At 72.5% G+C, this 57671-nt stretch carries 45 protein-coding genes and 1 riboswitch (2 of these 46 running past the window's edge); of the genes, 22 read left to right on the top strand and 23 right to left on the bottom strand.

Going from position 1 to position 57671, the window contains the following annotated elements:
• The 8 genes from WN71_RS24050 to WN71_RS24015 form a co-directional block, all read right to left on the bottom strand.
• A protein-coding gene (locus WN71_RS24050) for a cytochrome c oxidase assembly protein (protein WP_046588108.1) crosses the window boundary here: on the bottom strand, positions 1-17 show its beginning. Its footprint begins 1036 nt before the window's first position; 17 of the gene's 1053 nt are visible here — the first part of the coding sequence; it begins with the start codon at positions 15-17; its stop codon lies beyond the left edge, outside the window.
• A gap of 172 nt (positions 18-189) precedes the next feature.
• A complete protein-coding gene (locus WN71_RS24045) occupies positions 190-1590 on the bottom strand; it encodes an NtaA/DmoA family FMN-dependent monooxygenase (RefSeq protein ID WP_046588105.1) in 1401 nt (466 codons plus the stop codon).
• Positions 1587-2687: an LLM class flavin-dependent oxidoreductase gene (locus WN71_RS24040; RefSeq protein ID WP_046588103.1), complete on the bottom strand. Its 1101-nt coding sequence runs from the start codon at positions 2685-2687 to the stop codon at positions 1587-1589. The genes WN71_RS24045 and WN71_RS24040 overlap by 4 nt, the downstream gene beginning before the upstream one ends.
• Positions 2688-3097: 410 nt before the next feature.
• Positions 3098-4318, bottom strand: coding sequence for a dipeptidase (locus WN71_RS24035; RefSeq protein WP_046588101.1), 1221 nt, complete (start codon positions 4316-4318; stop codon positions 3098-3100).
• Positions 4315-6060 carry a dipeptide ABC transporter ATP-binding protein gene (locus tag WN71_RS24030; RefSeq protein WP_046588100.1) on the bottom strand — a complete coding sequence of 582 codons (1746 nt, stop codon included), beginning with the start codon at positions 6058-6060 and terminating at the stop codon, positions 4315-4317. The genes WN71_RS24035 and WN71_RS24030 overlap by 4 nt, the downstream gene beginning before the upstream one ends.
• On the bottom strand, positions 6053-7012 hold the full coding sequence (locus tag WN71_RS24025) for an ABC transporter permease (protein ID WP_046588098.1): 960 nt from the start codon (positions 7010-7012) through the stop codon (positions 6053-6055). The genes WN71_RS24030 and WN71_RS24025 overlap by 8 nt, the downstream gene beginning before the upstream one ends.
• Positions 7012-8094 (bottom strand): ABC transporter permease, encoded by a 1083-nt coding sequence (locus tag WN71_RS24020; protein WP_046588096.1) that lies wholly within the window; start codon positions 8092-8094, stop codon positions 7012-7014. Before WN71_RS24020 ends, WN71_RS24025 begins: the two co-directional genes overlap by 1 nt.
• On the bottom strand, positions 8091-9659 hold the full coding sequence (locus WN71_RS24015; RefSeq protein ID WP_240529737.1) for an ABC transporter substrate-binding protein: 1569 nt from the start codon (positions 9657-9659) through the stop codon (positions 8091-8093). The genes WN71_RS24020 and WN71_RS24015 overlap by 4 nt, the downstream gene beginning before the upstream one ends.
• Positions 9660-10155: 496 nt before the next feature.
• A riboswitch (SAM riboswitch) is annotated at positions 10156-10265 on the bottom strand.
• A 484-nt stretch (positions 10266-10749) separates the two neighbouring features.
• On the opposite strand from WN71_RS24015, the gene WN71_RS24010 reads away from it, so the two are divergent.
• The 8 genes from WN71_RS24010 to WN71_RS23975 all read left to right on the top strand — a co-directional run bounded on the left by WN71_RS24010 (position 10750) and on the right by WN71_RS23975 (position 19044).
• Entirely contained in the window at positions 10750-11505 is a 756-nt protein-coding gene (locus tag WN71_RS24010; RefSeq protein ID WP_046588092.1) for a GNAT family N-acetyltransferase, read from the top strand.
• Positions 11502-12635 carry an LLM class flavin-dependent oxidoreductase gene (locus WN71_RS24005; RefSeq protein WP_046588089.1) on the top strand — a complete coding sequence of 378 codons (1134 nt, stop codon included), beginning with the start codon at positions 11502-11504 and terminating at the stop codon, positions 12633-12635. Before WN71_RS24010 ends, WN71_RS24005 begins: the two co-directional genes overlap by 4 nt.
• A gap of 156 nt (positions 12636-12791) precedes the next feature.
• Positions 12792-13223 carry a BlaI/MecI/CopY family transcriptional regulator gene (locus WN71_RS24000; protein WP_046588087.1) on the top strand — a complete coding sequence of 144 codons (432 nt, stop codon included), beginning with the start codon at positions 12792-12794 and terminating at the stop codon, positions 13221-13223.
• A gap of 4 nt (positions 13224-13227) precedes the next feature.
• Positions 13228-14262: a M56 family metallopeptidase gene (locus WN71_RS23995; protein ID WP_079178057.1), complete on the top strand. Its 1035-nt coding sequence runs from the start codon at positions 13228-13230 to the stop codon at positions 14260-14262.
• Between the two features lie 515 nt (positions 14263-14777).
• Complete coding sequence (locus tag WN71_RS23990) at positions 14778-16115, top strand: glycosyltransferase (RefSeq protein WP_052743100.1); 1338 nt, start codon at positions 14778-14780, stop codon at positions 16113-16115.
• Positions 16112-16867, top strand: a complete 756-nt coding sequence (locus WN71_RS23985) for a polysaccharide deacetylase family protein (RefSeq protein WP_046588085.1) — start codon at positions 16112-16114, stop codon at positions 16865-16867. The genes WN71_RS23990 and WN71_RS23985 overlap by 4 nt, the downstream gene beginning before the upstream one ends.
• Before the next feature lie 293 nt (positions 16868-17160).
• A complete protein-coding gene (locus WN71_RS23980; RefSeq protein WP_046588082.1) occupies positions 17161-18429 on the top strand; it encodes an FAD-dependent oxidoreductase in 1269 nt (422 codons plus the stop codon).
• Positions 18430-18858: 429 nt separating this feature from the next.
• Positions 18859-19044 carry a hypothetical protein gene (locus WN71_RS23975; protein WP_046588079.1) on the top strand — a complete coding sequence of 62 codons (186 nt, stop codon included), beginning with the start codon at positions 18859-18861 and terminating at the stop codon, positions 19042-19044.
• Positions 19045-19155: 111 nt separating this feature from the next.
• Here the strand turns inward: WN71_RS23975 and WN71_RS23970 are convergent, their stop codons facing one another.
• Positions 19156-19800, bottom strand: coding sequence for a TetR/AcrR family transcriptional regulator (locus tag WN71_RS23970; RefSeq protein WP_046588076.1), 645 nt, complete (start codon positions 19798-19800; stop codon positions 19156-19158).
• 96 nt (positions 19801-19896) lie between these two features.
• Between WN71_RS23970 and WN71_RS23965 the strand changes: the two genes are divergently transcribed.
• Together WN71_RS23965 and WN71_RS23960 are read left to right on the top strand one after the other, a co-directional pair.
• On the top strand, positions 19897-21372 hold the full coding sequence (locus WN71_RS23965) for an MDR family MFS transporter (RefSeq protein WP_046588073.1): 1476 nt from the start codon (positions 19897-19899) through the stop codon (positions 21370-21372).
• A 267-nt stretch (positions 21373-21639) separates the two neighbouring features.
• Positions 21640-22284: a dihydrofolate reductase family protein gene (locus WN71_RS23960; RefSeq protein ID WP_046588071.1), complete on the top strand. Its 645-nt coding sequence runs from the start codon at positions 21640-21642 to the stop codon at positions 22282-22284.
• 22 nt (positions 22285-22306) lie between these two features.
• Here the strand turns inward: WN71_RS23960 and WN71_RS23955 are convergent, their stop codons facing one another.
• Positions 22307-22552 carry a hypothetical protein gene (locus WN71_RS23955; RefSeq protein WP_240529736.1) on the bottom strand — a complete coding sequence of 82 codons (246 nt, stop codon included), beginning with the start codon at positions 22550-22552 and terminating at the stop codon, positions 22307-22309.
• 319 nt (positions 22553-22871) lie between these two features.
• Here WN71_RS23955 and WN71_RS23950 point away from each other — a divergent pair, with 319 nt between their 5' ends.
• Both WN71_RS23950 and WN71_RS23945 read left to right on the top strand, forming a co-directional pair.
• Positions 22872-24152, top strand: coding sequence for a polysaccharide deacetylase family protein (locus tag WN71_RS23950; protein ID WP_046588069.1), 1281 nt, complete (start codon positions 22872-22874; stop codon positions 24150-24152).
• A gap of 215 nt (positions 24153-24367) precedes the next feature.
• On the top strand, positions 24368-25546 hold the full coding sequence (locus tag WN71_RS23945; RefSeq protein ID WP_052743099.1) for an ROK family protein: 1179 nt from the start codon (positions 24368-24370) through the stop codon (positions 25544-25546).
• A 31-nt stretch (positions 25547-25577) separates the two neighbouring features.
• Here the strand turns inward: WN71_RS23945 and WN71_RS23940 are convergent, their stop codons facing one another.
• Positions 25578-26735 carry an ROK family transcriptional regulator gene (locus WN71_RS23940; protein WP_046588063.1) on the bottom strand — a complete coding sequence of 386 codons (1158 nt, stop codon included), beginning with the start codon at positions 26733-26735 and terminating at the stop codon, positions 25578-25580.
• A gap of 183 nt (positions 26736-26918) precedes the next feature.
• Between WN71_RS23940 and WN71_RS23935 the strand changes: the two genes are divergently transcribed.
• Positions 26919-30089 (top strand): beta-glucosidase, encoded by a 3171-nt coding sequence (locus WN71_RS23935; protein ID WP_052743098.1) that lies wholly within the window; start codon positions 26919-26921, stop codon positions 30087-30089.
• A gap of 139 nt (positions 30090-30228) precedes the next feature.
• On the top strand, positions 30229-31413 hold the full coding sequence (locus tag WN71_RS23930; RefSeq protein WP_046588061.1) for a serine hydrolase domain-containing protein: 1185 nt from the start codon (positions 30229-30231) through the stop codon (positions 31411-31413).
• 111 nt (positions 31414-31524) lie between these two features.
• On the opposite strand, the gene WN71_RS23925 is transcribed toward WN71_RS23930, so the two are convergent.
• The 5 genes from WN71_RS23925 to adhE all read right to left on the bottom strand — a co-directional run bounded on the left by WN71_RS23925 (position 31525) and on the right by adhE (position 41168).
• Positions 31525-32751: a chitinase gene (locus tag WN71_RS23925; RefSeq protein WP_046588059.1), complete on the bottom strand. Its 1227-nt coding sequence runs from the start codon at positions 32749-32751 to the stop codon at positions 31525-31527.
• Positions 32752-32970: 219 nt separating this feature from the next.
• A complete protein-coding gene (locus tag WN71_RS23920) occupies positions 32971-34824 on the bottom strand; it encodes a type 1 periplasmic-binding domain-containing protein (protein WP_052743097.1) in 1854 nt (617 codons plus the stop codon).
• Between the two features lie 423 nt (positions 34825-35247).
• Positions 35248-36072, bottom strand: a complete 825-nt coding sequence (pflA, locus tag WN71_RS23915; RefSeq protein WP_420856522.1) for a pyruvate formate-lyase-activating protein — start codon at positions 36070-36072, stop codon at positions 35248-35250.
• A 76-nt stretch (positions 36073-36148) separates the two neighbouring features.
• A complete protein-coding gene (pflB, locus tag WN71_RS23910) occupies positions 36149-38413 on the bottom strand; it encodes a formate C-acetyltransferase (protein WP_046588053.1) in 2265 nt (754 codons plus the stop codon).
• Between the two features lie 52 nt (positions 38414-38465).
• A complete protein-coding gene (gene adhE / locus WN71_RS23905) occupies positions 38466-41168 on the bottom strand; it encodes a bifunctional acetaldehyde-CoA/alcohol dehydrogenase (RefSeq protein WP_046588052.1) in 2703 nt (900 codons plus the stop codon).
• Positions 41169-41616: 448 nt separating this feature from the next.
• On the opposite strand from adhE, the gene WN71_RS40075 reads away from it, so the two are divergent.
• Both WN71_RS40075 and WN71_RS23895 read left to right on the top strand, forming a co-directional pair.
• Complete coding sequence (locus tag WN71_RS40075; RefSeq protein WP_167382952.1) at positions 41617-42594, top strand: STAS domain-containing protein; 978 nt, start codon at positions 41617-41619, stop codon at positions 42592-42594.
• 167 nt (positions 42595-42761) lie between these two features.
• The gene (locus tag WN71_RS23895; protein ID WP_240529735.1) at positions 42762-43241 is read left to right on the top strand and encodes a DUF5994 family protein; all 480 of its coding nucleotides are present in this window, start codon (positions 42762-42764) and stop codon (positions 43239-43241) included.
• A gap of 133 nt (positions 43242-43374) precedes the next feature.
• Here WN71_RS23895 and WN71_RS23890 read toward each other — a convergent pair whose 3' ends face one another.
• The 7 genes from WN71_RS23890 to WN71_RS42845 form a co-directional block, all read right to left on the bottom strand.
• Positions 43375-43989 (bottom strand): TetR/AcrR family transcriptional regulator, encoded by a 615-nt coding sequence (locus WN71_RS23890; RefSeq protein ID WP_046588051.1) that lies wholly within the window; start codon positions 43987-43989, stop codon positions 43375-43377.
• A 151-nt stretch (positions 43990-44140) separates the two neighbouring features.
• Entirely contained in the window at positions 44141-45316 is a 1176-nt protein-coding gene (locus tag WN71_RS23885; protein ID WP_046588050.1) for an acyl-CoA dehydrogenase family protein, read from the bottom strand.
• Positions 45317-45448: 132 nt separating this feature from the next.
• Positions 45449-46621, bottom strand: coding sequence for an acyl-CoA dehydrogenase family protein (locus WN71_RS23880; protein ID WP_046588222.1), 1173 nt, complete (start codon positions 46619-46621; stop codon positions 45449-45451).
• Between the two features lie 76 nt (positions 46622-46697).
• Positions 46698-48752 carry an acetate--CoA ligase family protein gene (locus tag WN71_RS23875; protein WP_046588049.1) on the bottom strand — a complete coding sequence of 685 codons (2055 nt, stop codon included), beginning with the start codon at positions 48750-48752 and terminating at the stop codon, positions 46698-46700.
• Position 48753: 1 nt separating this feature from the next.
• On the bottom strand, positions 48754-48945 hold the full coding sequence (locus WN71_RS23870; RefSeq protein ID WP_046588048.1) for a ferredoxin: 192 nt from the start codon (positions 48943-48945) through the stop codon (positions 48754-48756).
• A 73-nt stretch (positions 48946-49018) separates the two neighbouring features.
• Entirely contained in the window at positions 49019-50416 is a 1398-nt protein-coding gene (locus tag WN71_RS42315; RefSeq protein WP_052743096.1) for an NADH-ubiquinone oxidoreductase-F iron-sulfur binding region domain-containing protein, read from the bottom strand.
• A complete protein-coding gene (locus tag WN71_RS42845; protein WP_143074867.1) occupies positions 50413-50856 on the bottom strand; it encodes a hypothetical protein in 444 nt (147 codons plus the stop codon). The genes WN71_RS42315 and WN71_RS42845 overlap by 4 nt, the downstream gene beginning before the upstream one ends.
• A 457-nt stretch (positions 50857-51313) precedes the next feature.
• Between WN71_RS42845 and WN71_RS23855 the strand changes: the two genes are divergently transcribed.
• The 6 genes from WN71_RS23855 to WN71_RS23830 all read left to right on the top strand — a co-directional run.
• A complete protein-coding gene (locus tag WN71_RS23855) occupies positions 51314-52489 on the top strand; it encodes an aromatic ring-hydroxylating oxygenase subunit alpha (protein ID WP_046588042.1) in 1176 nt (391 codons plus the stop codon).
• A 221-nt stretch (positions 52490-52710) separates the two neighbouring features.
• Positions 52711-53835, top strand: a complete 1125-nt coding sequence (locus tag WN71_RS23850; protein ID WP_046588041.1) for a polyamine ABC transporter substrate-binding protein — start codon at positions 52711-52713, stop codon at positions 53833-53835.
• Positions 53836-53838: 3 nt separating this feature from the next.
• Entirely contained in the window at positions 53839-54750 is a 912-nt protein-coding gene (locus WN71_RS23845) for an ABC transporter permease (RefSeq protein WP_046588039.1), read from the top strand.
• On the top strand, positions 54747-55637 hold the full coding sequence (locus WN71_RS23840; RefSeq protein WP_107469736.1) for an ABC transporter permease: 891 nt from the start codon (positions 54747-54749) through the stop codon (positions 55635-55637). The genes WN71_RS23845 and WN71_RS23840 overlap by 4 nt, the downstream gene beginning before the upstream one ends.
• Positions 55638-55639: 2 nt before the next feature.
• Positions 55640-56710 (top strand): ABC transporter ATP-binding protein, encoded by a 1071-nt coding sequence (locus tag WN71_RS23835; protein ID WP_046588038.1) that lies wholly within the window; start codon positions 55640-55642, stop codon positions 56708-56710.
• Positions 56711-56943: 233 nt separating this feature from the next.
• Positions 56944-57671, top strand: partial view of a flavin monoamine oxidase family protein gene (locus tag WN71_RS23830; RefSeq protein ID WP_046588035.1) — the 5' portion only. It continues 592 nt past the right edge of the window; only the first 728 of its 1320 coding nucleotides appear in the window; the start codon lies at positions 56944-56946; the stop codon falls past the right edge of the window.

The raw sequence follows: 57671 nt of genomic DNA, 5'->3' as shown, positions 1-57671 counted from the left end.
GTCGTACGACCGTACATACGGATCGCCCTCCTTCGGAACCGCGGGCGGCCGCGGTGCTCAGAGGGACGCTAGCGCCGGGGCGGGCGCGTTCGGGCGCCGGGGCGCGGCACGCCGGGGTGAAATCCCGGGACCGGTGTGCCGCGCCGCCGCGCGGGTCTCCCCGCGGGCCGAGCCGAGCGTCGGGGACGGTCAGCCGGCCTCCTGCCGCTCGGCCACCGGGCGATGCGCCGACGGGGCCCGCAGCCCCAGGTGCTCGCGCAGCGTGGTGCCGCTGTACTCGGTGCGGTAGACCCCGCGTTCCTGGAGTTCGGGGACGAGGAGGTCGACGATGTCGTCCAGGCCGTCGGGGATGAGATACGGCGTGACGTTGAAACCGTCGAGCGCGCCGTGCCGGACGAACCGGGCGAACTTGTCGGCCAGCCCGGAGGGGGTGCCGACGTGGCCGCGCTGCGGGCCGAGCGCGATGACGGTCTCGCGCAGCGACCAGCCCGCCGCCTCGGCCTTCGCCCGCCACTCGGCGACCACCGTGCGCGGGTCGGCGACCCGCCGTGCCCCGAAGGAGCCGTCGTTGTCGGCGACGACGGGGTCCTCCGCGGGCAGCGGGCCGTCGGCGTCGCGGTCCGACAGGTCGATGCCCCAGAGCAGTCCGGCGATCCCCAACGCCGTGGCGGGGGTGACCTGTTGCAGGCGGATCCAGCGCTTCTTCTCCTCGGCCTCCGCCTCGGTCGCGCCGATGATGATCTCCGTGCCGGGCAGGATCCGCAGGTCGTCCTCGGGCCGTCCGGCCGCCCGCAGCCGGCGCCGGATGTCCTCGGCGAAGGCGAGCGCGTCGTCGAAGTCGGTGCCGTGCGCGGAGAAGATGACGTCCGCGTGGGCGGCGGCGAAGTCACGGCCCTCGCCCGAGTCGCCGGCCTGGAAGATCACCGGGTGGCCCTGGGCGCTGCGCGGCAGGGTGGGGGCGAGGTCGACGTCGAACTGCCGTCCCCGGTGGCGTACTCGGCGTACGGCACCGGGTGCCGACCAGGCGGGCGCCGCCACCGAGTCGGCCGTCGCCTTGTCGTCCCAGCCGTCCCACAGGGCGCGGGCCACGGTGAGGAACTCCGCGGCGCGCCGGTAGCGGTCGGCGTGGTCGAGGTAGCCGCCGCGCCGGAAGTTGGCGCCCGTCCAGGCGTTGTCGGTGGTGACGACGTTCCAGCCGGCGCGCCCCTCGGAGAGCAGGTCGAGGCCGGAGAGGCGGCGGGCGAGATCGGCGGGCTCGTTGAAGGTGGAGTTGGAGGTGGAGACCAGGCCGATGCGGCGGGTGACCGCGGCCAGGGCGGCGAGTTGGGTGATCGCGTCCGGGCGTCCGGCCACGTCGAGGTCGTGGATCCGGCCGTCGACCTCGCGCAGCCGGAGCCCCTCGCCGAGGAAGAAGGCGTCGAACAGGCCCCGTTCGGCGGTCTGGGCGACCTTCCGGAAGGAGGCGGGGTCGATCTGCGAGCCGCTGTCGGGGGCGGACCAGACGGTCCAGTGGTTGACGCCCTGGAAGAACACGCCGAAGTGCAGCCGGGCGTCCGGCCGGGGAACGTCGTGGGGGTCGGTGCGGGTCATCGGGTCTCCTCCTGGACGGCCGCGGCCGCGAAACGGTTGGCGGGGCGGTCGAGGCCCAGGGTCGAACGCAGGGACCTACCCGGCAACGGACGTGCGGTCAGGCGCCGTTCGGAGAGAGCTGGCAGGACGAGCCGGGACAGGACCGGCAGATCCTCGTCCAGCACGAGCGGACGCAGCCGGACCCCGTCCACGTGGCGGCTCAACTCGGCCAGTACGGCGACGAGTCCGGCCGCGGAGCCGATGTGCCGCAGCCGTCCGCGGTCGACCCACGGCGCGGACCGCTCCAGGGCGGCGACGCGTTCGGCGGCGGTCGCCTCCGGCGTGTCGAGTGCCACCTCGACCTCGGCGAAGACCCGGGGCGTACCGGCTGTCGAGGCGGCCGCGGCGACCGACGCCGTGTCACGGCCCTCGACCAGGGCGATGTCGAGCTGTGCGGCGGGCACCTGGTCGGGCCGGCCGAGAACCACGAGCTGGCCCTGCGGCGGACGCGGCACGATCGCCGGGCCCTTGACGGCGTACGTCTCCCCGGTGAAGTCGATGTAGTGCAGCCGGTCGCGGTCGAGGTAGCGGCTGGTGGCGACCGACCGGACGACCGCGTCGTCCTCCCACGAGTCCCACAGGGCGCGCACCACCTCGACCCCGTCCCGGGACTCCCGGGCCCGCGCGGCCGGGTCCACGACCGGCGGCCGCCCCCACACGCGAGCCGCCTGCGGACGGTCCTCCTCCGTCACGACCCACCCGGCGCGGCCGGTGGAGATGTGGTCCAGGGACGCCAACTGGCTGGAGACATGGAAGGGTTCGGCATAGGTGAGCGGGACGACGGGCGCGATCCCGATCGTGCTCGTGGACGCCGCGACGAAGGCCGCCCGCTCCACGGCGCCGATCCGGCCGACGACATCCTGCGTGCCACCGGGCGGCAGCACCCCGTCGTCCAGGGTGATGAGGGTGAACCCGGCGTTCTCGGCCACGGCCGCGAGCCGGGCCACCCGGCGCGGGGTGAGCAACTGGTCGGGTGCGTGGGCGGCGCGGCGCCAGGCCGCGGGATGGGCGCCGTCGCCGTCGAGTTCGACGGCGAGGTGCAGGGCGGGGCCGGACAATGGAGGTTCCTTCCGGTTGCTTCCGGAGCACGGGAACGCGCGGCCCGGCACGGCGTCGGAAGCCGGGCGGGCACGGCGAGGCAGCGGGGGAGGGCGGAGACGACCGGGCACGGCGCGCGCAGGCGCATCGGTGCCGCGGTCCGACGGGCCGCACGGCGACCCGTGGGAACAGACCGTCGGTGGTCAGCCGGGCGTGGAAGGACACACCGCGGAGCAGGTGCGGCAGTAGTCGACATGCCGCCGGACGATCAGGCGCAGGCCGGAGCACACACCCTGCGGTGCCGTGCCGGATACCCGCATCGAGGGCCTCCACCCATGAGAAACCGATCGGTTCACCGTACGTCGCCCGCCCCCGCGGATGTCAAGGCCGCGCGAGTCGGCCCGCACCGGCGCGGGAGCGGAGCCGTTCGTCACCTCAGCGGCACCGTCGGCCACAGCGGTTCGGTGGCGCCTTCCTCCGCCGCGCGCAGCACGCGCAGCACGTTCCGGCCGGTCAGCGCCTCCAGTTCGGGCCGCGACCAGCCCCGGTCGGCGAGTTCGCGCAGCAGGACCGGATAGCCGGAGACGTCGGCGAGGCCGGTCGGCTGATGGTCGACGCCGTCGTAGTCGCCGCCGAGACCGACGTGGTGCACACCGGCCACCTCCCGCGCGTGCTCCACGTGGTCGGCGACCTGGGCGACCGTCACCTCGGGGCGCGGATGGGCGTCGAGCCAGGACGTCAACCGGTCGTCCGGAGCCGTGTCGAGGGCCTGCGCGTGCTCGTCGGCGACCTCGGCCGGGTCCTCGCCGGGCCGTGGCGCGCGCGGCCAGCTCCACGGCGTGGCGGGCAGCTCCAGACGCGCGCGTTCCTCCTGGAGCGCCAGGCCCCACTCGGCGACGTCGGCGGAGATGAAGTAGGGCACGAACGTCAGCTGGATGACGCCCCCGTTGCCCGGCAGCAGCGCCAGCACCTCGTCGCTCACGTTGCGCGGGTGGTCGTTGAGGGCCCGCGCCGAGGAGTGGCTGAACAGGACCGGGACGGTGGACACGGCGAGCGCCGCGCGCTGGGTGGACTCGGCGACATGGGAGAGGTCCACGAGGACGCCGGTCCGGTTCAGTTCCGCGACGATGGCGCGGCCGGTGTCGTTGAGGCCGCCGACCACCGGCTCGTCGGTGGCGGAGTCGGCCCACGAGGTGTTGTCGTTGTGCGTCAGGGTCACGTACCGCACACCCAGCCGGGCGAAGGAGCGCAGAACGCCGGGCGACTCGGCGAGGCTGTGCCCGCCCTCGATGCCGAGCAGGGAGGCGATGCGCCCGTCGTCGTACGCCCGCTCCACGTCGGCCGCCGTGTACGCGATTCGCAGCGCGTCCGGGTAGCGGGCGGCGAGCCGGTAGACGGCGTCGATCTGCTCCAGCGTGGCCACCACGGCCTCGGGCTCGCTCAGCGTGGAGGGGACGTAGACCGACCAGAACTGCGCGCCGACCCCGCCGGCCCGCAGCCGGGGCAGGTCGGTGTGCAGCTCCGGGCGGCCGGCGTCGAGGCCCTCGACGCTGTAGCCGGACCGCGCGCGCAGCGCCGCCGGGAGGTCGTTGTGCCCGTCGAAGACAGGGGTGCTGCGCAGTACTTCGTCGATCAGTGTGCCGTCGCTCATGCGCCGGGCACTCCTTCCTGTACGGGTCGCGGCCGGCGCCTGCCCTGCCGGACCGGGTCGGGCACGGGCAGTGCGGCCACGAGCCGGCGGGTGTAGTCGTCCTGCGGGCTGCCGAGGACCTGGCCGGTGGTGCCCTGCTCGGCGATCCTGCCACGGTGCAGCACCACCACGCGGTGGGCGACCTGCTCGACGACGGCCAGGTCATGGCTGATGAACAGGGCCGCGAAGCCCAGTTCCCGCTGGAGTCCGGCGAACAGGTCGAGTACCCGGGCCTGTACGGAGACGTCCAGCGCCGAGGTCGGTTCGTCCGCGATCAGCAGTCCCGGCCGCAGTGCGAGGGCGCGCGCGAGCCCGGCGCGCTGACGCTGGCCGCCGCTGAGTTCGTGCGGATAGCGGTCCGCGTAGGAGCGGGGAAGCTGCACCGACGCGAGCAGCGCCTCGACGCGGCGCCGGATCTCCTGCGCGCCCAGTTCCCGCCGGTGCACGACCAGGGGTTCGGCGATGCTCCCGGCGATCGTCAGCAGCGGGTCGAAGCTGGTGGCCGGGTCCTGGAAGACGTAGCCGATCCGCCCGGCCGGCCTGCGCCTTCTGTCGGTCGGCTGCCCGAAGACCTCCAGCCGGCCGCCGGTGACCGCGGTGAGGCCGGCGATGGCCCGTCCGATGGTGGTCTTGCCGCTGCCGCTCTCGCCGACCAGCCCGAGCACTTCACCCGGCCGGATCTCGAAGCCGACCCCGTCCACGGCTCGGAAGGACTTGCGGCCCAGCCGCCCCGGGTGGTCGACGACCAGCCCGTCGGCCCGCACGACCGGCCGCGCCTCGCCGTCGAGCGGCCGCGTCCCGCCGTCGACCGATTGCGTACCGCCGTCGCACGGCCGCGCGGTGCCGTCGCCCGGCCGTGTCCCGCCGTCGGCGGAGGGCGGCGTGGCGCGTGGGCCCGATCCGAAGTCCGGTACGGCGGCCAGGAGTTCGCGGGTGTACGGGTGGCCGGGCGCCGCGAACAGCTCGCGCACCGGCGCCTGTTCGACCACTTCGCCCGCGCGCATGACCGCCACCCGGTCGGCGAGGTCGGCGACGACGCCCATGTTGTGGGTGATGAGCAGGACGGCGGTGCCGAAATCGGTGCGGCAGCGATGGAGCAGTTCCAGGATCTCGGCCTGCACGGTGACGTCCAGGGCGGTGGTCGGTTCGTCGGCGACGAGCAGTCGGGTGCCCAGGGCGAGGGCCATGGCGATGACCGCGCGCTGCTTCTGGCCGCCGGAGAGCTGGTGCGGGTAGTGGTCGACCCGGGTGGCGGGGTCGGGGATGCCGACCTTGTCGAGCCATTCCACGGCGAGCGCGCGCCGTTCGGCCCTGCTGCCGCCGCGCCCGTGCGCGCGCAGCCCCTCGGTGAGCTGCCAGCCGATGGTGAAGACGGGGTTCAGCGCGGTGGAGGGCTCCTGGAAGACCATCGCGGCCCGCGTGCCGCGCAGGGCGCGCAGCCGGGCGGCGGGCGCGGCCAGGACGTCCTCCGCGGGCTCGGCGGTGCCGTCACCGAGCAGGACACGCCCGCGGACGCTCGCCGTGTCGGGCAGCAGGCCGAGCACCGACCGGGCGGTGACGGTCTTGCCGCTGCCGCTCTCGCCGACCAGGGCCAGCACCTCGCCGGGGGCGACACGGAGGCTGACTCCCCGCACGGCGGGCGCCGGACCGGCGTCGGTGGCGAAGCCGACATGCAGATCCTCGATGCGCAGCAGATCAGTCATCGTCCGTGCCGCCGTCCGGGTCGGGGGCGGACCCGCCGCTACGGCGTCGCAGGCGCGGGTCGGCCAGGTCGGTGAGGCTCTCGCCGAGCAGCGTCGTGCCGAGGACCGTGAGCACGATGCCCAGGCCGGGCGGGATCGCCGTCCACCAGATGCCCGAAGTGACGTCGGCGACGGCCCGGTTGAGGTCGTAGCCCCATTCGGCGGCGGAGTTGGGCTCGATGCCGAAGCCGAGGAAGCCGAGGCCGGCCAGGGTGAGGATGGCCTCCGACGCGTTGATCGTGAAGATCAACGGGAGCGTGCGCACCGAGTTGCGCAGCACGTGCCGGGTCATGATCCGCCATGGCCCGGTGCCGATCACCCGGGCCGCGTCGACGAACGGTTCGGCCTTCACCCGGATCACCTCGGCCCGTACGACCCGGAAGTACTGCGGTACGAAGGACACCGCGACCGAGCAGGCGGCCGCGCCGAGACCGCCGGCCAGGCCCGACCGGCCGCCGCTGATGACGATCGACATGACGATGGCGAGCAGCAGCGGCGGGAACGCGTACAGCGCGTCCGCCAGCCCCACCAGCAGCCGGTCCGGCCTGCCCCCGAGGTAACCGGAGACGAGTCCGAGCAGCGTGCCCGGGACCACCGACAGGATCAGCGCGGCCACGATGATCAGCAGCGCGGTCCGCGCGCCCCAGATCGTCCGGGACAGGACGTCGTAGCCCGCGATGGTGGTGCCCAGGGGATGGGCCCCGCTCGGATGCTGCTGCGAACCGAACAGGCCGCCGCCGTCGCTGAGTTGCGCGTAGCCGTGCGGGGCGAGCAAGGGGCCGAGGAGCGCGGCGAGGAGGAACAGCGCGGTCAGGACCAGCCCGGTGACCAGCATGGCCCGCTGCACTCCCGCGCCCGCCCGCAGCCGCAGCCGCAGCCGCGGCGGCAGGCGTCGTACGAGGACCAGCGCCATCAGTACCTCACTCGCGGGTCGATCAGCGCGGCGACGACGTCGACGAGGAAGTTCGTCACCGCCACGACGACGGCGAAGAGGGCCACGATGCCCTGCACCGCCGGGAAGTCACGGGCCGTCAGATAGTGGGCCAGCTCATAGCCGAGGCCCTTCCACTCGAAGGTGGTCTCGGTCAGCACGGCGCCGCCGAGGAGCCCCGCGACCTGGAGTCCGAGGACGGTGACGACGGGGATCAGGGCGGGCCGGGCGGCGTGGTGCGTGACCAGGCGCAGGGGGGCCACGCCCCGGGAGCGGGCGGCGTCCACGTAGTCGGTGGAGAGCGTGCCGATCAGGTTCGTGCGCACCAGTCGGAGCAGGACGCCGGCCACGAGCAGGCCCAGGGCGACGGCCGGCAGCACCGCGTGCCGGAGCACGTCCGTGACGGCCGTGGTGTCGCCGCTGCGCAGGGCGTCGATCAGATACACGCCGGTCGTGCTGGTCTGGTTCTGGAGGAAGAGCTGGACGTTCGTGCTCGCCCGGCCGGACGAGGGCAGCCAGCCGAGCCCGATGGCGAAGACCAGCTTCAGCAGCAGGCCCACGAAGAACACGGGGGTGGCGTAGGTCAGGATCGCGAACAGCCGTAGGACCGCGTCCGGCGCGCGGTCGCGGTGGGCGGCCGCCACCATGCCCAGCGGGACGCCGACGACCAGGGCCACCAGCAGGGCGTAGCAGGCGAGTTCGACGGTCGCGGCCCCGTAGGTGGCGAGCACATGGGTCACCGGCTGGTTGTCGGTGACCGTGCGCCCGAAGTCGCCGGTGGCCAGCGAGCGCAGGTAGTCCAGGTACTGGGTGAGCAACGGCCGGTCGTAGCCCGCCTGATGGAGCTTGGCGTGCAGCTGGTCGGGGGTGAGGCGGTCGCCGAAGGCCGTGCTGATCGGGTCTCCGGTGAGCCGCATCAGGAAGAAGACGAGGCTGACGAGGATCAGCACGGTGGGGATGATGAGGAGGAAGCGGACCACCAGGTAGCGGGCGAGGCCGTACCCGGCGGCGCCGTCGGCCGGAGCGGCGACGGCGCCGGGGGTCTCCTGCGTCGAGGTGCTCACTTCTTCGCGAGCCCCGCCCAGCGGAACTGGTACGTCGCGTCCAGCTCGTCCGGCACGCCGGTGATGTCGGTGCGGGTGACGATCGCGGTGGAGCCCTGGAGCAGCGGCAGCAGCGGCACCTGGGCGGCGGCCTTGTCCTGCGCCTGCTTCAGCAGCTCGGTCCGGGCCGCCGGGTCCGTCTCGGTCTCCTCCTTCTTGATCAGGGCGCGGACGGCGGGGTCGCTGTAGCCGTTGGCGACCCAGCTGTTGGCCGCGTAGAAGGGTGAGAGGTAGTTGTCGGCGTCCAGGTAGTCGGCGTACCAGCCGAGCTGGTAGGCCGGGTAGAGGTGCTTGACGCGGTCCTTGCCGTACTGGGTCCACTCCGTGGACTGGAGATTCACCTTGAACAGTCCGGTGGCCTCCAGCTGCGTCTTGACCAGTGCGTACTCGTCGGCGGACGACGAGCCGTAATGGTCGCTGTTGTACTGGAGGTTGAGGGTCACCGGGGTCTTCACCTTCGCCGCCTTCAGCCGGGCGGCCGCCGCGGCCTTGTCGGGGCCGCCCTGCTGGTCGCCGTAGAGCGACTTGAAGGAGGCGGTGGCGCCGGTCAGGCCGTCGGGGACGGAGCTGTAGAGCGGCTGGTAGGTGTTCTTGTAGACCTGCTGGGCGAGTTGGGAGCGGTCCACGGAGTCGGCGACGGCCTGGCGGACGGCGAGGGCCTTCTTGGCGTCGGCGTTCTTGGTCTTGGTGCCGTAGGGCTGCGTGGCGAAGTCGAAGACGATGTAGCGGATGCCGTTGCCGGATCCCGTGTGGACCTCGACGCCCTTCTGCTTCGCGAGGTCGCCCAGGTCGGCGGTGGTGAGCGTGCGGTAGACGGCGTCGATGGTGCCCTGCTGGACGTCGAGCTTCAGGTTCCCGGCGTCCGTGTAGTACTTCAGCTGGACGTTCTCGGTCTTCGGCGTGCCCAGTTGGCCCTGGTAGCGCGCGTTGGCGGTGAAGGACACCAGCGAGTTCTTGTCGTAACTCCTGATGCCGTACGGCCCGTTCCACGGCTTGGCCGCGACGATCGACGTGTCGTCGAGGATCTTGTCCGCGGGGAAGACCTGCTCGTCCACGATGTAGCCGGCGGCCGTGGACAGTACCTGCGGGAACAGGGTGTCGTTCGCCGACTTGAGGGTGAAGACGATGGTGGTCGCATCCGGTGCGGCGACCGAGGCGAGGTTGTACAGCAGCGACGAGGGGCCGTTCTCGTCGGCGATCCTCAGGTCCCGGTCGAAGCTGAACTTCACGTCCGAGGAGGTGAGTTCATGGCCGTTGGCGAACTTCAGGCCCTTCTTCAGCGTGACCGTGTACTCCTTGGGCCCGGTCAGCCTGATGCCGGTGGCGAGGTCGGGGGAGACGTCCGCGGAGCCGTTCTTCTGCGCGAGCAGGGTCGCGTAGACCTCGCTCTCGATGGTGCCGGAGCCCGCGTCCCAGGATCCCGCCGGGTCGATGCTGGTGACCTGGTCGGTGGTGCCGACGGTGATCGCCGCGGCGGAGCTGGTGGTCTCGCCGTCCTTGCTGCTGGTGCAGCCGGTCAGCGCCACGAAGAACGCGGTGCCGAGGGATATCGCGCCGAGACCGGAGCGGAGCGCACTGTCCGACCGGAGCGCTCTGTTCGACCGGAGGGGTCCGCCCGATCGCCGGGGTCTGTCCGACCGGAGGGATCTGCCGGGTGTCGGGCCGTCGTGAAGTGGCATGAGAGGTCTCTCTGTTCCGCGTCAGGGGATGCGTGAGGCGGCCGTGGACGCGGGGTCGCGCCACGGCGTGCGAGGTCATGAGAGGGGAAGTGGTGCGAGCCGGGCCGACGACAGGTGTGCCGGCACGGCAAAGTCCGGGAAGGCCCTGGAAAGCTCAGGAGGGTCCGGGAAAAGCCCAGGAAGGGCGGGAAGCCCAAGAGGGCCGGGATGCCCAGGAAGGGCGGGATTCAGCCCTTACACAGGCAGCTGGAGACCAGCAGCAGGTCGACATGGAGCCGGGAGCACAGCATCAAGGGCGTCGCCATGCCGTCCTCCCGGGTTCTGGCCCGCCACGGGGCCGAGGTGAGCGCACTTGCAGAAACATGAGATCCGCCGAGCCGTCACCTGGGGCACCCCACTGCGTCGAGGGTTGCCGTCCGGCCAGCCAGGGCTTGGACACCGGAACTCGTAGCTCGCGCTCACCGTAGATCCGCTTTTCTTCCGGCGTCAAGACGGGCCGGGAACGCGGCGGCCCGGCGCGAACACCGTTCGGACAACAGCGAGTTCGCGCCCGGCGCCGCGGTGGTGCGGGCACGTTCCAACCAGCGGACACACGGTGGACGCACCGGTCCGAGGTGTGATTGCATCCGGCCATGGCGACCACTGGCACGGTACACACGGTGCTGCTCGACCCGTTCTGGGTGAGCCGCCGCGCCGACCAGTTCGACGAGGTCTGTTGCTGACCGCCGTCCACCGGCTCGCGTTCTAGATCCTGCTCTCTCCCGTGGCCACGGCCACAACTCCCCCCGCTGTGCCGCCCGTCACCGGCGCCGCCGCCCCATGTCCGTTCCGCGCCGCCGGAGTCGACGGACATCGTGCCGGGCCGGCCGGCCAAGGCACCGCGGGCCCCGCAGCCCCCGCGCCGCGCCCGCTCCAGAAACGGAGACCCCGTACCGCCATGTCCACCAGCCTGCACCCCGCCCTCTCGCCCAGCCCGACAGGGCCGCACATCCTGGACAACCCCGCCTGGGCCGCGCTGACCGGCCCGCACGCCCACCTCGCCGAGCGCCTGGGCCGGGCCGCCCGCTATCCCACGGACGTCTCCCCGTTCACCGCCCTGGAGGACCCGGCCGACCCCCGCGCCTGGGACGACCTGGCCGCCCTGGTGGGGCCCGGCACCGTCACGCCGGTCACCGGGGTCCGGAGCGTGCCCGACGGCTGGCGGATCGAGGAGAGCGGAGAGGGTGTCCAACTGGTCGACACGGCGCTGCGCGCCGAGCCCGCGCCCGAGGCCGTCTGGCTCGGACCCGCCGACGTACCCGAGATCCTCGGCCTGATCGCGCTCACCCGGCCGGGCCCGTTCCGGCCCCGCACCATCGAACTCGGCGCCTACCTCGGCATCCGGGAGCGCGGCCGGCTGATCGCGCTCGCCGGTGAACGCCTGCGGCCGCCGGGCTGGACCGAGATCAGCGCCGTCTGCACCCACCCCGACCACCGCGGCCGGGGCCTCGCCACCCGCCTGGTCCGGGCCGTCGCGGCGGGCATCAGGGACCGCGGTGACACACCCTTCCTGCACGCGGCCGCGAGCAACACCAACGCCATCCGGCTCTACGAGTCGATCGGGTTCACCCTGCGCCGCCGCACGCAGTTCACGCTCGTACGCACGCCGGGCGAGCGGCCCCGGACGCCCGAGGAGCGGGAGGCCCGCGCGTGAGTCCCTTCGAGACACCCCTCGGCGTCCTCGACCTGGTGCCGATCTCGTCCGGTGGCACCGCAGGGGAGGCGCTGCGCAACTCCGTCGACCTGGCCCGGCAGGCCGAGCGCCTCGGCTACGCCCGCTACTGGTTCGCCGAGCACCATCTCAACCCGGGCGTCGCCGGCACCTCGCCCGCGGTCGTGCTCGCCCTGACCGCCGCCGCGACCTCGACGATCCGGCTCGGCTCCGGCGCCGTACAACTGGGCCATCGCACCGCGCTGTCCACGGTCGAGGAGTTCGGCCTGATCGACGCGCTGCACCCCGGGCGCCTCGACCTCGGCCTCGGCCGCTCCGGCGGACGCCCGCCCGGCGGGCCCGCCGCCGCGCCGCCGGACACGCCCGCGATCGTCGACGGCCGCGCCCCCAACGGCCTGCGCGTCCCGCCCCGGTTCTCCTTCGAGCACCTGCTCGGCTCACCGCGGGTCGCACTCCAGCGCAGCCTGCTCCAGCAGCCGAACGCCGAGTCGCAGGAGTACGGCGAGCAGATCGACGACATCCTGGCGCTGCTGGCCGGCACCTACCGTTCGGCGGACGGCGTCGAGGCCCGTGCCGTGCCGGGGGAGGGCGCCGACGTCGAGATCTGGATCCTGGGCAGCAGCGGCGGCGAGAGCGCGGCGGTCGCGGGCCGCAACGGACTCCGGTTCGCCGCGAACTACCACGTGAGCCCGGCCACGGTGCTGGAGGCGGTGGCCGGCTACCGCGCCGCGTTCCAGCCCTCCGACGTCCTGGACAAGCCGTACGTCACCGTGTCCGCGGACGTGGTGGTCGCCGAGGACGACGGGACGGCGCGTGAACTGGCCACCGGCTACGGCCTCTGGGTCCGCAGCATCCGCACGGCCGAGGGCGCCATCCCGTTCCCCACCCCGGACGAGGCGCGCGCCCACGCGTGGTCGGAGGCGGACCGCGCGCTGGTGCGGGACCGCCTCGACACGCAGTTCGTCGGCTCCCCGGGCCGGGTCGCCGACCAGCTGGCCCAGCTCCAGGAGGCGACCGGCGCCGACGAGCTGCTGATCACCACGATCACCCACGGCCACGCGGACCGGGTGCGGTCCTACGCGTTGCTGGCCGAGGAGTGGCGCAGGAGGTGAGACGCGCGGCGTCCGTCGCGGGGCGCTCGCACCAGGGCTCGCGGGTCGCCGCGGCGGCCGCCGCGGTGCTCCCTCGTCCGATGCCCACGTTTTACGACAAGTAGGAGGTGGGCGGGTAGCCTGTGCCTGACGACGACACGGAAGGCGGACGGTGCGGTGGCAGGCCGAGGGGACGAGGAAGCTCAGGAGGCGTCCGGCCGGCGGGCGCGCGGAGAACTGGAGGGCGCGGTGCTCGCCGCGCTCTGGGCCGCCGACGGGCCGCTGATCGCCCGGGAGGTCCAGGGGCGGCTGCCCGGTGACCTCGCCTACACGACCGTGCTGACGATCCTGTCCCGGTTGCTGGACAAGGGCATGCTGGTGCGCCACCGCGAGGGCCGCGGCTACGCCTACGAACCGGCCCGTGACGAGGCCTCGCACACCGCCCAGCGCATGCACTCCCTCCTGGTCGGGGGCTCGGACCGGGAGGCGGTGCTGGCCCGTTTCGTCTCGGAGCTGTCCGAGCAGGACGAGCAGGTGCTCCAGCAGTTGCTGTCCGGGCACGGCGGCGACTCGTCGCCCGAGAGCAAGCGCGCCCGCGGGAAGGGGTGAGCCGGTGCTGGTCAGCGTCTACATCCCGTTCCTCGTGTCGGTGGCGCTCGCGGTGCTCGCGCCTCCCGTGGCCCGCCGGCTGCCCCCGCGCCCGGCGGCCTGGGCGCTGGCCTGCGCCGCGCTGGTGACGGCGGCCGGCTGGGCGGGGGCGCTGGCGCTGCTGTCCTTCACCGGCCTGGCGCAGATCCCGCAGATCGCGGCGGAGGGCGGCTGGTCCGTGGCCGTGCTGCGGGCCGAGGACCCGGTCCACCACGTCGTCGCCGCGGGCAGCACCCTGGCGCTCGCCCTGGGCGTCGTCTCGCTGGGCGTGGCCGCCGTACGGCAGGGACGTCATCTGGTCCTGGCCCGCCGGGAGTGCGCGCAGCTGCCCGGGCGGACGGAGCTGGCCGTGGTCGACGACGACGTGCCGGTGGCCTTCGCGCTGCCGGGGGCGCCGGGCCGGATCGTGGTCTCCCGCGGGATGCTGCGCTGCCTCGGCAGCGAGGAGCGGGAGGCGCTGCTCGCGCACGAGCGGGCGCACCTGCGGGGGCGCCATCACGTCTTCCAGAGTGTGTGGCGGCTCGCGGCCGCCCTGAACCCGTTGCTGAGGCCGGTCGCCGTCACCGGCACCTACGTGCTGGAGCGCTGGGCCGACGAGGAGGCCGCACGGCGCGTCGGTGACCGTACGGTCGTGGCGCACGCCGTCGGCCGCGCCGCCCTGGCGTCCGCCGGCGCGTCCCGCCCGGCCGCGCTGGCCGTGACCGGCGGCGCGGTGCCCCAGCGGGTACGGGCCCTGCTGGCCCCGCCGCCCGCCCGGCGCAGCCTGCCCCTGCTCGGGGCCGGTCTGCTGCTGACCGTGTGCTGCGCGAGTCTGGTCAACGCCGCGTCCGACAGCGACGCGATGCTGGACAACGCGCAGTGGGCGCTGTGTGCGGCGCAGCCGGGGACCTCCGGGGCGCCGACTCGTCACGATCAGGATCACGACGGCGATCGCGATCACGGACCGGACGGCCGCTGCCCCGGCCATCCGAGGGCGGGGCACCCGGAGGACCACGCCTGACCGGCGTGCCATCAACGCGGCCGGGCGGTTCGGCTCCGCCGGGCGGCGCGGCTGTGGCGCGTGACGCGGCCGTCCCCGTGAGGCGGGTGCTTTCGCGACGGCCTTGGGCGCATCTCCGCCCGGGGTGCACGGCCGCAGTCCGCTGACGCGGACGGCCGCGACAGCCGTGAGCGCTGCCGGCAGGGCGGGCCATCGCTTCACCGCACCCCCGTGTCCCGAGTTTCTACGTCTTGTAGTACGTTCCGGCGTGGGTCGATGGGTCGGTGGGTCCGTGGGTTCGTGAATCCGTGGATCCGCGAGTGCCGTGCCGGCCTTGCGTGCCCCTCGAATCGCCGCCACGCGGACGGCCGTTCCCCAAGTTCTACATCATGTAGTAGTTTCAGCCCTCGACGCCACCGCGGCCGAGCCGCGGCCTGGTCCGCGCTCGGGCGCGGCCCCGGCCCGCCCCGCCGTGCCGTCGTCCGCGCCGGGGCAGCCCCGGCCGTGCCCGTATCCCGTCTGGAGGCTGATCCGCCGTGCCCCACCGTGACGACCTGGTGCCGGAGTCGGCCCCGGACCCCGCCGCACCGCCACCGCAGGGCGCGCGCGCCACGCGGATCGCGATCATCTCCGCGAGCGTCGGCGCGGGCCACGACGGAGCGGCCGCGGGGCTGGCCGAGAGGCTGGTGGAGCACGGATTCGTGGTGGACCGGCACGACTTCCTCGACCTGCTGCCCGCCGGCGCCGGGCGGCTGCTGTGCGGCGCCTACCACCACCTGCTGACCTGGCTGCCCGAGGGCTACCAGCGCCTGTACGCGGCCACCGACCGGGCCGCGCGCCCCGGCCTGGTGTGGCGGGTGCTGTTCCGTGCCGCCGAGCGGTCCACCCTGCGGGCGCTCGCGCCGGACACCGGCGCGGTCGTCTCCACCTATCCCGGGGCCGGCCAGGTGCTGGGCGCGCTGCGGCGGCGTGGCCGGCTGAAGGTGCCCGCCCTCACCTACCTCACCGACTTCTCCGTCCATGCCCTGTGGGTGGCCCCCGGCATCGACGCGCACCTTGCCGTGCACCCGGTGCCGGCGGCCCAGGCGCACGTGCGGGGCGCCGCGGCCGTCACCGTCGTGGGCCCGGTGACGCACGCCCGGTTCGCCCCGCCCGCGGCCGGGCAACGGGCCGCCGCCCGCGACCGGTTCGCCCTGCCCCACGACACGCCGCTGGCGCTGCTGGTGGCCGGCTCGTGGGGGGTGGGCCCGGTGCGGCGCGCCGCCGCCGAGATACGGGAGACCGGGGTCGCGGTGCCCGTGGTGGTCTGCGGGCGCAACCGGGCCCTCGCGGAGCAGCTGCGCCGCGACGGTGTCGAGCACGTCTTCGGCTGGGTGGACGACATGCCCGGCCTGATGCACGCCTGCGACGTGCTGGTCCAGAACGCGGGCGGGCTGACCTCGCTGGAGGCGTTCGCCACCGGGCTGCCGGTGGCCAGCTTCCGTTGCATACCGGGTCACGGGCAGACCAACGCCGCCGCCCTGGAGGAGGCGGGCCTCGCGGCCTGGATCCGCGATCCCGACAAGCTCGCCCCGGTGTTGGGCGAACTCCTCCACGGGCCGCGCGGCCGGGCTCAGCGCGCCGCCGGACTCGACCTGCACCGCCTGGCGCCCGGACCGGTCCTCGCCGTCGTCTCCGGGGTCCGCTCCCGCACCGGGCCGACCGCGGTGCCCGTACCGGCGCGGATGCGCGGCCGGCGCCGTATCCCGCTGACGGCCGCCACCGTGGCGGCCACGGTCTCCCTGGGCGTCGCCGCCCCCCTCGCCCACGCCTACAACGAGACGCCCGACCGCTTCACCGCCGTCACCCACTACCTGGACGGAGACGGACGATGACCCGGGCCGCCCGCCTCGCCCGCGCCACCGCACTCGGGACGGCCGCGGCGCTGCCCGCGCTCGCCGCGCTGAACGCCGCCCCCGTGATCTCCACCTTCGGCCCGCTGCGCAACGCCGTCATGCCCCGCCTGTCCGGCCGGGGACGGCCCGACCACATCGCCCTCACCTTCGACGACGGCCCCGACCACCTTGCGACCCCGCACTTCCTCGCCCGGCTCGACGCGCGCGGTGTCCGCGCCACGTTCTTCCTGCTCGGCTCGATGCTCGTACGCTCACCCGGACTGGCGAAGGAGATGGCCGCCGCCGGACACGAGATCGCCGTCCACGGCTGGCACCACCGGCCCCTGCTGCTGCGGGGCCCGCGGGCCACCTACGACGACCTCGCCCGCGCCCGTGACGCCGTGGCCGACGTCACCGGCACCCCGCCGACGCTCTTCCGGCCGCCGTACGGCGTGATGACCACGGCCGCCCATCTGGCCTGCCGCCGCCTCGGCATGACCCCCGTGCTGTGGACCTGCTGGGGCGAGGACTGGCGCGGGCGGGCCACCCCGCGGTCGGTCCAGGACACCGTCCTGCGGGACCTGCGCGGCGGCGGCACGATCCTGCTGCACGACTCCGACTGCACCTCGGCGACCGGCTCCTGGCGCACCACCCTCGCCGCGCTCCCCGGCATCCTCGACGTCTGCGAGGAGGCGGGCTGGCGGATCGGCCCGCTGCGCGAGCACGGCGTCCCGGGCCTGCCGGAGCGGTGACCGGGGCACGGCCGGACGGGTCGGTCGAGTGGCTGGTCGGAGCGTCGCGGCTTTCGTGCAACTTCCTTCTGAAGATGTGCAGTTGGCGTGCGGTAACCGCATGATGAGGAAAGGCCCGTCCACGGTTGGGTCCCATTTCAGTCAACGTGCACCCATATCGTCGACCCGAACCGGCCGATACGACAGACTGGGCCCTGGAGGGGGGACGAGTGCGCCGGTGCTTCGCCGACGTGCCATCCCGGAGTGTCGTGTCGCTTTGGGGAAGGCGGCGCGAAGACCGGTGGGGGAAATGCATGACGCAGTCGCTTCCGGGGCAACGCCCTGCGGACGAGCAGGCGTTGAGGGGGCGTGGGGGGCTGCCGGTCGTCATCGTCGGCGCCGGGCCCTATGGATTGTCGGTGGCCGCGCATCTGCGGGCCGCCAACGTGCCCGTGCGCATCTTCGGGGAGGTGCTCGGGAGTTGGCGCCATGCCATGGCGACCGGCATGTTCCTGAAGTCGACACCGGCGGCCACCGACCTGTCCGCGCCCGAACCGGGCGGCCGGCTGGCCGATTTCCGCCGGGTGCACGGTGAGCCGGAGCTGACCGAACTGACCCCCATCCCGTGCGACGTGTTCGTGCGCTACGGGCAATGGTTCCAGAAGCGGTACGTCGGCGAGGTCGACCCGGCCCGGGTGGTGACCGTGGAGCGGGACGGCGGCGGCTTCCTCGTCCGGCTCGACGACGGTCAGCAACTGCGGGCGCGGGCCGTCGTCGTGGCCACGGGCCTCAACGGACTGGCGTACATCCCGGAGGAGTTGCGCACTCTGGTGCCCGAAGGCGCCGGGCCCGAGGCCCTGGTGTCGCACACCAGCCACCACACGGACCTCTCGCGCTACGCGGGCCTGCGGGTCGCGGTGGTCGGCGGCGGGCAGTCCGCGCTGGAGAGCGCCGCGCTGCTGCACGAGGCCGGCGCCGAGGCGCGGGTGCTGGTCCGGGAGCGGACCGTGCTGTGGGGGACGACCCCCGACCTGAACCGGCCCTGGACGCAGCGGATCACGAGGCCCGCGTCCCCGCTGGGCACGGGCTGGCCCCTGGCGGCCGTGTGCTGGGCGCCCGGCGGGGTGCGCCGGCTGCCCGCGCCCGCCCGGCTGCTGCTGTTCAGGCGGGCGCTCGGACCCTCGGGCGGCTGGTGGCTGCGATCGAGGGTCGAGGGCGTGGTGCCCGTGGCGACCTCGTGCCGGGTCACCCGGGCGACGGCCGACGAGGGCACGGTGCGACTGGAGGTCGCGGGATCCCTCGGTGAGGCCGAGCCCATGGTCGTGGACCATGTGCTGGCCGCCACCGGCTACCGTCTCGACCTCGACGCCCTGCCGTTCCTGACGTCGGGGCTGCGCACCGCCGTCTCCTGCGTGCCGGGCTCCAAGGCGCCGCACCTGAGCGGGTCGTTCGAGTCGTCGGTGCCCGGCCTGTACTTCACCGGATCGCTCGCCGCACCGATGTTCGGCCCGATGATGCGGTTCGTGGCCGGCACGGAGTACGCGGCCACGCACATCACGCGGCGGGTGGCCACCGCGTCCTGACCGCGGCCCACGCCACCCCTACAGGGCGGACGGAGCCCCTGCTCCGGCCGCCTGCGGCACGTGGCTCCGAGGGGCGTCGCAGGGCCCCGTCGGGCTCCCCGGAGCGCGCCTCGCCGATGGCCCCGTGCTTGCCGGATTGGCAGGTCGTGAGGTAGGGGTATTCGTCGGTTGGAGCCGGAACCGCCCTGCGGGGGTCCGCGGCGACGACGGTTCGGGTCGAGGAACGGAGCGGTGCGTGAGTGCGGAGCGGGCAATGGCCGCGGGGCGAGGCCTTCGTGGCGCGCAAGCTGTCCGGTGCCGGTTGAGGCCGGTCGGGGCGCTTGAGGTGACGCCTCGGGCAGTGACTCTCACCACACGAGCGGGCAACGGGGCCGGGGACCCGCGCCGGCCGGTGCGCCGCCTCCCGGTGGCCTCGGATCGGACGGACGCATGAAGACCGCGAAGCGCCGGTACGGCCTGGTGTGGACCGATCCGGACGGCGCGCCCCAGGCGTCCGCCGGCGGCTACGACAAGCGCTCCGCCACGCAGCGCCGACGGGCCTTGAAGGCAGCCGGCTGCACGGGTGTCGAGGTCGTCGTGGTCAAGCCCGGGGAGATTCCCGAACTGGCGCTCTGAGCCGGTTCGGCGGGCCCGGGTACGCGGGGGCGGCGCGCGGGGTGCGGGCCGCCTCACGCCAGGGCACCCGCGCCGGTCACGCCGCCGCTGTCGCCGTCGTACCCGCGCCGGTCACGGCGCCGGTGTAGCCGTCGTACCCGCTCCCCGTCCCCCGTGGTGAGCGACGAGCGGCAGGAAGAGTTCGTCGACGATCGCCCGGATGCGGCTCGGTTCCAGGGCCTTGAGCTCCATCAGCAGGTCGTGGCGCACCAGGTCGAACGGCAGGGCGAGGACCGCGGACGGGATCCGTTCCAGATCGATCTCGCCGCGGTCGTGGGCGCGCCGGTACAGGGCCTGGACGCGCGCGTGCCGCTGGTCGCCGAGGATCCGGTCGCGCGCCTGGGCGGGGGTCAGCCCGGTGTCGGTGAGGAGGCCCGAGAAGCCCGCGGCCGCCGCGACGGCGAAGAACGGGGCCCGGGCCTCGCCCATGCCCGTCAGCGCGGCGACGAGGTCGCCACGCAGGGTGCCCGTGTCCGGGAGGTCGACCGGGTGGCTGAGGCGGTAGTGCTCCAGCGCGGCGAGAGCGAGTTCGTCCTTGTTGGCCCAGCGCCGGTAGAGCACGGCGATGCCGGTGCCGGCGCGGGCGGCGACCGACTCCATGGTCAGCTTCGCGAATCCGGCCTCGACCAGCTCGTCCCAGGCCGCGTCGAGCAGCGCGGCTTCCAGTTCGGGACCGCGGCGGCGTCGGCGGGAGGGAGCGGCGTCTGAGTCGGTCACCTCCCCAGTATAGGGAAGGGTTGCATTCCTTATCGGATTGCCGCACTCTCTTAAGAGATGGATTCCACTCTTATCCGGGTTCGGTGAGGCAGGACGATGACAGGGACCACGACCGCGGAGGTCAAGCTGCCGCCGCAGGTGAGGGGCGCGCTGCTCGCGCTGGTCGTCGGCGGGATCGCGGCGATCCTCGACTCGACGATGGTCACGCTGGCGATCCGCACGCTGGTCGTGAGGCTGCACTCCACCACCGGCACGATCCAGTGGGTGACCACCGGCTACCTGCTGGCGATGGCCGTGGCGATCCCGGTCACCGGCTGGGCGGAGCGCCGCTGGGGCGGCAAGCGGGTCTGGGCGGGCGCGCTGGTGCTGTTCGTGCTCGCCTCCGTGCTGTGCGCCCTGTCCTGGAACGCCGGCAGCCTGATCGGCTTCCGGATGCTCCAGGGCTTCGGCGCCGGACTGATCTTCCCGCTGATGCAGACGCTCGCCGTGCGCGCCGCGGGAGGGCGGGTCAGCAGCCGGCTGATGGCCGCCGTCAGCCTGCCGATCGCGCTCGGGCCCATCCTCGGCCCGGTGATCGGCGGACTCGTCCTGAACTGGCTGAGCTGGCGCTGGCTGTTCCTCATCAACGTGCCGCTGATCGCCGTCGGACTGCTGCTGGCGCGACGGTTCCTGCCCGACGACCGTCCCGCGCCCGGCGCGGCGCCCGGCGTTGCGCCGGGCTCGGCGTCGGACCGGCCGGACTGGATCGGGCTGATCCTCCTCGCGCCCGCGCTGACCGGAGTACTGCTCGGTCTCTCGCAACTGTCCGAGAACGGCGGAGCCGACCACGCCGGGGTGCTGGTGCCGTTGTCGGCGGGCGCCGTCCTCCTGGCCGCGTTCGTCGTCCGGGCCGTGCGGCCCGGTGGGCGACGGCCCGTCGTCGACGTCCGGCTGCTGGGGCTGCGCTCGCTCGGCAGCGCGGCCGCCGTCCTGTTCACGGCCGGTGCGGCGATCTACGCCGGCATGTTCCTGCTGCCGCTGTACTACCAGCAGATGCGCGGCGACAACGTGCTCGACGCCGGGCTGCTGCTGATCCCGCAGGGGGTGGGCGCGCTCGCCGCGCGCTTCGCCGTGGGCCGGCTCGTGGACCGCTTCGGCGCGCAGCTCGTCACGATCGGGAGCTTCGTGCTGACCGCCGTCGCCACCGTGCCCTTCGCCTACGCCGGCGCCGACACGAGCCCGTGGTGGCTGGCGGCCGTGCTGTTCGTGCGGGGGCTCGGCATCGGGGCCGTGCTCATTCCGCCGATGTCCGTCGCCTACCAGGACACGCGGCCTGCGGACATCCCGCACGCCACCATGAACACCCGCATCGCCCAGCAGGTCGGCGCCTCCTTCGGCACCGCGATCGTCGCCGTGGCCTTCCAGTCCCTGGCCGGCCGCGGTGCGATCGCCGCCTTCCACGGCGCGTTCTGGTGGGCGGCCGGCCTCACGGCCGTGGCCGTCGTCCCCGCCCTCGCGCTCCCGTCCGGCCGCGCGGCGAGCCCGGACCACGAGGAGCAACGACCGAATCCGGCGCGGACCCCGGGCCGCTAGGGCGTGTTGCGAAAGTCCCGTCTGCCGCCCTTCGGGCGAACGACGGGACTTTCGCAACACGCCCTAGCCGCCCCGACACCGGCCGCGCATCCGCAACGGCCACCCCGACGCGCCTCGCCCCGCGAGGCCGGGGTCAGTGGCTCGTGGGGGGGCGTCCGACGGCCGGCACCCGGGCCCGGCGTCCGGGCCGGCCGACGTCCGGGGCCGATGTCGGTCCCAGGTCCGTACACCCGATGAGTTCGTCCCGCGGATCAGGTCTGTCCTGGTATGACTCGCATCATCGCCGACATCTCCGTATCGCTCGACGGCTTCGTCACCGGGCCCGATCCCGGCCCGGACAGCGGTCTGGGCACCGGCGGCGAGGCCCTGCACACCTGGGCGTTCTCCGACGACCCCGAGGACCGCCGGTGCCTGCGCGAGGGGACCGCCCGCTCGGGTGCCGTCGTCCTCGGCCGCCGCCTCTTCGACGTGGTCGACGGACCGAACGGCTGGAACGACGACGTCGGTTACGGCGCCGCCGAGGCCGCCAGGCCCGCGTTCGTGGTCGTGACCGGCTCGCCCCCGGAGTCGGTACGGCTCGGCGACTTCGACTGGACCTTCGTCACCACCGGCCTGCCCGACGCCGTGGCGGTCGCGAGGAGACGCGCCGAGGCGGCGTCGTCCGCGGCCGGTCAGGACCTGGACGCCGTGATCATGGGCGGTGGCGCGACCGTCGGCTCGGCGCTCGCCGCCGGGCTGGTCGACACGCTGGTGCTGCACCTCGCGCCCGTCGTACTGGGAGCCGGGACACCCCTGTTCACGGGCGGCGCGCCGCGCACCCTCAGCCAAAGGAGCGTGCTCCGGACGTCCACGGCCGTACACCTGACCTACGACGTTCTCCGACCAGGCGCCGGGGCGCGGCCGTCGAGGTGACTGCCGGGGGCGGGCGAGGGACTCAGCCCGCAGGGTCCTCCTCCTCGTGGCGGACCGCCCGCTTCGCCGCCTGTTCCACCTCGTACCGCGACATCGAGACGTCCTCGCGGCCGGCGTACTCGGCGACCGCGGCATGGAACGTGGCCGCCGCCTCGCGCCACCGCGCCCACTGAAGCTCGTACGCCTCACCCGTCAGGCCGGCCAGCTTCGCGCGCGTCATCTCGGCGGAACGTTCCAGCTCGACCAGTTCTTCGGGAATGTCTGCCATGTTCCCGGATCCTAGGGTCGACCCCGACGCGCCGCCTGTCAGCGCGCCGCGACACCCCCGTACGGCTCCCGGCCCTGCCAGACCGCCATGTGGGGGCGTCGGTCGCGCCCGCTCCCGACGGCGGCACGGCGTTATACACGAGCCTCGGCCGCCCCTTCGTGCAGCCACGGCGGGTGGCGTTGCTCCGTCCCGGTCATCTTCGGCCCCTGATTCCCGACATGCCGACCAATAGGCAGATAAGCCTATTAATGGTGCATACGGTGCTCTCGTTGGCCAGGACTTCACGACAACGCACCCTCGGGCGCGGGTTGGGACACCCATGGGCAAGCTGAGCCGCAGGAACGCATTGGGTATGGGACTCGGACTGGGAGCCGCGGCGATCGGCCTCGGCGGCTGCGGTACCGATACGGACTCCACTGCCCCGAACGGACGGCCCACCGGGGCGGCGGGCGGCCCCAGACGCGCCCCGCGTACCGCACCACGACTCATCGGCGACGGCTCGACCGCCTACACCGGCAGACAGCCCAACCAGCCCCCGACACCGGAGCGGCTCGAACCGGGCCAGAAGCCACCGCAGTTCGTGATCCTCTCCTGGGACGGCGCGGGCGAGGTCGGCACCGGCCTCTTCCCCCGTTTCCTGAAGGCCGCCACCGACCACGGCATCCACATGACGTTCTTCCTGTCCGGGCTGTATCTGCTGCCCGAGTCCAAGCGCCGTCTGTACAACCCGCCCAACAACCCGGTCGGCGCCTCGGAGATCGGCTATCTCACCGACGAGCACCTCAAGGAGACGCTCGGGTACGTCCGCCAGGCATGGCTCGACGGGCACGAGATCGGCACCCACTTCAACGGCCACTTCTGCTCCGGCTCGGGTTCGGTGGCCGCCTGGACGCCCGAGCAGTGGCGCAGTGAGATCGAGCAGGCGCAGTCGTTCGTCACCTCGTGGCGCACCAACACGGGCTGGCACACGGACGATCCGCTGCCCTTCGACTACAGCCGCGAACTCATCGGCGGCCGTACCCCCTGTCTGCTCGGCCAGGACAACCTGCTGCCCGTGGCACGGGAGTTGGGCTGGCGCTACGACGCCTCTTCCCCCGGCGGCCTGCAGCAGTGGCCGAGCAAGCGGATGGGGGTGTGGGACTTCCCGCTCCAGGGCATCCCGTTCCCGGGCCACAGCTTCGAAGTGCTGTCGATGGACTACAACATCCTCGCCAACCAGTCGAAGAACTCCACGAAGGCGCCCTCCTACAACTATCCCGCCTGGCGCCAACAGGCCACCGAGTCCTACCTCGCCGGTTTCCGCCGGGCCTACGAGACCAACCGCGCGCCCTTCTTCATCGGCAACCACTTCGAGGAGTGGAACGGCGGCATCTACATGGACGCCGTCGAGGAGGCGCTGAAGCAGATGTCGGACCCGAAGGACGTGCGGATGGTGTCCTTCCGGCAGTTCGTGGACTGGCTCGACGCCCAGGACCCGTATCTCATCGACCAGTTGCGCTCCCTGGAGGTCGGGCAGGAGCCGCCCGGCGGCTGGAAGGCCTTCCTCACCGCACCCGCGCCGTCCAAGTCCCCGGCCCGGACCTCGGCCGTCGCCGGCTGATCCCGGTCGATCCGGCCGCCCTCCTCCCGGCCGACCGGCCCCCGGCCCCCGGTGACCGACGCCCCGGCTGGGCGCCGCCGATGTATTGCTGACTACACGCAACGGTTCCTATAGTCAGGAGCGTTCCGCAGCAGCACCGCGCTCAGGAGTCCCGGCCGTCGCGTCTTGCGGTGCCGGGCGCCGGACGCGGGTCTTCGTCCGGCCGGGGTAGGCGTATGACCGCACATCGAGGACAGCGGAGTTCGGCCGCGCTGCTGGAGAGCGCGATCCTCGACTGCTTCGACGGCGTGACAGCGCTGCACCGGGCGGAGATCGTGCAGCGGACCGGGCTCTCCCGCACCGTCGTGGCGTCCCTGCTGAGCGTGCTGACGGCTCGTGGCGTGCTGCTGATGACGCATGTCGAGCGGACCGGGACGCCCGGACGGCCGGCTTTCGCCTATCAACTCCGGTCAGCGGTAGGGCCGGTTCTGCTCATCAGGGTGTCCGGTTCGGCGCTCGGCCTGTCGTTGGTCGGTCCCGGGGGCGTCCGGGACACCGCGGCCGTCGCCGTCCCGTCCGTCGCGGACTCCGGATGGGTGGACGGCGTACGGGAGTTCATGGCGAAGGCCGAGGCCGCGCAGGCCCGGACCCGGCACGTGGTGATCTCCGCCCCGTTCCCGGTGAACCAGGCGGGGGAGCCCGCCTACCCCAGTTCGCCCGCGCTGGGCGGCAGTTACGACGTCCTGCGGCAGGCGGTGGAGGGGGTACGGCGGCGGCTGGTGGACGCGCTCGACCGTCCCGTCCTCATGGTCAACGACGCCCAGCTCGCCGCGCTCGGCGAGGCATCCTTCGGCGCCGCCGTCGACGCGCGGGCCAGCGTCCATCTCAGCGTCCGGCACGGGATCGGCTGCGGTCTGGTGCTGGGCGGGCAGCCTTTCACCGGACCCGACGGAACCGCCGGGGAGATCGCCCATGTCCGCATCACCGACACCGGGCCCGACTGCTTCTGCGGCGGAACGGGCTGCCTCGCCACGCAGTTCGGCACCAAGGACATCGACCTCGCGCTCGCCGGGCTGTACGGCCGCCCCCTCACCCCCGCCGAGGCAGACGCGCTGGTCGCGGCCAACGATCCGCGGGCCGTCGGGTACTACCGTGAGGTCGCGCTGAAGGTCGCCCGCGCTCTGGCGGGGATCGTCACCGTCCTCACCCCCGATGTCATCGTGCTCGACGCGGAACTCGGCCCGGCCCATGTGCCGTTCGCGTCCTCGCTCGCCGACGGCCTGGCACGGTACTGCCCGCCGCTTCAGGTCCAGGGGCTGCGGCTGCTCCGCGGCCGGCTGCGCGACGCCCAGGCGGCCGGGGCCATGGCCTACCGGCCGACGGGCGAACAGCGGCTGCCGGCCGGGAGGCCGTAGGACCGGCGACCGCGGCCGGTGGCCGGCGCGGTCAGGTCCGGGCCAGGGCGCAGGCGAGCGCGGCGGCGCCCGCCAGCTCCGCGTCGTCCCCGAGGCCGGCCGGCACGATCCGGACCGACTCGGCGATGGCCGGCTGCGCGTTGCGCCGGACCGTGTCGGTGACGCCGTCGAGGAACGGCGTTCCCGTGGCGCCGAGTTCGCCGCCGATGACGATGGCGGCCGGATTGAGCAGGTTGCCGAGGACGGACAGCACCTCGCCGAGGATCCGGCCGGCGTCGTTCAGGATGCGTCGCGTGGTGGGGTCCTCCGCGTTGAGCGAGAACAGCTCGCCGGGGTCGAGGTGCGGCCGGGTGTGGGCGACCTGCGCCTTGATGGACTCGACCGACACGACCGCCTCGAGGCAGCCGCGCTTGCCGCAGCGGCACAGCTCCGTGTAACCGGGCAGCGGAGTGTGCCCGATCTCCCCGGCGAAGCCGAGCGCGCCCCGGTACGGCTCGCCCTTCAGCACCAGGCCGGCCCCGATGCCGTGGGAGGCCTTCACATAGAGGAAGTCGCCCTGCCCGCGGCCCGCTCCGCGGTGGAGTTCGCCGTACGCGCCGAGCACGGCGTCGTTCTCCACGTGCACGGGCCGGCCGAGACGGGCCTCCAGTTCGCGGCGCGGGTCGAGGCCGACCCAGCTGGAGAGGATGGTCGGCGAACGCACCAGTCCGGAGACCGAGTCGAGGGGGCCCGGGATGCCGGCGACCACGGTGGAGATGCCCTCGGATCCGCTCTCCCGGAGCAGCTCCGCCAGCATCTCGGCGGCCCGGTCCATGGCCGCGGCCGCTTCGAGGTCGACGTTCATGTCGACCCGCCGCCGGGCGTGTATCTCTCCCGCGGCGTCGACCACGGCGACCTTCACATGGGAGTGCCCGAAGTCCAGCGCCGCCGAACCGCGGTGCGTGGCCACGCAGTGCAGCACCCCGGCGGGACGGCCGCTGCCGCTTCCGGGTCCCTTGACGGCCGGGTCGCCCTCGGTCACCCGGCCCTCGGCGATCAGCCGGGAGACGGCGTGGTTGACCGTGCTGCGCGACAGGCCCGTCGTCCCGATCAGCTGGGCCCGGGTGACCGTACCGCTCGCCTGGATGACACGGAATATCTCTTCCCGGGTCCGCTGCCGGGGCGAGGAGCGCTCGCGGGCCGAATTCATGACCCGATCGTAGCGACCCTCAAACTTTCCTCCAATCATGGTTCAAATGATTTCGCCCGGTTAACGATTAAACCGAAATCCCGCCCTGTTTTCAGTTATTGACGGACCAAAAGATGGCTTCGTAGCCTCCTGCTGGATCCGGTTCACCGCCGTACCGGATCGACGACAGAAGGGACGCTGTCCGTGAACGTCACCCCGCGCCGCCACCCGAGACCCCTGCTCGTCGCCACCGCCGCCTCCGTCGTCGTCTCCACCCTGCTGTTCGGGGGCCTGGTGGTGCCCGCCCAGGGCGCGACCACCGACCCCGAACCGACCGCACTCGAGCAGGCCAACGCGACCCTGTCCCGCACCGCGGCCGAACAGGGCATGGTCCTGCTGGAGAACCACGACCAGACGCTGCCGATCGCGTCCTCCGGCAACATCGCGCTCTACGGCGTCGGCGCCTACCAGACCGTCAAGGGCGGCACCGGCTCCGGAAGCGTCAACAACCGCTACACCGTCAGCGCCCGGCAGGGCCTGGAGAACGCCGGCTACAAGATCACCACCAGTGACGCCTACTGGTCGGCCATGACCAGCGCCTACGACACCAAATACGGCGGCGCCACCTCCAGCCCCTTCGGGCAGACCGTCGACTACGCCTCCGTGGAACAGCCGTTGACCGCCCAGACGGTCCAGCCGACCGCGAAGACCGGCACCGCCGTCTACGTCATCGCCCGCAACTCCGGTGAGGGAGCGGACCGTTCCTCCGGCAAGGGCGACTACCAGCTCAGCGACACCGAGCGCGCCAACCTTCAGCTCCTGGGCCGCAGTTACCAGCACGTGGTCGTCGTCATCAACTCCGGCGGCATCATCGACACCAGCTTCTACAAGCAGGTCAACGCCGCCGAGAAGGACCCCTTCGGCGGTACGGCGCTCGACTCGATGCTCCTGATGAGCCAGGCCGGCCAGGAGAGCGGCAACGCCCTGGCGGACGTCCTGAACGGAACCACCACACCCTCCGGCAAACTCACCGACACCTGGGCCTCCGCCTACTCGTACTACCCGGCCTCCAGGACCTTCGCCAACAACGACGGCAACTCGCTGACCGAGGAGTACAGCGAAGGCATCTACGTCGGCTACCGCTACTTCGACTCCTTCTACCGCTCCCTCGACCAGGACGACCCGGCCTCGGTGGTCAACTACCCCTTCGGCTACGGCGCTTCCTACACGAGCTTCGACGTCCGCGCCCAGCGGGTGACGGCCGACGCGAAGAAGGTCACGGTCACCGCCAAGGTCACCAACACCGGGCACCGGTACAGCGGCCAGGAGGTCGTGCAGGTCTACGTCTCCGCCCCGCAGAGCGGCCAGGACAAGGCCTACCAGCAGCTGGCCGGCTACGCGAAGACCGACAACCTGGCGCCGGGCGCCTCCCAGACGGTCACCATCACCTTCGACACCAGCTCCCTCGCCTCCTACGACGAGAAGCGCGCCGCCTATGTGATGGACGCCGGCGACTACGTCGTACGCGTCGGCGACTCCTCCCGCAACACCCACGTGGCCGCCCGGCTGAACCTGTCCCGCTCCGTCGTCACCGAGCAGGACCACACCGAGCTGGACGACCAGCAGCCCAGCAGCGAACTCACCAGCGATCCGGCCGACTTCTACACCTACCCGGGAGAGAAGCGGGAGATCGCCACCGCCCGGCGCATCACCCTCGACCCGCGCTCGTTCCGCACCGCGAACGACGCCTCGGCCTACGAGCAGAACGTCACCGTCCCGGCGAGCTCCCCCTACCACGCGCTCGACGGCGACAAGATCTCCTCCACCACTGTCTACCTCGACAAGAGCCAGAAGAACTGGGAGGGCACCGGCGCGCCCTACCAGCCCAAGACGGGGGAGAAGGTCCAGTACGTCACCACCCGCTCCGGAGCCACCCTCTACGACGTGGCCAAGGGCAAGCTCACCGTCCAGCAGTTCGTCGCGGGACTCTCCGTCGACCAGCTGTCCCAGATCGTGGAGGGCACGAGCTCCGGCGGCTCGACGCCGTCCGCGGTGGGCGCCGCCGGATACACGACCGGCGCCCTGGAGAGCGAGGGCATCCCGAGCATGACCCTGTCCGACGGCCCGGCCGGCCTGCGCCTGACCCAGCAGATCTCGACCACCCCGACCACCTACCAGTACGCCACCGCCTGGCCCATCGGGACCCTGCTCGCGCAGACCTGGGACCGCGGCCTGGTCGACCAGGTGGGCACCGCCATCGGCAAGGAGATGAAGGAGTTCGGCGTCTCCCTGTGGCTGGCCCCCGGCATGAACATCCACCGGGACCCGCTCAACGGCCGCAACTTCGAGTACTACTCCGAGGACCCGCTGGTCTCCGGCCTCACCGCCGCCGCCACCACGGCGGGCGTCCAGAGCAACCCGGGCGTCGGCGTCACCGTCAAGCACTTCGCCGGCAACAACCAGGAGACCTCCCGCAATTCGGGCAACGACGTCGTCAGCGAACGCGCGATGCGCGAGATCGAGCTGAAGGGCTTCGAGATAGCCGTCAAGGCGGCCCAGCCCATGGCCGTCATGAGCTCCTACAACAAGATCGACGGCACCTACTCCTCCGGCAACTACGACCTCCTCACCGACCTTCTGCGCGGCGAGTGGGACTTCAAGGGCACGGTCATGACCGACTGGGGCGGCAGCCACGGCGCCACGGCGACCATGTACTCCGGCAACGACCTGATCGAGCCCGGCGGCAACCCCGCCGAGGTGGCCAACTCCATCAAGAAGGTGGCGCCCACCGTCGACATCGACGGACTGCCCGCCTACACCCGGTCCGACTTCAGCTTCGGCGACCAGACCTTCACCAGCTACACGCTCCAGATGGGCAGTCTCACGCTGAAGTCCACCGGTGCGGCGAAGGTCACGACGACCGTCGACGCCTCCACCGACCTGTCCAAGACCCCGCTGTCCGGCACCAGTTCCACCGGCGCCGACGGCAAGACGGTCTTCACCCCCAACGCGAAGTTCACGTCCGTCGACGACGCCTACAAGGCCGTCCAGACGCTCCTCGCCTCCTCGGCGTTCACCAGCGACCAGAAGGCCGCGATCGCCGTCACCGACGTCCAGCACGACGGCACCGGCGCCGTCACCTCGTACAAGATCACCCTGACCGGTGACTACGCCACCGACACCCGGCTCGGCGACCTCCAGCGCAGCGCCATCCGCATCCTCACCACCGCGTCCCAGACCCAGTCCTTCAAGGACCTCGCCGACCAGCAAGGAGTCAAGGGCATCGGCGTCGGCTCGTACACGGGCCAGTTCAAGAACCTCGACCCGGCGGTCACCTCCACGAAGGGCCGCGTGGAGAAGCCCGGGAGGCACTGACCCGGAACACCACCGACGACGCAGGTGCTCGGCCGGACCTTTCCGGCCGGGCGCCTCGCGCGGTCCGGGGGATATCCCGAGCGCGTACCCGGGGGCGTACCGGATCGTGTCCGGCGGCGGACGGAACTAGCGTCCGGACATGACATCCACTCTGCGTACGCGCTGGGCGACGGCGGCGGTCGGCCTGGCCGTGCTGCTCGCCGCCGTCGCGACCCCCGCCGTCGCCCGGCCCGGACCTCGGAGCCTCGCGCGGCAGTTGCGCGAGGACACCCGTGCGATCCACGCACTCGGTGTGGCCGGTGTGCAGGCCAGGGCGATCGGGCCGGACGGACGGCAGTCCGTGGCCGTCAGCGGCACCGCGAGGCTGGGCAGCGGCCGGCCCGTCGCCTCCGACGGCTACTTCCGCATGGCCAGCACCTCCAAGACGCTGGTCGCGACCGTAGTCCTGCAACTGGAGGCGGAGGGGCGGCTGTTCCTCGACGACACCGTCGACCACTGGCTGCCCGGAGTGGTGCGGGGCAACGGCAACGACGGACGCCGGATCACCCTGCGCCAACTGCTCCAGCACACCAGCGGCATCCACGACGACCTGCCCGGATACACCACGGCGAACGAGTACTACGAGCAGCGCCATCGCGTCTACGGCGCCCAGGAGTTGGTCGACCGGGCCATGGCCCATGCGCCGGACTTCGCGCCGGGCGAGGGCTGGGCGTACGCGAACACGGGCTACACCCTGCTCGCCCTGGTCATCCAGAAGGTCACCGGCCGCACCGCCCACCAGGAGATCGAGGACCGCGTCCTGCGCCCGCTCGGTCTGCACCGGACCCGATGGACGGGCACCTCCTCCGCCCTGCCCCGGCCGCATTCCCAGGCCTACCAGCTCTTCGGCCAAGGCTCCCGGGTCGACGTGACCGACCAGGTGCCGGTGGACACCGAGAACCTCTCGTACGTCACGACCACGCTGGACGAGAACCGTCTGCTGCGGGCGCTGCTCGCGGGCCGTCTGCTGCCGCCGCGTCAGCTGGCCGAGATGAAGCGGACCGTACCCGTGAGCGCGGACGTCCAGCAGCTGTGGCCCGGCGGCCGGTACGGTCTCGGCCTGGCCGAGCGGCCGTTGAGCTGCGGCGGAACCTACTGGAGCCACGAGGGCGGGGACGGCGGTTACATCACCCTCAACGGTGTCACGGACGACGGCCGTCGCAGTGCGGTGGTCTCCATGTCCGAGGCGCGCGGCGACAGTCTCGCGCACATCCTGCACCAGGAGAACGCGGCGAGCGCCCTGATCGACCATGCGCTGTGCGGCCGGGCGTCGGCCGCCGGGTGAGCGGTGGGCCGCGCGACGGACCGTGGCGGTCGGACGCAGAAGGCTCCGCGCCAGACCGCCACGGTCGATGGGTCGGCAGGCCACCGGCTGGTGCCTGGCGGCAGAGGGGCCTCAGCAGGCGCCCTCGTCCTGCCAGGGGCCCCAGTCGGTGCCGGTCGGCACCTCGTTCTGGGTCCACCACTTGGCCTTCCAGTTGTGGCCGTTGTACGAGACCTCGTCACCCGCGACGTAGACCGAGGACGAGTTCCAGGCCGTCTTGCACCCGGCGGACGGCGTCGTGGGCGTCGACGTCGGCGTGGTGGTCGGCGTCGGGGTCGAGGACGGCGGGGTGGCACCGGCGAACTTCACCGAGTACTTGGCGAAGTCCCACGAGCTCTGCGCCACGCTGGAGCAGGTCCCGGACGTGGTGCCGTTGTTGTCCGCGGGGGTGCACTGCCGGTCGCGGTTCAGGGACCAGAAGGTGAAGCGGTCCATGTTGTGGCTCGTGGCGTAGTCGAGCACGGTCTGGAAGTCGGCCTGGGTGAAGTACTCGCCGGTGTCGCTGCGCCCGTTCATCCCGGAGAAGCCCTCGTGGGCGTAGGCGGTCGCCTGGTCCCAGCCGAAGGTGGACTGGAGGATGCTGTTGAAGTTGGTGAGCGCGCTGGTCTGGCTCGCCGCCCCGTTGAAGCCGCCGTCGAAGGGCATGATGGAGAAGTTGTTCGGCGTGAACCCCTGCGACTTGGCCTCCAGCAGCATCTGCTTGCCGAACCAGCCGGTGCCGTCCGCGGTGCCTGCCGTCGTCACGGAGACGTACAGCCCGGGGTTGTTCTGCTGGAGGATCTTCGCGGCGCCGATCTCGTTCTTGATCGCGGCGGTGTTCTCGTACTCCGGCTCCTCGAGGTCGAAGTCGATCGCGTGCAGGCCGTACTTGGTGATGACCTGCTGGTACGCCGCCGCCGTGGAGGCCGCGTCCGAGCAGGTCTGGCCGAGCTTGGTGCCGCCGTAGCCGCCGATCGAGATCGAGACGTCGCCGCCCTTGCCGCGGATGGTGTTGATCACCGACTGCACGGCGGTGTCGGACGAGACGGCCGCGGTGCCACCCCAAGTGGGCGTACACCCGCCGCCGTTGGGTGCGAGCACGAAGGCGAGCTGGAAGGCCTTGAGGCCGGTGGCGTCCATGATGGCCGCCGCGTCCGGGGGGTTGTTGTCCAGCGGCATGAGGTAGGGAGCGGCGGCGTACCAGCGGTTGCTCAGCGCGGTGGTTGCGCCCGAGGCGCTGCTCGCGGCGAGGGCGGTGGTGCCGGCGGCGGCGAGCGTGACGGCGGCGGCCGCGCCCAGGCCTGCGCGAAGGGGTCTCACTGTGCCTCCAGGGGTGGGGGGAGGGGGAGTGAAGTCAGCCTGATCGATCTGGCCAGGGCACGTCAATGGATTGGCCTAGACCAAATTATTTTTTGGACTAGACCATGCGTGATGCTTGCGCGGCGTACGTGCCGAAGGCGGGCAGAACGGTCGAGCGGCCCTCAACTGATCAGGGCCGACTGCGAGTTGCAGTCGGCCCTGGGGTGCGCATCCGCAGGTTCAGAGGGCGGGCCCGAGTCGGTGGACGACGAGGGGGGTGCTGGTCCGGTTGCCGGTCGAGTCGATGCCGAAGCGGCCGGTGGCCGCGGGCACGGCCCCGTTGGTGAGGGCGAACAGATGGTTGCGGACGTCGTACTTGGTGGGCAGGGGATGGTCGGGGGTGGTGGCCCGGCGGATGGCGGTGGTGAGGGTCAGGACAGCGTCATGGGCGAAGACCGGCCAGGTGCCGCGGGTCGTGTCTCCTGCGGGGAAGGTCTGTCCGTGGTGGTCGGCGGTGAAGGCCGTCATGAACCTGGCGTACAGGTCGTGGTCCGTGTTGCCGTGGCCACGGAGCGCGGCGGGGCTGGGCAGGTTGGCGTAGAGCACGGTGATGGGTGAGTCGCCCTGGCTGTTCAGGCCGGAGAGGGTCGTCGGGTCCAGGGCCGAGGTGTCGGATCCGGTGACGACGGTGATGTGCTGCTGGTGACAGCTGCGTTGGGCCAGGGCCTGGAGGAAGTCGGGCAGATACTTCTCCCGCGCCGCGTAGTAGACGGTGTCGACGGGGTGTCCTGCGGTGCAGAGGTCCTGGCCGATGCTGCCGAGGATGGACTCGGCCCCGCCGCGGGGGTCGAAGGCGAAGTCCTGTCCCGGGTCGAGGTGTTGCTTCAGCCCGTCCAGGGTGACGAAGTCGTGGTGGAGGGAGTCGGTGTAGTAGTCGGCGCTCCCGACGGGGGTCACCTCGGAGCGTACGACGGCCGCGGTGCGCGGCGCGCTGCCGAGCGCCTTGCCGAGCGCCTTCAGCTGTGCCGCGTTGGTGAGGGAGACACGGGTCAGGCCCTTGATCGGCTTCGCCGCACCGTGTGCGCTGTCGATGGCGCCGGTGCTGTCGAAGCCGTCGGCGGTGATGAGGTCGGCCACCATGGGCAGGTCCTCCTTGCTCAGCGCGCGGGCCGCCTCCACGGACTCCTTCTGGCTGAGCCCCAGCCCGGCGACGGCGACCAGGTTCTTGACCTTCTTCAGCGCGCCGACGGTCTGCTTCCAATGCTGTTCCCCGCTGCCCATGTTGGCCAGGACCAGGCGGATCTTGAGGGGGCTGTCGCCGGCGTTGGCGCGCTCGACGGCGGTGTAGGCGCCCTCGATCTCTCCGGTGAACTGGTCCTGTGTGAGGTCCGCGGCCGCGCCGGTCGAACTCATCGGGGCGAGGAAGGCGATGGTCACGTAGTGCCCGGCACGGGTGGCTTCCGCGTTCTCGGCGCCGATGGCGGTCAGTGCCGGTTCGAGGGAGGCTCCGAACACCTTTGAGCCGTCGCCGCCGTCGGTCACGCCCGCGCACTCGCCGTGCGGGTAGGTGACGAGGGCCGGGTCCAGGGTGCCGCAGTGCTTCTTTTGGACCTCCTGCCGCTGGGCCTCCACCTTCCGCTGGTGCTCGACGGCCTGGTCGTGGCGGTGCCAGAGGTATCCGGCGACGAGCGCGGCCGCCACGGTCCCGGCGCCGACGGCGAGGGTCGCCCGGTGGTGCAGCAGGCCCGTCAGACGGGGCCGCCACCAGGGCGCGGCCGAGGACGGCGCCCGTGGTGCGCGGCGCGGCGTCGGCAGGATGATCGACGGGGGAGCCGGTGTCGGTGTCCGGGGCGGTGCGGGTTTCGGCGGCGGTGCGTCCGGCGACGACGGTGGCGGTGTCGGCGCCGCGGGTGACCCGGGTGGCGGAACCGGCTTGCTGTCGCGCACGTCCCGGCCGCCGGTGTCGTCGTCCTCGGCCGGCTTCGGGCGGCCGCCCTGCCGGGGGCGGCGCTCGTCCTCGGGCCGGTTCCCGATCCGAGGCGAGCGCGTGTTGTTGCGGCCCGTCTCGCTGTTCTCGTCCTCCTGGACCGTCATCGCACCCCTCCCGCGCGGGGGGCCGCCGGGCGGCGCGTGCCGGGCGGGAGGGTGTCGGGCAGGGGCGTCCCGTGGACGCGTAAGTATCGGTGTGCCATCGACGATGTCCTGTCTTTCCGGGCGCGGCTCGAAAAGGCCGCTCGACGCACCGCGTCCGGTCATCGGCCGGGACGGGGGCGCTTGAGGATCACCCGATACTTTCTGCGGCTCCCACTCGGTGGCAGAGCCTTTGGACGAGCGGAATCCGATCGGTTCGGGAAGCCGTGTCCCGGAACACTATTCCGCTCTCCGGTCGCCCCTTGCGGGTACTCCGATTTCTTTCCGAAGTCTTCGATCGGTGGCACATGATGACTGCTGAGCAGCCGTGCCGCCGGGTGTTCCCGGGAACGGGACATCAGCGCAAGCCGAATACCGAGGACGAGTTCACACCGCGTTCAGGCCGTGGGACGCGAAGATGGATCGGGCCTCGGCGACCTGGGCCGCGGTGGGGGTCGGAGTGTCGGCCAGGGTGAATTTCTTGCCCAGTTCCGCCCACTTGGCGGCGCCGAGTTTGTGGAAGGGCAGGACGTCGACGCGGGTGACATTGCCGAGGGACGCGGCGAAGGCGGCGACTCCCTCCACGTTCTCCTCGGGATCGGTCAGGCCCGGCACCAGGACGAAGCGCACCCACACCTCCTTGCGCAGCGCGGCCAGGCGGCGGGCGAAGGCCAGGGTCGGCTCCAACTGCTGCCCGGTGAGGCGCAGATAGAGCTCGCGGTCCCAGGACTTGATGTCGAGCAGGACCAGGTCGACGCTCTCCAGCAGCCGGTCGGAGGCGCGGGCGCCGAGGAAGCCGGAGGTGTCCAGGGCCGTGTGCAGGCCCAGTTCGTCGTGGACGCGGCGCAGGACCTCGCCGGCGAAGTCCGGTTGGAGCAGCGGCTCGCCGCCGCTGATGGTGAAGCCCCCGCCCGAGGCCCGGATGAAGGCGACGTACTTGCGTGCCTCCTCGACGACCTCGTCGGCCGTGGTGCGCTGCCCGTTGCGCATTTGCATGGTGTCCGGGTTGTGGCAGTACAGACAGGCCAGCGGGCAGCCGGCGAGGAAGCAGACGAAGCGGGTGCCGGGCCCGTCCACCCCGGTGGACAGGTCCCAGGAGTGCACCGACCCGCTGACGGCGCCGTCGTCGCGCGACGCGGCGGCCTGCTCGGCCGGACTGTCGGCGCCGACGGGGACGAGGGGCAGGAGAGCGCCCGGCTGGATCACGCTCACGACGACGCCTCCTGGCGTGGTGACGGAAGGACGGCCCCGGGGAGCGCGGATCGGAGCTCCCCGGGGAGGACGGCGGCTACAGCGAGCCGTGGAAGGTACGGCTCAACACGTCGAGCTGCTGTTCCCGGGTCAGCCGCACGAAGTTGACCGCGTAGCCGCTGACCCGGACGGTCAGCTGCGGATACTTCTCCGGATGCTCCATGGCGTCGACCAGCGTGTCCCGGTTCAGCACATTGACGTTCATGTGGAAGCCCTGGCAGGTGACGAAGCCGTCCAGGACGCCCGCGAGATTGCGGACCCGGTCCTCGGGGGTGCGGCCCAGCGCGTCGGGGGTGATCGTGTTGGTCAGCGACACCCCGTCCTCCGCCTGTTCGTAGGGGAGTTTGGCGACCGACAGCGCGCTGGCGACATAGCCGTGCGTGTCACGGCCGTTCATCGGGTTGGCGCCCGGGGAGAACGGCTCGCCTGCCCGGCGCCCGTCGGGGGTGTTGCCGGTCTTCTTGCCGTAGACCACGTTGGAGGTGATGGTCAGCACGGACTGGGTGTGCTCGGCGCCCCGGTAGGTGGGGTGCCGGCGCACCTTGCGCATGAACTCCTCGACCAGCCACACCGCGATCGCGTCGGGCCGCTCGTCGTTGTTGCCGTACGCCGGGAACTCGCCCTCGGTGCGGTAGTCCACCACGAGCCCGGTCTCGTCCCGCACGGGCGTCACCCGGGCGTACTTGATCGCCGAGAGGGAGTCCGCGGCGACCGAGAGACCGGCGATGCCGCACGCCATGGTGCGCCGGATGTCCCGGTCGTGCAGCGCCATCTCCAGCCGCTCGTAGGCGTACTTGTCGTGCATGTAGTGGATGACGTTGAGGGCGTGGACGTAGGTCTCGGCCAGCCACTCCATCTGCTGGTCGAGGCGGCCCACCACCTCGTCGTAGTCCAGCGTCTCGGCGGTGATCGCCCCGGTGGCGGGGCCGACCTGCGCGCCGGACTTCTCGTCCCGGCCGCCGTTGATGGCGTACAGCAGCGTCTTGGCGAGGTTGACCCGGGCGCCGAAGAACTGCATCTGCTTGCCGACCTCCATCGCGGAGACGCAGCAGGCGATGGCGGTGTCGTCGCCGAAGCGCGGCCGCATCAGTTCGTCGGACTCGTACTGGAGGCTGGAGGTGTCGATGGACACCTGCGCGCAGAAGTCCTTGAAGCCCTGCGGCAGCGCCGGAGACCAGAACACGGTCATGTTGGGCTCGGGCGCCGGACCCAGGTTGTAGAGGGTCTGCAGGTAGCGGAAGGAGGTGCGGGTGACCAGGGTGCGGCCGTCCGAACCGATCCCGCCGATGGACTCCGTCACCCAGGTCGGGTCGCCGGAGAACAACTCGTCGTACTCCGGTGTGCGCAGGAAGCGCACGATCCGCAGCTTGATGATGAAGTCGTCGACCAGTTCCTGGGCCTGGCTCTCGTCCAACACCCCCGCGTCGATGTCCCGTTGGAGATAGACGTCGACGAAGGTGGAGGTGCGGCCGAGCGACATCGCCGCGCCGTTCTGCTCCTTGACCGCCGCGAGGTAGGCGAAGTACAGCCACTGGATCGCCTCGCGGCCGGTGCTCGCGGGGCCGGAGACGTCGTGCCCGTAGGACGCGGCCATCGTCTTCAGCTCGCCGAGCGCCCGGATCTGCTCGGAGACCTCCTCGCGTTCCCGGATCACCTCCTCCAGCCGGTCGGGGTCGCGCGGCATGGCGTCCAGGGAGGCCTTCTCCTCCTCCTTGGCGGCGATCAGCCGGTCCACGCCGTACAGCGGCACCCGGCGGTAGTCGCCGATGATGCGGCCGCGGCCGTAGGCGTCGGGCAGGCCGGTGACGATGCCGGCCTTGCGGGCCGCCCGGATGTCCGGGGTGTACGCGTCGAACACCCCGGCGTTGTGGGTCTTGCGGTACTCGGTGAAGACCTTCTCCAACTCGGGGGAGACGGGGTAGCCGTATGTCTTCAGGGCACCGGCCACCATCCGCCAGCCGCCGTAGGGCATGATCGCCCGCTTCAGCGGGGCGTCCGTCTGGAGGCCGACGATCAGGTCCTTGTCGCGGTCGATCCAGCCCGGCGGGTGGGCGGTGATGGTGGACGGGACGTCGTAGGACACGTCCAGCACACCCTTGGCGCGCTCCTCCGGGAAGAGATCGGTGATCTTCTTCCATACGGCCGTGGTGCGCTCGGTGGGGCCGGCCAGGAAGGAGGCGTCACCCTCGTAGGGCGTGTAGTTCTGCTGGATGAAGTCCCGTACGTTGATCTCGTCCCGCCACAGTCCTCCCCGGAAACCGTCCCAGGAGCTGCGGAGCGACCGCTGCTGCTGCGTGGTCATGGGTGCACGACTCCTTCGCGTTGCTCGGTTGCTCGGTTCGACGGCACGGGGCTCACACCGCGTCGCCGTAGAAGGCCGTGCGCATCAGCTCCTGCATGTCGTCCAGCATCGGCAGCCGCGGGTTGGCGGGTGCGCACTGGTCCTCGAAGGCGTTCATGGCCTGCTGGGGCAGCGCGTCCAGGAAGGCCGCCTCGTCGACCCCGGCGTCCTTGAACGACCGCGGGATGCCGACCTTCTCGCGCAGTTCCTCGATCGCGTGGGCGAGGGACTCCACGCCCTCCTCCGGGGTGGCGGCGGGCAGGCCCAGCATCCGGGCCACGTTCTGGTACCGCTCCGGCGCGATGTAGCGCTCGTACTTCGGCCAGCCGGTGACCTTCCTCGGCGCCGATCCGTTGTAGCGGATCACGTGCGGCAGCAGCAGCGCGTTGGTGCGGCCGTGGGCGACATGGAAGGTGGCGCCCAGCGTGTGCGCCATGGCGTGCACCACGCCGAGGAACGACGACCCGAACGCCATGCCCGCGATGGTGCCGGCGTTGTGCATCTTCTCGCGCGCGATCGGGTTGTTCGGCCCGTTCAGCACGGCCTGTTCGATGTTCTCGAAGATCAGCCGGATGCCCTGGAGCGCCAGTCCGTCGGTGAAGTCGTTGGCGTACACCGAGACATAGGTCTCCAGGCAGTGCGTCAGCGCGTCGAAACCGGAGTCCGCGGTGACGGCCTTCGGCAGGAACGTGGTGAGCACCGGGTCGCAGATGGCGACGGTCGGGGTGAGCGCGTAGTCGGCCAGCGGGTACTTCTGACCGGTCGCGGTGTCGGTGATGACGGCGAACGGGGTGACCTCGCTGCCGGTGCCCGAGGTGGTCGGGATGCACACCAGATCGGCCTTCTGCCCGAGGTCGGGGAAGGTGAACGCCCGCTTGCGGATGTCGAAGAACTTCTCCTTGAGGTCCCCGAACTCGATCTGCGGGTGCTCGTACATCAGCCACATCACCTTGGCCGCGTCCATCGGCGAGCCGCCGCCGAGGGCCACGATGGTGTCGGGCTGGAAGTGCCGCATCATCTCGGCGCCCGCGCGCACGGTGTCGATGCTCGGGTTCGGCTCGACGTTGTCGATGACACGGACCTCGCAGGGCTCGCTGCGGCGGCGCAGCACGCTGCGGATCCGCTCCAGGTGGCCGATCTCGACCATGGTCTTGTCGGTGACGACGACGACCTTGCGGCCGCCGCGCATGTCGGCGAGGTACTTGATGGAGTCGCGCTCGAAGAAGATCTTCGACGGGATCTTGAACCACTGCATGTTGTTGTTCCGTCGCCCGATCCGCTTGACGTTGATCAGGTTGAGCGCGGTCACGTTGCCGGAGACCGAGTTGCCGCCGTACGAGCCGCAGCCCAGGGTCAGCGACGGCATGAACGCGTTGTAGACGTCGCCGATGCCGCCCTGCGAGCTGGGCGCGTTCCAGATCACCCGGCAGGCCTTCATGGCGTGCCCGTACTGCTCGGCGAACGCGGCGTCGGCGGTGTGCACGGCGGCCGAGTGGCCCAGGCCGTTGAACTCGACCATCTGCGCGGCCAGTCGTACGCCCTCGTCCCGGCTGTTCGCGCCCAGCACCGTGAGCACCGGGCAGAGCTTCTCGCGGGTCATCGGCTCGTCCACGCCGACCTCGGAGGCCTCGACCAGCAGCACCGTGGTGTCCGCGGGCACCTCGAAACCGGCGCCCTTGGCGATGGCGACCGCGCTCTGTCCGACGATGGAGGCGTTCAGCTGGGCACCGGCGCAGTTGCGTCCGCCCTGCTGCTCGGCACCCACGCCGAACACGTACTGCTCCAGCTTGGCCTTCTCCTCGGCGTCGACCTGGTACGCCTTGAGCTTGCGGAACTCCGCGAGCGCCTCGTCGCGGATCTCCTGGTCCAGGATCACCGCCTGCTCGGAGGCGCACACCATGCCGTTGTCGAAGGTCTTGGACAGCACCACGTCGTTGACCGCGCGCTTCACGTCGGCGGTCTTCTCGATGTACGACGGCACGTTGCCGGCCCCGACGCCCAGCGCCGGCTTGCCGCAGCTGTAGGCGGCGCGGACCATCGCGTTGCCGCCGGTGGCCAGGATCGACGAGACGCCCGGGTGGTTCATCAGGGCGCTGGTGGCTTCCTTGGAGGGCGTCTCGACCCACTGCACGCAGTGCGCGGGGGCGCCGGCCTTCACGGCGGCGTCACGGACGATCCGGGCGGCCTCGGCGGAGCAGTTCTGCGCGGCCGGGTGGAAGCCGAAGATGATGGGATTGCGGGTCTTCAGCGCGATGAGCGCCTTGAAGATCGTGGTGGAGGTGGGGTTGGTGACGGGGGTGACTCCGGCGACCACGCCGACGGGCTCGGCGATCTCCACGATCCCGTCGATGTCGTCGCGGCGGATCACGCCGACGGTCTTCACGTCCCGCATGGAGTGCGTGATGTTCTCGCACGCGAAGATGTTCTTGACGGCCTTGTCCTCGAAGACACCGCGCCGGGTCTCCTCCACGGCCATCGCGGCGAGCCGGGTGTGCTGCGCGAGCGCGGCGAGGCTCGCCTTCTTCACTATGTGGTCGATCTGTTCCTGCGTGTAGTCGGCGTATTCCCGAAGCGCTTCCAGGCCGCGAACCACCAACTCGTCGACAGCGAGCTCGACTTCGTGCGGTTCGGTGGGGGTGGGGGCAGCAGTGGCGGCCGGCGTTGCCTTGCCGCTCGCAGAGGTGTGCTGGCCGTCCTTGGCGCGGCGGCTGGTCATGGGTTCACCTTTCGTCTTCGGCACACCGAAAGCGCCGGGGCGCTACGGATCCGGTGTATCTCCAGTCTCGTACCGCCCAGCGGATTGCGCAGTGGGACATCGGTACCTTGAACAGGGCCGTTCGTCCTCGATGTACCGGGGCCCTCCGACGCGCCGTGCGCACGGCCCGAGCGGGCCACGAGGGCGCCACCAGGCAGGACGCCGCGTGCGGCCCTGCCGCGAAGGTCCCGGCCCGTGCGGGCGCGGGCGGCGTACCGTTGACGTACCGAGGGCATCACGCACTCCGGCAGCCGCGCCGGGGCGTCCCCGGCGAGAGGCGAGTCCGCGTCGCCCTCCGGTCGGCGCGGAGACGGGTCGGCATCATGTCCACCGCGGTCGGCGCGAGTGCGCGCATCTTCCCCGCGGCCACGGCATCGCGCATCCGCACCGGCCCGTGCCGCGGGGAGGAATGATGTTCCCCGCCCGGCTCGACCTCCTGCGACGGGACCAGGGGGAGCGGTCGCTCGTCACGCTCTGCGGTGACATCGGACCGGCCACGGCACCGCTGCTGCGGGCCGCGTTGGAGCGCTGTCTGCTGGACGGCGCCACCGTCATCGACGTCGACCTGACCCTGGTCGGGTCCTGCGATGCCAGGGGCCTGAACGTCCTGCTCACGGCCGCACGGCGGGCCGGCCGGGCGCACGCCACGCTGCGGCTGCACCACCCGTGCGCGCAGATCGCCCGGCTGCTGACCGTCACCGGATCCGCCCCTCGGCTTCTCGCGGCCCCGGGGACCCGCGTGCCGCAGGTCCGGTTCGAGAGCCCGGCGGGCGCCGGGGCGCGTGCGCCTCGGGAGCCCGCTCGCCGACGGGAGCGGCCGGTCCTCAAGGACGGGATCCGCCTGCGGCGGCTGACGCGTTGGCAGGCCGAAGCGGCGCGCGAGGACATCGCGGACCTGGCCGCGGAGTCCCTCACGGGTGCCTCCGCCACGGTCTGCCACGACCGGGAGGACTTCCTGCGGCGCCTGACGGTCAGCGCCCATCACCCCGGTTTCGCGCTGCTGGTGGCCGAGACGACGCTGCTGGTCGGGTGCGCCTTCGGTTTTCCGGTGGGTCCGGACGACCGCGCCCGGCCGGGGTTCGTCGGAGTGCTCCAGGAAAGCGTCCAACGGTCCACCGCCCGCTCGCGGTTCGTCGTCCTCACCCAGGTCGTGGCCCACCCGCACGCTCAGCAGCGCGACATCGCGCGCAGGCTGCAACAGCGGCTGCTGACCGAGCTGGACGCCCCCCTGGGAGTCGCCCTGTTCCACCCCGCGGACTCCGCGGGGCAGGCCGCCTTCGCGTCGTGGGGGTGGCAGAACATGGGTGAGTTCGTGGGGCTGCCCGGCGCCGTGGCGCCGTGCGTGCTGATCCTGCCGAGGGAAGGGGTGCCGTCGGCGGTCCGGTGACCCTGGGTCCTGCCCTCCGGCCGCGAGGTCCGGCGCGATGCCGTTCCCTGCGACAGGGCGTAATCTGACTGTCACCGAGAGCTATTCGGGCGCACCGCCGGGGTGCCGCCGTTCCCGGCGAGTGACAGACCAGGGCAGCCGGAAGCCGCCTGGAACGGGATCGCGCGATGGACGCCATCACCCAGCCCGCCGAGGGCACACCGCAGGACGACGCGGCGACCTACCGGATGCCGCTGCCCCGGCTCCGTCTCGCGCCGGGCGCCGGGCACGGCCCGACGGGCGGCGCGTGGTGGCCGCGCTGCGACGCGCTGGAGCTGGAACTGCCCGCGCTGCTCGGCTCGTTGGACCCCGGCGCGGTCACCGGCGTCACCCGCGTCACGGTGGGGACCGCGGCCTGGCCCGACGCGCCGCGGACCGTGATGGCGCCCGGCCACGCGATCGACGTGGTCCTGAGCGATCTGCCCGCCGGGGCCCACGCGATCACCGTGGACTGCGGCCCGGCCGGGCTCTGGAACCTGCTGGTGATCCCGCCGGACGAACGGGCCGAGGTGGCGGGCCGGCTGCTCTCCGCCGCGGCCACGGCGGACCGGCCGCCGGCGGCGGACACCGGTGTGGCGCGTGAGGGGCGGCTGCCGGACTCGGCCTGATCCGTGGACGTCGCCTCGACCAGCGGCACACGGCACGGCACACGTACCGAATGCGCGCCGGCACACGTACCGAACTCGCGCACGGCACACGTGCCGAGCGGCCCGCGCGTGGCACATGTGGCCGACCGGTTCCTCAGCCCGCCGGGACCGCCGTCGGCAGGCCGAGAGCCGCGGCGATGTGGCGCCAGATGGCGGCGAGGGCCTTGTCGAGGGTCACGGCGGGGTCGCGCAGCATCACGCGGATGCCGTAGCCGTCGCTCAAGGACAGGACGAGGGTGGCGAGTTCGTCGACGTCGGTCGCTGTGAACTCGCCGGACTCGATGCCCCGCCGCACCGCGCCGCCCACCCACGCGTGCAGTTCGGCGTACAGGTCCACCGCGAACACCCGGGTCGACTCGTCGCGCAGCGCCCGGACCCACAGCTCCTGCCACAGGCGCCAGTCCTGGTGCAGTACGGCGTCGGTCGGCAGCAGGCTGCGCACGATCCGGGCCAGGACGACCGCCGCCGGCGCCGTCTCGGCATCGCGCTCCACATCGAGGGCCGTGTTGGCGAAGGAGTGCGCCATCGCCTCGGTGAACAGCTTCTCGCGGGTGTCGAAGTGGTAGTGCAGCAGGGCGGTGGACACACCGGCCCGCTCCGCGACCATGCGCATCCGGATCTTCTCGAAGCCGATGTCCGCGATGGCCTCGCACGCCGCGGTCAGGATGCGCTCGCGCGTGTCCGCCGTGCCGCGCACCTTGGTGGGCACCCTGCGACTCCCCTCGTCAGGCGGTCGTACGCCGCCGCCATTGTCCCTCACACCCGCGCCACCCGCGCCACGGCCTCCGGTGCCGGCCGTGGCGTGCGGACGTGGGAAGGCCCCGGGCCGGCGTGCGGCCCGGCGCCCCGGTCGGCGGGGGTCAGCGGGTGACCGGCAGGTCCAGCACCCCCGTGCCGCGCTTGATCAGCTCGTTGGCGATGATCAGCCGTTGGATCTCGGAGGTGCCCTCCCAGATCCGGTCCACGCGCAGCTCCCGGTAGAGCCGCTCCACGGCGTACGCGCGGTCGTAGCCCCGTCCGCCGTGGATCTGGAGGCACCGGTCGATCACGCGGCCCGACGCCTCGCTCGCGGCGAGCTTGGCGACGGACGCCTTGGCGTGCAGGGTCTTGCGGTCCTCGGGACCGGCCTGGTCCACCTCCCAGGCGACCTGGTGGGTGTAGGCGCGGTTGACGGCGATGTCCACGGCGCAGTCCGCGAGCATCCCCTGCACCAGTTGGTACGTCGCGATCGGCGCGCCGAACTGCTCGCGCTCCACGGCCCAGTCGCGGGACAGCTCAAGTGCCCGCTCGGCCGCGCCGACGGTCCGGGCCGCGATCATCAGGCGCTCCTCGGTGAACCAGGAGCGGGTGATGTCGTACCCCTCGCCGATGCCGCCGAGCACGGCGTCCTCGTCCACCTGCACATCGGTGAACGTGAACTCGGGGTGCTCGTAGACGAAGGTGTGCATGAAGCGCGGCACGCGCGTCATCTCGATGCCCGGGGTGTCCTTGTCGACGAGGAACAGCGTCGGGGCGCGCTCCGGACCCGCCGCCGCGAGGACGATCATGAAGTCCGCGTGATCGCCGACCGTCACGAACCACTTCTCGCCGTCGAGCACCCACCCCCGCTCGTTCTTCGTGGCCGTGGTGGCGATGTTCTGCGGATCCGAACCGGCGCCGCGCTCGGTCACCGCGTAGCAGTCGCGGCGCTCCCCCTTGATGACCGGGACCAGGAAGCGTTCGCGCTGCTCGGGGGTGCAGAACCGCAGCGCGTTCGCCGGTCGCCACACCATGTCCCACAGGGCGCCGGTGAGCCGCCCCAACTCCTCCTGCACGGTGACCTGTTCGGCGATGGTCAGGCCCGCTCCGCCCCACTCGGCCGGCATGTTGACGGCCTGGAGGCCCGCGTCCAGTACGGCGTCGCGGATCTCGGCGTGCGCGGCGGCGGGCAGCCCGTTGTTCTCCTCGCACCGCGTCTCGTAGGCGGTGATGAAGTCGGTGAGGGCACGCGCGTCGGCCTTGAGCTGAGCCTGGCGCGGGGTGAGGCGGAAGTCCATGGAAGTCCTCGCTGTGTGGTGGTGTGCGGAGGTGGGCCGGGCCGACACGCGGAGTCGTCGTGCGGGATCGACGTGCGGGGCCGTCGTGGCGGCCGAGTCGAGGCGCGCCCGGGACGGTCGCGGCGGCGGGTGTCAGTGCGTGGGGAGCGCCAGCACGCCGGTGCCGCGCTTGATCAGCTCGTTGGCGATGATCAGCCGCTGGATCTCGGAGGTGCCCTCCCAGATCCGGTCCACGCGCAGCTCCCGGTAGATGCGCTCGACGGGGTAGGAGCGGTCGTAGCCGCGGCCGCCGAAGATCTGCAGACACCGGTCGGCGACCCGGCCGGCCGCCTCGCTGGCGGCGAGCTTGGCGGTGGAGGCCTTGGCGTGCAGGGTCTTGCGGTCGGGGTGCGGCTGGTCGGCCTCCCAGGCGACCTGGTGGGTGTAGGCGCGGTTGACGGCGATGTCCACGGCGCAGTCCGCGAGCATCCCCTGGATCAGCTGGTACGAGGCGATCGGGGCGCCGAACTGCTCGCGCTCCACGGCCCAGTCGCGGGCGAGTTGCAGGGCCCGCTCGGCGGCGCCGACGGTGCGGGCGGCGATCATCAGCCGTTCGTCGGTGAACCATTCCTTGGTCAGCTCGTAGCCGTTGCCGACCCCGCCGAGCACGTCCTCGTCGGCCACGAAGACGTCGGTGAAGGTGAATTCGGGGTGCCCGTTGACGGCGGAGTGCATGAAGCGCGGCACACGGGTCATCTCCACACCGGGTGCGGCCTTGTCCACGAAGAACAGCGTCGGCAGCCGCTCGGGCCCCGCGTCCGCCTGCACCAGCAGGAAATCGGCGATGTCGCCGCAGGTCACGAACCACTTCTCGCCGCTCAGCAGCCAGCCGCCGGCGGTGCGGGTGGCCGTGGAGGTGCCGGAGCCGGGGTCGGAACCGGCACCCGGCTCGGTGACCGCGAACGCGTCGAACTTCTCCGCGCGGATCACGGGCAGCAGGTACTTCTCGCGCTGCCGCTCGTCGCCCTGGGCCAGCACGTTCGCGGGCCGCCAGGGAATGTCCCAGAGGCAGTTGGTGGCCTTGCCGAACTCCTCCTCGACGATGACCTGGTCGAGCAGGCTGAGCCCGGCGCCGCCCCATGCGGCGGGCATGTTGATGGCGTAGACGCCGGCGTCCATCGCGGCCCGGGTCAGCTGGGCGACCAGCTCCCGCGGCAGCGGACCGCCGGCCCGCTCGGACTGGTCCTCGTGACGCATCAGCAGCCGGGCGTACCCGGCCGCGCGCCGCTTCAGGTCGGACTGTTCGGGGGTGTAGCGCATGTCCATGGAGACCACCACTTCGGTCGAGGGAGGGCGAGCGGGGCTTGCGGGGCGCGCACGTGAGCGCCGAGGGGCGGATCACTCAGTCGCGTACGGCCCGCGCGTCCAGCGCGAGCGCGCCGTGCGGACCGACGAGCAGGGGGTTCACCTCCAGCTCGGCGATCTCCGGGTGGGCGGCGGCGAACGCGGTGATCGTCTCGACGGCCTCGGCGGCCGCGCCGACATCGACGGCGGGCCGGCCGCGCACCCCGTCGAGCAGAGCGGCCGTGCGCAGCCCGCGCAGCAGACGCAGGGCGCGCTCGGCGGTCACCGGCGCCAGCGTGAAGGCGACGTCGCGCAGCGACTCGGCGAGCACCCCGCCCAGGCCGACCATCGCGACCGGGCCGAACCGGGGGTCGCGCTGGACGCCGACGATCAGCTCGATCCCGCCGGACACGTCGGCCATGGCCTCCACGGAGTGGGCGGTCGCGCCGAGCCGGGCCCGCATCTCCCGGAAGGCGGCCAGCAGTTCGTCCCTCCCGGCCAGTCCCAGTGCGACGCCGCCCGCGTCGGACTTGTGCAGCAGATGCAGGGCCTTGAGGACGTACGGCCCCGGGAACTCGGCTGCGGCGGCCAGTAGTTCGGACTCGTCGTGGATCTCCCGCGCCGCGGGGAAGGCCAGTCCGGCCGCTTCGAGAGCCGCCCGGATCCCCATGTACCCGGTCTCGTCCAGCGGCGCGGCCGGCCGGGGCAGGGGCACGACACCGGGCACGGCCACACCGTCCACCGAGGCGGCGAGAGCGCGCGCGGCGTCCTCGGTCGCGTCGAAGACGGGGATGCCGGCGGCCGCGAGGGCGCGGCAGCTGGGGGAGTGGGGGTACATCGACTGCACCACCAGCGGCTTGGCGACGGTCCGTTGCCGGGCGGCGATGAGCCGGGCCGCCTCCCGCTCGCCGTCCGCCAGCGCCGTACCGCCACCGCCGAGTCCGCCCTCGGAGGCCGCGTAGCCGCCGAAGTAGCCGGTCATCAGGACGGCGTCGATCTCGTCGGCGGCCAGCAGTTCGGCGACGGTCGCCGCGTAGGAACCGGGGTCCTGCTCGCCCATCCCCGCCAGGTCCACGGGGTTGGCGACCGCCGACTGCTCCCACAGCACCTCGCGCAGCCGCTCCCGGGCCGGGGCGCCGAGCTCGGGCACGGCCAGGCCCGCGGCCTCGACGGCGTCGGCGGCCAGCACGCCGTGGCCCCCGCCGTCGGTGAGCACGGCGACGCGGCGGCCGGCCGTTCGCCGTGCGCCGTGCAACGCGGCCAGGACGACGGTGAGTTCGCGTGGGGTGGCGACGAGTTCCACACCGGCGTCGCGGCAGGCCGCCGTCACCACGTCGGCGGAGGTGGTCAGCGCCCCGGTGTGCGACTGCGCGCTGCGCGCGGAGGCCGCGCCGCGTCCGGCGGTGAGCAGCACGACCGGTTTTCCGGCCGAGGCCGCGGCCTCGGCGAAGGCCCGCCCGTCCGCGAAGTCCTCGGCGTACACCGCGACCGCCCGGGTGCCGTCGTGGCGGGCGCAGTCGGCGAGCAGGTCGACGAGGGTGACGTCGGCCTGGTTACCCAGCGACACGAAGCGGGAGAAGCCGAGTCCGTGCGGGGCGAAGCGCAGTTGGAGTTCGAGCGCGAGGTTGCCGCTCTGGCTCAGCAGCGCGATGCCGCCGGGCGCGAAAGTGTCGGAGGCCAGGTGGAGGTCGGTCGAATTGTCGGCGATGCCGAGGCAGTTGGGGCCGACCATGACGGCGCCCGCGGCCCGTACCCGTTCGGCGACGGCCTGTTGGCGTGCCCGGCCTGCGGCGCCGGTCTCCGCGAACCCGGCGGTGATCGCGACGATCGCGCGTGCCCCGCACTCCAGGGCCTCGTCGACGGCCGCCTCGAACCCGGCGGCGGGCACGCAGACCACGGCCAGGTCGACCGGTTCGCCGATCGCGCTCAGGGTGGGGGCGGTGGCGCGGCCGAGTACCGTACCGCCGCGCCGGTTGACCAGGTGGACGGGCCGTCGGCCGTCGGCGCGCACGGCCTGGGCGGCGATGGCGTGGCCGTATTTCGCGGGGTCGTCGCTGGCTCCGACCACGGCGACGGAGACGGGGTCGAAGAGCGCCGAGAGGTCGCGTCCCACGTCACTTCACCAGCTTCAGCGCGGAGTTGGGGCAGGCGGCGACGGCGGCCGCGGCGGCGTCCTCGCCGCCGGGCGGCACGGAAGCGGCCAGGATCCGCGCGTAGCCGAAGTCGTCGAGGTCGATCAGCTCCGGCGCCGGTTCGTGGCACAGGCCGTAGCCCTGGCAGCGGGTGGAGTCGAGCAGGAGTTTCATGGTGCGGCCCCTTCTGGAGGTCTTCTGGACGTCTTCTGGAGGTGACGGCGAGCGGAGCGGAGGCGGGCGTGGGTCAGGGCACGGTCACCGAGAACCGGAGCCCGTCGGCGGCGGCCGGGCCGGCGCATCGGGGGCAGCCCCGGGACCCGTGCTCGTCGAGACGGCCGGGGAAGTGGTCGAGGAGGCTGGCGGTGATCCGCGCGGCGGCGTCCAGCAGGCCGCAGGCCCCGCGTCCGGGCAGCTGCCGGGCCCAGCGCAGCAGCTTCTGGGGTGTGTCGGGGTCCGCCGTGCCCCGGGTCACGGCGGACAGGGCTCCGGAGAGCGCGCCGGTGCCCGAGACGCACACCCCGCACTGCCGGGCGCTCTGGGCCGCGAGATACGCGGTGGCCTCGGCCGCGACGCCGACCGGACAGTCTTCGGGGCGCAGGAAATGCAGCGCCCCGCAGCCGAGCGCGCCCCCCGCGGCGCGCAGCCCCTCGTGGTCGAGCGGGAGGCCGGTCCAGCCCGCGCCGTGCAGCCCGCCGAACAGCCCTCCAAGGAGCACGGCGGCGGCCTCGCCGTGCCCGCAGGCGGCGGCGAGCGCGCCGAGCCGGGTGCCGGCGGCCACCTCGACCAGCGCCGGACGGCCGTGGGACCCGGACAGGGTCACCAGATGGGCCCCGGTGACCTGGGTCGCGGCGTCCGGCCACGCGTGCAGCAGGGCGACGCGGGCCAGCGTCTCGACGTTGGCGACCAGCGTGGGCGCGCCGCCGACCCCGCGCTCGAAGGGGCGCGGAGGTTTGGCCGTCGGCAGCGCCGGGCCGCCGTCGATCCGCCGTACGACCGCGCTCTCCTCCCCGGCGACGTAGGACGGCGCCGTGCGGACGACGTCCACGCGCGGGCCGTCGTCGTGGGGCCACTCGGCGAGGGCGTGCCGTACGGCCCGCTCGGCGGAGGCGTCGGAGAGGTAGACGCAAGCCCGCCCCGCACCGGTCATGGCCGCGGCCAGGCGCAGGCCGTCGAGGACCAGGTGCGGCCGGTGGCGCAGCAGCCAGCGGTCCTTGACGGAGCCCGGTTCGCCCTCCTCGCCGTTGGCCACGACGACGGGCACGCCCGGAGCGTCACGGACGGCGCGCAGTTTGACGGCGGCGGGAAATCCGGCCCCGCCCCGGCCGCGCAGGCCCGCGGCGGCGATGCGGTCGAGCAGCGCGTCGGGCGCGGCCACGGGGGCGTACCCGCCGACGGCCGTGTACCGGGACACGTGCTCGTAGGAGCCGTAGGAGCCGTAGGAGCCGTAGGAGCCGTAGGAGTTGTACGGGTCGTAGGAGTTGTACGAGTCGTACGAGCCGTCCGCGCGGCCACCCTGATCCCGGCAGCCGCACGACCCGCCGGGCTCGTACGACGTGCGCGTGGAGGGGTCGCGGTGCGTGCCGGGCGGCGGGGTCAGCAGGCCGGGCCACCCCTCCGGGAGGAGGGAGATCACGCCGGTCACCGGGTGTTCCGCCGCTCGCCGCCGCGGGATCGAAGCCGGTCCACCGCGCGTTCCAGGGCCTGCCGCTGGGCCGCCGCCCGCTCGTAGCCGGGGCCGGGCAGGCCGATCAGCATCCGGTGGTGGTCGAGGACCACCTCGCCGGCCAGCAGCGCCGGCGCCGGATCGGCCGGGGTCGGCTCCTCGGCGGCGGACACGACGAGATCGGTGACCTCGCCCAGATAACGGAGCCAGCCGCGCTGCGTGCCGCGCAGCACCAGCCGCTCGACGTGCCGCCGCTCGGCGGCCACGAGGACCGGGGGCGGGCCGTCGGCCGCGGGTGAGGTGCCGGCCGCGGGCGGACCGCCGGCCGCCGGGGCCCGCAGGGCCGCCACGGCGGCCGGCAGCTCCTGTTCGGGCTCCGGTGTGAGACCGAGCCATGCCAGATGTCGGCGAGCTCTCATGGGGTGCCTCCGGGGGCGCTCCCGCCCTCGACGGGAGCGGGGTGGCGCGGCGACGGCGGGAAGGGGATGCTCCGCCGCTCGCGGTGCGGGGTGGGGAGCCGTGCGGAGTGCCGGCCGGGGGCCGTGTACCGCGTGCCAGGGATGCGGGGCCGCAGATCAGCGGCGCGCGGGCGGCCCGGACGCCCCACCGCTGTCCCCGCGGGGTCGCGGCCCGGCCACCTGACAGCGAGACTAACTAACTAATTAGTCAGCCCACAAGCCTTGACTTGACACCGCGCCGGTCCCAATCTGACTAACCAATCAGTCAGCCCGATCGACCGAGGCCGCCACGCCATGCACGTCATGCACGTCATGCACGCCACCCACGGCAACCCATGGCCGGGCGCGGCAGCCCACGGCCGGCCCCTGCCGTAGCCTCACCGCCCATCGCCGCCCCGTGCGGCGCGGAGGAGGACCCATGAATCCCTCGACCACCGAAGCGGCCACCGCGCCGCACGGACCGCCGAGCGAGCAGCCCGATCACCCCGGCGAGGCCCTCCCCGCCCGCTACTACACGGACCCGGCCATCGCGGCCGCGGAGACGGAACGCGTCTTCGCCACGTCCTGGCAGCTCGTCTGCCACGAGTCCGACCTGCCCGGACCGGGCGCCCGGCTGACCGCCACGGCCGCGGGCCGGGAGGTCCTGGTGGTCCGCACCGAGGACGGCGCCCTCGCCGCCCATCTCAACGTCTGCCGCCACCGGGGAACCCGCCTGGTCACCGGCCCGGAGCCGGCGGGCAGGGCGATCCGCTGCCCGTACCACGGCTGGACCTACAAGCTCGACGGACGTCTCGTCGGCGCTCCCGAGGCCCGCCGGATCCCCTGCCTCGACAAACCCCGGCTCGGACTGCACCCGGTGAACGTCGAGTCCTTCCTCGGCTTCGTCTTCGTCAACCTCGACCTGGAGGCCGTACCCCTCGCCGAGTCCTGCGCCGGACTCGCCGAGGCCGTCGGCCACTACGCCGGGCCCGGCCTCACCCCGGTCGGCAGGCACCGCATCCACGACGCCGCCGGCGGCGAGCAGCAGAACGCCAACTGGAAGGTGATCGTCGACAACTACCTGGAGGGCTACCACGTCCCCGTCGCGCACCCCGCGCTGATGCGGCTGCTCGACTACCAGGCGTACACCGTGGACGTGCGGGAGCACTACGTCCTGTTCGAGTCGCCGCTGCGGGACAAGCCCTCCTCCAACTGGACGGAGCGGCTCTACCAGCGGCTCGCGACCTCGATGCCGGGGCTGACCGAGGCCGACCGGCGGGTATGGCGCTATGCAGTGATCTACCCCAACACGCTCATCGACTTCTACCCTGACCACGTGCTCGCGTGGACCGCCCTGCCCACCGCCCAGGACCGGGCGGCGATTCCGGGCGCGTTCTACACCCGGCGCGGGGAGAGTCTGCGGACCAGGATCGCCCGCCGGCTCAACATCCACATCGGCTGGGTCACCAACGACGAGGACGCCGAGCTCGTCGAGCGGGTGCAGGCGGGCCTGTCCACGCCCGGCTTCGAGCCCGGACCGCTGTCGCAGCGCGAGGCCGCCGTCGGCTGGTTCGCCCGCCGGATCCGCCGGGACCTGGAGGGGGACGGCCGGTGACGCCCCGCGACCCCGGGGCACAGACCCGGCGGCCCGGCGCGTCCGCGCCCCCGCCCCCGCCGGCCGGCTTACCCCGCCTGCGCTGACGCCCGTCCGCCCCCGCACCTCCACCCGCACCTTCCCCAGACCGGTCTTCACTACGGAGTCACAGGGCCTCCGTGAGCCGACCAGCCGGTCCCGCCCTGGACTGCCGTGCCGTTCCTCGACGGAGAGGACGCTCCATGTCCCCCGAGGTACCACCCTCGACCCGACGCGCCCTGCTCAGGGCGGGCGCAGGCGGCCTGCTCGGCGCCGCGGTCGCGGGCTGCGGGTTCATGCCCGCCAAGACGCCCGACGCCAAGGACCTGGCCCCGCCCCGCGCCCGCGTCGACGGCGATCTCGTCTACTTCAACTGGGCCGACTACGTGGACCCGTCGGTCTTCAAGGGCTTCGAGAAGGAGTACGGCGTCAAGGTCGTCCAGTCGAACTTCGACTCGATGGAGGGCATGGTCGCCAAGCTCAACGCGGGCAACCGCTACGACGTCATCTTCCCCAGCGCCAAGTGGGCCCAGCGCCTCGCCCGCGGCGGCCGCCTGCGCCGTATCGACCACTCCCAGATCACCCGAGCCAAGGACGTGTTCGGCGCCTACCCCTACTTCGCGGACCCCTGGTACGACCCCGGCTCCGCGCACACCGTGCCCTTCACCGCGTACAAGACCGGCATCGGCTGGCGGCGCGACCGCCTCGGCGACCTGAGCGGATCGTGGCGGGACCTGTGGAACGACGCGGCGCGGGGCAAGGTCTTCCTGCTGGACGACCGTGACGAGGTCCTCGGCATGGGGGCCCTGGAACTCGGCCTCGACGTCAGCACCGGTGACTCCGGCGACCTCGACCGCATCACCCGCCTGCTGGCCGGCCTGCGTCCGCGGCTGCGCGGCTTCTCCAGCGACAGCTACAACAACCTGCTCAACGGCAACGCCCTGATGACGCAGGCCTGGAGCGGTGACATGGCGGCCATGCTCAACCAGGCCAAGGACCCCTCCGTGTTCGGCTTCGAGGCGCCCAAGGAGGGGACCCCGATCAACTCCGACTGCTACGCCATCCCGTGGAACGCCCCGCACCCCGGCACCGCGATGCTGTTCATCGACTACATGCTGCGGCCGGAGAACGTGAAGAAGAACATCGAGTACATCGGCTACCCCATGCCGGTGGCCGGCTCCGAGAAGGTCTACGCCGCACTCGTCGAACCCTTCCCCGAGTGCCTGGTCACCGAGGCCGACCTGAAGGCCGACCTGTTCTTCCGCAACGGCAGCCGCACGGCGGAGGACGCCCGTGACACCGCCTGGACCCATGTGAAGGCGGGCTGAGCGATGGCACTTCTGCGTCACCCCTCGCGTTCGCGCTCCCGCTCGCGCCGCCGCGGACCGGACGCCTCCGGCGCCCGCATCTGGTCCTGGTTCATGCTCCCCGGCACCCTGTGGATGACCGGGTTCCTGATCGCCTCCCTGGTGCTGGTCGCCGTCCTGACCGTCGGCACCACCGACGAACTCGGCAACCCCCGCTTCGGGTTCGACCTCTCCAGCATCCGCGCCCTGGCCGACCCGGCCTACACCGAGGTCCTGGCCCGCTCCCTCGGCTACGCCCTGCTGACGTGCGTGATCTGCCTGGTGATCGCCTACCCGGTGGCGTACACCATCGCCCTGTACGGCGGCCGCTGGAAACACGCGCTGATCGCCGCGATCGTCGTCCCGTTCTTCGCCAACTACCTGGTCCGCATGTACGGCTGGTCGGTGGTCCTCTCCGACGACGGCCCGCTGCTGCGGGCGCTGCGCGGCGTGGGGCTCGCCGACGCGAACACGAAGATCCTCAACACCGGTGTCGGTGTGATCGCGGGCCTGGTCTACGGCTTCGTCGTCTTCATGATCATCCCGTTGTACGCCGCCCTGGAGCGGCTCGACGTCTCCCTGATCGAGGCCGGCCGCGACCTCTACGGCGGCCCCGTGCGGACCTTCCTGTTCGTCACCCTGCCGGCCACCCGGCAGGGTGCGGCGGCCGGGCTGGTCCTCGTCTTCCTGCCCGCGATGGGCGACTTCGTCAGCGCTCAACTGATGGGCGGACCGGACCAGATCATGATCGGCAACCTCATCCAGGACAAGTTCTTCCAGGGCCAGAACTGGCCCCTGGGCTCCGCGCTCACCATGCTGCTCATGCTCGTGCTGCTGGTCGGGATGCTCGGCTACCTCCGGCGCACCCGCAAGGACGAGGCGGAGGCCCGCCGATGACCCAGCTCAGCCCGCCCACCACGACCCCGGCCCCGGCATCGGAACGGCCCGTCCGGCGGACCCGCGCCCGGCGCGGCCGCGCCGACCGCAAGCCCCGCGTCCTGATCGCCGTCACCGCGCTCTTCTTCGCGCTGCTGTACCTCCCGATCGGCGTGGTGACGCTGTTCTCCTTCAACTCCCAGAAGTCCCTGACCGTGTTCAGCGGGTTCAGCCTGCGCTGGTACCGCGCCTTCGTCCACGACGACGTACTGATCTCCTCGTTGGGCACGAGCCTGCGCATCTCCCTGGTGGCGACGGCCGGTTCGATCGTCCTCGGCGTGGCCCTCGCCCTCGGCCTGGTGCGCTCGCGCACCCGGCTCGGCTCACTGGCCGGCCTGATCATGCTCGTGCCGCTGATCACCCCGGAGATCGTCACCGGCGTCGCGTCGATGCTGCTCTACAAGGGCCTGGGGGTGACCCTGTCCACCGGCACGGTGATGGTCTCGGAGATCACCTTCTCCATCTCCTACGTCACCGTCATCCTCCGTTCCCGGGTCGCCGCCCTCAACCCCGAGGTGGAGGAGGCGGCGATGGACCTGGGCGCCACCCGCTGGCAGGCGGTCCGCCTGGTCACCCTGCCCGCCCTGCTGCCCGCCGTCCTCGCCAGCGCCGTACTGATCTTCGCGCTCGTCTTCGACGACTTCGTCCTCGCCTACTTCACCACCGGCGTCGACCCCCAGCCGCTGTCGGTGCGCATCTACTCCGCGATCCGCTTCGGGGTGCAGCCCACCATCAACGCCGTCGGCACGCTGATGCTCGCGGGCTCCATCGGCCTGATCGCCCTCGCCCTGTTCATTCCGCGCCTGTTCGGCCGCCGCGGCGGCCTCGACATCCTCTCCGGGAGCTGACCATGGACGCGTCCTTCGCCGTCCGCCTCGACGGCGTCTCCAAGCGGTTCGCGGACACCTACGCGGTGCACGACCTGAACCTCGACATCGAGAGCGGCCGCTTCTTCTCCCTGCTCGGCCCCTCCGGCTGCGGCAAGACCACCACCCTGCGCATGATCGGCGGCTTCACCGACCCGACGGAGGGCTCGGTGATCCTCGCGGGCGAGGACGTGACCGTGCTGCCGCCCGACCGGCGCAACGTCAACACCGTCTTCCAGAGCTACGCCCTCTTCGACCACCTCAGCGTCGCCGACAACGTCGCCTTCGGCCTCAAGCGCAAGGGCGTCGACAAGACCGAGATGCGGCGCCGCGTCGGCGAGATGCTGGAGCTGGTCCAGCTCGACGGCTTCGCCGCGCGCAAACCCCGCACCCTCTCCGGCGGTCAGCGCCAGCGCGTGGCCCTCGCCCGCGCCCTGGTCAACCGGCCCGCCGTCCTTCTGCTCGACGAACCCCTCGCCGCCCTCGACCTGAAGCTGCGCCGCCAGATGCAGGTGGAACTCAAGCAGATCCAGCGCGAGGTCGGCATCACCTTCGTCTTCGTCACCCACGACCAGGACGAGGCCCTGACCATGTCGGACCGCATCTGCGTCATGAACGAGGGCCGCGTCGAGCAGGTCGGCACCCCCGAGGATGTCTACGAGCACCCCGCCGGCCGCTTCGTCGCCTCCTTCATGGGCACCTCCAACCTGATGTCCGGCACCTACCGCGGCGGCGAGGTCACCCTCGACCAGGGACCCGCCCTGCCGGTCGGCGCCCGCACCGCCATCGCGGACGGCACCGCCGTGAGCGTGTCCGTACGCCCCGAGAAGGTGTGGCTGTCCGACTTCGAACCGGGCATGTCCGTGCTGCGCGGAGTGATCCGTGAGACCGTCTACAGCGGTCCCACCACCACCTATCTCATCGAACTCGCGCCGGGCGTCACCCTGTCCGTGCTGGAGCAGAACACCGCCCGCGCCCGCATGGAGGACCGCTGGAGCGGCGGCGAGACGGTCGAGTTCGGCTGGCGGCCGGAGCACTGCCTCGTCCTCGCGTGACTGCGCGAGCAGCGTCCCGTCCTCGTGCGACTGCCTGAGCACCGTCTCGTCCTCGTGCGACTGCCTGAGCGCTGTCGCGTCCTCGCGTGAGTGCCCGAGCACCGTCTCGTCCTCGTGCGACTTCGCGACCGCTGTCGCGTCCTCGTGGGACCGCCCGAGCACCGTCACCGTCCTCGTGGGATCGCCCACACCCGCAGGACGCCCCTCCCGACCGGAAAGCGAAACCGATACCGATGCATCACGACGTGATCGTGCTCGGCGCCGGGCTGGCCGGGCTCGCCGCCGCCCGGGACCTGGCCACCGCCGGCACCGACGTGCTCGTCCTGGAGGCCAGGGACCGGGTCGGCGGCCGGGTCGAGCAGGCCCGCCTGTCCGACGGCCGCACCGTCCAGCTCGGCGGGGAGGTGGTCGGCCGCGCCCACACCGCCTATCTCGGCCTCGCCGAGGAGCTGGGCCTGAAGCTGGTCCCGAGCTATGTCGCCGAGCCGGGCCGGATGGTCCGGGCCACCCCGGAGGGCACCTCCGCCGGAGAGCCGCCGCACTGGTTCGGCGACGGCGACGCCGCCCGACACGCCGCCCTCGGCGCCGAGTTCACGGCGCTCGCCGCCACGGTCGACCCCGACGACCCCTGGTCCCACCCGGACGCGGCCGCCCTGGACCGGCTGTCGGTGGGGGCCTGGCTGCGCTCCCGGCACGCCGCACCGGCCGTCGTACGCCTGTGGGAGATCGGCCAACTGGCCCTCGCCGGCGGCTCGTACGAACGGACCTCGCTGCTGGCCGCCCTGCGCAAGAGCGCGGCCGTCCCCGCCTCGGGACCGGGCGACTACGACTACGGCGACTGGGAGGGGCTGCGGCTGGCCGAGGGATCGGCGACCCTGGCCGAGGTGCTGGGCCGCGAACTGGGCCCGCGTGTCCGCCTCGCCGCGCCCGTCGCGGCCCTCGACGTCCGCCCCGGGCGCTG

The organism is Streptomyces mangrovisoli, from assembly GCF_000974985.2.
Classification (GTDB): Bacteria; Actinomycetota; Actinomycetes; order Streptomycetales; family Streptomycetaceae; genus Streptomyces; species Streptomyces mangrovisoli.
Note: the sequence above shows the minus strand (reverse complement) of the source record. Positions and strands in the feature narration are given on the sequence as shown.

Bases quoted from the DNA above. Each gene is read 5' to 3' on its own strand.
- WN71_RS24045 (WP_046588105.1), bottom strand. From the start codon at position 1,590: ATGACCCGCACCGACCCCCACGACGTTCCCCGGCCGGACGCCCGGCTG.
- WN71_RS24035 (WP_046588101.1), bottom strand. From the start codon at position 4,318: ATGAGCGACGGCACACTGATCGACGAAGTACTGCGCAGCACCCCTGTC.
- WN71_RS24030 (WP_046588100.1), bottom strand. From the start codon at position 6,060: ATGACTGATCTGCTGCGCATCGAGGATCTGCATGTCGGCTTCGCCACC.
- WN71_RS24025 (WP_046588098.1), bottom strand. From the start codon at position 7,012: ATGGCGCTGGTCCTCGTACGACGCCTGCCGCCGCGGCTGCGGCTGCGG.
- WN71_RS24010 (WP_046588092.1), top strand. From the start codon at position 10,750: ATGTCCACCAGCCTGCACCCCGCCCTCTCGCCCAGCCCGACAGGGCCG.
- WN71_RS23985 (WP_046588085.1), top strand. From the start codon at position 16,112: ATGACCCGGGCCGCCCGCCTCGCCCGCGCCACCGCACTCGGGACGGCC.
- WN71_RS23980 (WP_046588082.1), top strand. From the start codon at position 17,161: ATGACGCAGTCGCTTCCGGGGCAACGCCCTGCGGACGAGCAGGCGTTG.
- WN71_RS23975 (WP_046588079.1), top strand. From the start codon at position 18,859: ATGAAGACCGCGAAGCGCCGGTACGGCCTGGTGTGGACCGATCCGGAC.
- WN71_RS23965 (WP_046588073.1), top strand. From the start codon at position 19,897: ATGACAGGGACCACGACCGCGGAGGTCAAGCTGCCGCCGCAGGTGAGG.
- WN71_RS23960 (WP_046588071.1), top strand. From the start codon at position 21,640: ATGACTCGCATCATCGCCGACATCTCCGTATCGCTCGACGGCTTCGTC.
- WN71_RS23955 (WP_240529736.1), bottom strand. From the start codon at position 22,552: ATGGCAGACATTCCCGAAGAACTGGTCGAGCTGGAACGTTCCGCCGAG.
- WN71_RS23950 (WP_046588069.1), top strand. From the start codon at position 22,872: ATGGGCAAGCTGAGCCGCAGGAACGCATTGGGTATGGGACTCGGACTG.
- WN71_RS23945 (WP_052743099.1), top strand. From the start codon at position 24,368: ATGACCGCACATCGAGGACAGCGGAGTTCGGCCGCGCTGCTGGAGAGC.
- WN71_RS23940 (WP_046588063.1), bottom strand. From the start codon at position 26,735: ATGAATTCGGCCCGCGAGCGCTCCTCGCCCCGGCAGCGGACCCGGGAA.
- WN71_RS23930 (WP_046588061.1), top strand. From the start codon at position 30,229: ATGACATCCACTCTGCGTACGCGCTGGGCGACGGCGGCGGTCGGCCTG.
- WN71_RS23920 (WP_052743097.1), bottom strand. From the start codon at position 34,824: ATGACGGTCCAGGAGGACGAGAACAGCGAGACGGGCCGCAACAACACG.
- pflB (WP_046588053.1), bottom strand. From the start codon at position 38,413: ATGACCACGCAGCAGCAGCGGTCGCTCCGCAGCTCCTGGGACGGTTTC.
- adhE (WP_046588052.1), bottom strand. From the start codon at position 41,168: ATGACCAGCCGCCGCGCCAAGGACGGCCAGCACACCTCTGCGAGCGGC.
- WN71_RS40075 (WP_167382952.1), top strand. From the start codon at position 41,617: ATGATGTTCCCCGCCCGGCTCGACCTCCTGCGACGGGACCAGGGGGAG.
- WN71_RS23895 (WP_240529735.1), top strand. From the start codon at position 42,762: ATGGACGCCATCACCCAGCCCGCCGAGGGCACACCGCAGGACGACGCG.
- WN71_RS23885 (WP_046588050.1), bottom strand. From the start codon at position 45,316: ATGGACTTCCGCCTCACCCCGCGCCAGGCTCAGCTCAAGGCCGACGCG.
- WN71_RS23880 (WP_046588222.1), bottom strand. From the start codon at position 46,621: ATGGACATGCGCTACACCCCCGAACAGTCCGACCTGAAGCGGCGCGCG.
- WN71_RS23870 (WP_046588048.1), bottom strand. From the start codon at position 48,945: ATGAAACTCCTGCTCGACTCCACCCGCTGCCAGGGCTACGGCCTGTGC.
- WN71_RS42845 (WP_143074867.1), bottom strand. From the start codon at position 50,856: ATGAGAGCTCGCCGACATCTGGCATGGCTCGGTCTCACACCGGAGCCC.
- WN71_RS23855 (WP_046588042.1), top strand. From the start codon at position 51,314: ATGAATCCCTCGACCACCGAAGCGGCCACCGCGCCGCACGGACCGCCG.
- WN71_RS23850 (WP_046588041.1), top strand. From the start codon at position 52,711: ATGTCCCCCGAGGTACCACCCTCGACCCGACGCGCCCTGCTCAGGGCG.
- WN71_RS23845 (WP_046588039.1), top strand. From the start codon at position 53,839: ATGGCACTTCTGCGTCACCCCTCGCGTTCGCGCTCCCGCTCGCGCCGC.
- WN71_RS23840 (WP_107469736.1), top strand. From the start codon at position 54,747: ATGACCCAGCTCAGCCCGCCCACCACGACCCCGGCCCCGGCATCGGAA.
- WN71_RS23835 (WP_046588038.1), top strand. From the start codon at position 55,640: ATGGACGCGTCCTTCGCCGTCCGCCTCGACGGCGTCTCCAAGCGGTTC.